52 protein-coding genes (2 of these 52 cut by a window edge) are annotated in these 57671 nt (G+C 72.7%); 29 read left to right on the top strand and 23 right to left on the bottom strand.

Features of this window, described 5'->3' with window-relative positions:
* The 6 genes from E5083_RS18710 to E5083_RS18680 form a co-directional block, all read left to right on the top strand.
* Positions 1–561 carry the 3' portion of a class I adenylate-forming enzyme family protein gene (locus E5083_RS18710; RefSeq protein WP_135786833.1) on the top strand. It extends 1125 nt beyond the left edge of the window, so only the last 561 of its 1686 coding nucleotides appear in the window; its start codon lies off the left edge, out of view; it ends in the stop codon at positions 559–561.
* Positions 558–1208, top strand: coding sequence for a DsbA family protein (locus tag E5083_RS18705; RefSeq protein ID WP_135786832.1), 651 nt, complete (start codon positions 558–560; stop codon positions 1206–1208). The genes E5083_RS18710 and E5083_RS18705 overlap by 4 nt, the downstream gene beginning before the upstream one ends.
* A 101-nt stretch (positions 1209–1309) precedes the next feature.
* Positions 1310–3925, top strand: coding sequence for an ATP-grasp domain-containing protein (locus E5083_RS31745; RefSeq protein WP_244317557.1), 2616 nt, complete (start codon positions 1310–1312; stop codon positions 3923–3925).
* Positions 3922–5181 (top strand): MFS transporter, encoded by a 1260-nt coding sequence (locus E5083_RS18690; RefSeq protein WP_135786831.1) that lies wholly within the window; start codon positions 3922–3924, stop codon positions 5179–5181. Before E5083_RS31745 ends, E5083_RS18690 begins: the two co-directional genes overlap by 4 nt.
* Positions 5178–6383, top strand: a complete 1206-nt coding sequence (locus tag E5083_RS18685; protein ID WP_135786830.1) for an ATP-grasp domain-containing protein — start codon at positions 5178–5180, stop codon at positions 6381–6383. Before E5083_RS18690 ends, E5083_RS18685 begins: the two co-directional genes overlap by 4 nt.
* An 82-nt stretch (positions 6384–6465) precedes the next feature.
* A complete protein-coding gene (locus E5083_RS18680) occupies positions 6466–7713 on the top strand; it encodes an MFS transporter (RefSeq protein ID WP_135786829.1) in 1248 nt (415 codons plus the stop codon).
* 3 nt (positions 7714–7716) lie between these two features.
* Here the strand turns inward: E5083_RS18680 and E5083_RS18675 are convergent, their stop codons facing one another.
* Positions 7717–8781 carry a histidinol-phosphate transaminase gene (locus tag E5083_RS18675; protein ID WP_425276737.1) on the bottom strand — a complete coding sequence of 355 codons (1065 nt, stop codon included), beginning with the start codon at positions 8779–8781 and terminating at the stop codon, positions 7717–7719.
* Positions 8688–9668: a hypothetical protein gene (locus E5083_RS18670; protein WP_135786827.1), complete on the bottom strand. Its 981-nt coding sequence runs from the start codon at positions 9666–9668 to the stop codon at positions 8688–8690. The genes E5083_RS18675 and E5083_RS18670 overlap by 94 nt, the downstream gene beginning before the upstream one ends.
* A 312-nt stretch (positions 9669–9980) precedes the next feature.
* On the opposite strand from E5083_RS18670, the gene E5083_RS18665 reads away from it, so the two are divergent.
* From E5083_RS18665 to E5083_RS18650, 4 genes are all read left to right on the top strand, one after another.
* The gene (locus E5083_RS18665; protein ID WP_135786826.1) at positions 9981–11720 is read left to right on the top strand and encodes an AMP-binding protein; all 1740 of its coding nucleotides are present in this window, start codon (positions 9981–9983) and stop codon (positions 11718–11720) included.
* Positions 11720–13645: an FAD/NAD(P)-binding protein gene (locus E5083_RS18660; RefSeq protein WP_208754100.1), complete on the top strand. Its 1926-nt coding sequence runs from the start codon at positions 11720–11722 to the stop codon at positions 13643–13645. The genes E5083_RS18665 and E5083_RS18660 overlap by 1 nt, the downstream gene beginning before the upstream one ends.
* Positions 13642–15033 carry a nitrosuccinate lyase gene (locus E5083_RS18655; RefSeq protein ID WP_135786824.1) on the top strand — a complete coding sequence of 464 codons (1392 nt, stop codon included), beginning with the start codon at positions 13642–13644 and terminating at the stop codon, positions 15031–15033. The genes E5083_RS18660 and E5083_RS18655 overlap by 4 nt, the downstream gene beginning before the upstream one ends.
* Positions 15034–15114: 81 nt before the next feature.
* On the top strand, positions 15115–15849 hold the full coding sequence (locus E5083_RS18650) for an isocitrate lyase/PEP mutase family protein (RefSeq protein WP_135786823.1): 735 nt from the start codon (positions 15115–15117) through the stop codon (positions 15847–15849).
* 57 nt (positions 15850–15906) lie between these two features.
* On the opposite strand, the gene metK is transcribed toward E5083_RS18650, so the two are convergent.
* The 5 genes from metK to E5083_RS18625 form a co-directional block, all read right to left on the bottom strand.
* A complete protein-coding gene (metK, locus tag E5083_RS18645) occupies positions 15907–17094 on the bottom strand; it encodes a methionine adenosyltransferase (protein ID WP_135786822.1) in 1188 nt (395 codons plus the stop codon).
* Between the two features lie 70 nt (positions 17095–17164).
* On the bottom strand, positions 17165–18136 hold the full coding sequence (locus tag E5083_RS18640) for an aldo/keto reductase (RefSeq protein WP_135786821.1): 972 nt from the start codon (positions 18134–18136) through the stop codon (positions 17165–17167).
* Positions 18137–18178: 42 nt separating this feature from the next.
* Positions 18179–19033, bottom strand: a complete 855-nt coding sequence (locus E5083_RS18635; RefSeq protein WP_135786820.1) for an NAD(P)H-binding protein — start codon at positions 19031–19033, stop codon at positions 18179–18181.
* 28 nt (positions 19034–19061) lie between these two features.
* Positions 19062–20123, bottom strand: a complete 1062-nt coding sequence (locus E5083_RS18630) for a ParB/RepB/Spo0J family partition protein (protein ID WP_244317556.1) — start codon at positions 20121–20123, stop codon at positions 19062–19064.
* Between the two features lie 532 nt (positions 20124–20655).
* The gene (locus E5083_RS18625; protein ID WP_135786819.1) at positions 20656–21021 is read right to left on the bottom strand and encodes a YybH family protein; all 366 of its coding nucleotides are present in this window, start codon (positions 21019–21021) and stop codon (positions 20656–20658) included.
* Between the two features lie 102 nt (positions 21022–21123).
* On the opposite strand from E5083_RS18625, the gene E5083_RS18620 reads away from it, so the two are divergent.
* The gene (locus E5083_RS18620; protein ID WP_135786818.1) at positions 21124–22035 is read left to right on the top strand and encodes a LysR family transcriptional regulator; all 912 of its coding nucleotides are present in this window, start codon (positions 21124–21126) and stop codon (positions 22033–22035) included.
* Between the two features lie 59 nt (positions 22036–22094).
* Here the strand turns inward: E5083_RS18620 and E5083_RS18615 are convergent, their stop codons facing one another.
* The 8 genes from E5083_RS18615 to E5083_RS18580 form a co-directional block, all read right to left on the bottom strand.
* Complete coding sequence (locus tag E5083_RS18615; RefSeq protein ID WP_135786817.1) at positions 22095–23663, bottom strand: MFS transporter; 1569 nt, start codon at positions 23661–23663, stop codon at positions 22095–22097.
* A gap of 37 nt (positions 23664–23700) precedes the next feature.
* Entirely contained in the window at positions 23701–25122 is a 1422-nt protein-coding gene (locus E5083_RS18610) for an FAD-binding oxidoreductase (RefSeq protein ID WP_135786816.1), read from the bottom strand.
* A 131-nt stretch (positions 25123–25253) separates the two neighbouring features.
* The gene (locus tag E5083_RS18605; RefSeq protein WP_135786815.1) at positions 25254–25853 is read right to left on the bottom strand and encodes a 4'-phosphopantetheinyl transferase superfamily protein; all 600 of its coding nucleotides are present in this window, start codon (positions 25851–25853) and stop codon (positions 25254–25256) included.
* Positions 25846–26697: an alpha/beta fold hydrolase gene (locus tag E5083_RS18600; RefSeq protein ID WP_135786814.1), complete on the bottom strand. Its 852-nt coding sequence runs from the start codon at positions 26695–26697 to the stop codon at positions 25846–25848. The genes E5083_RS18605 and E5083_RS18600 overlap by 8 nt, the downstream gene beginning before the upstream one ends.
* Before the next feature lie 34 nt (positions 26698–26731).
* A complete protein-coding gene (locus tag E5083_RS18595; RefSeq protein WP_135786813.1) occupies positions 26732–27571 on the bottom strand; it encodes a class-II aminoacyl-tRNA synthetase family protein in 840 nt (279 codons plus the stop codon).
* On the bottom strand, positions 27571–27819 hold the full coding sequence (locus E5083_RS18590; RefSeq protein WP_135786812.1) for an acyl carrier protein: 249 nt from the start codon (positions 27817–27819) through the stop codon (positions 27571–27573). The genes E5083_RS18595 and E5083_RS18590 overlap by 1 nt, the downstream gene beginning before the upstream one ends.
* Positions 27816–28694, bottom strand: a complete 879-nt coding sequence (locus E5083_RS18585) for a diiron oxygenase (protein ID WP_031180457.1) — start codon at positions 28692–28694, stop codon at positions 27816–27818. The genes E5083_RS18590 and E5083_RS18585 overlap by 4 nt, the downstream gene beginning before the upstream one ends.
* Positions 28695–28743: 49 nt before the next feature.
* Positions 28744–29454, bottom strand: coding sequence for a class I SAM-dependent methyltransferase (locus E5083_RS18580; protein WP_031180458.1), 711 nt, complete (start codon positions 29452–29454; stop codon positions 28744–28746).
* Positions 29455–29835: 381 nt separating this feature from the next.
* Between E5083_RS18580 and E5083_RS18575 the strand changes: the two genes are divergently transcribed.
* From E5083_RS18575 to E5083_RS18520, 12 genes are all read left to right on the top strand, one after another.
* Positions 29836–31032 carry an acyl-CoA dehydrogenase family protein gene (locus E5083_RS18575; protein ID WP_208754085.1) on the top strand — a complete coding sequence of 399 codons (1197 nt, stop codon included), beginning with the start codon at positions 29836–29838 and terminating at the stop codon, positions 31030–31032.
* Between the two features lie 114 nt (positions 31033–31146).
* Positions 31147–31608: a PhzA/PhzB family protein gene (locus E5083_RS18570; RefSeq protein ID WP_208754084.1), complete on the top strand. Its 462-nt coding sequence runs from the start codon at positions 31147–31149 to the stop codon at positions 31606–31608.
* Between the two features lie 50 nt (positions 31609–31658).
* Positions 31659–32840: a 3-deoxy-7-phosphoheptulonate synthase gene (locus E5083_RS18565; protein ID WP_244317554.1), complete on the top strand. Its 1182-nt coding sequence runs from the start codon at positions 31659–31661 to the stop codon at positions 32838–32840.
* Between the two features lie 56 nt (positions 32841–32896).
* A complete protein-coding gene (locus E5083_RS18560; RefSeq protein ID WP_135786810.1) occupies positions 32897–33520 on the top strand; it encodes an isochorismatase family protein in 624 nt (207 codons plus the stop codon).
* The gene (locus E5083_RS18555; protein ID WP_135786809.1) at positions 33517–35418 is read left to right on the top strand and encodes an anthranilate synthase family protein; all 1902 of its coding nucleotides are present in this window, start codon (positions 33517–33519) and stop codon (positions 35416–35418) included. Before E5083_RS18560 ends, E5083_RS18555 begins: the two co-directional genes overlap by 4 nt.
* The gene (locus E5083_RS18550) at positions 35415–35741 is read left to right on the top strand and encodes a hypothetical protein (RefSeq protein ID WP_135786808.1); all 327 of its coding nucleotides are present in this window, start codon (positions 35415–35417) and stop codon (positions 35739–35741) included. The genes E5083_RS18555 and E5083_RS18550 overlap by 4 nt, the downstream gene beginning before the upstream one ends.
* The gene (locus E5083_RS18545; RefSeq protein ID WP_135786807.1) at positions 35741–36574 is read left to right on the top strand and encodes a PhzF family phenazine biosynthesis protein; all 834 of its coding nucleotides are present in this window, start codon (positions 35741–35743) and stop codon (positions 36572–36574) included. Before E5083_RS18550 ends, E5083_RS18545 begins: the two co-directional genes overlap by 1 nt.
* 24 nt (positions 36575–36598) lie before the next feature.
* Positions 36599–37237 carry a phenazine biosynthesis FMN-dependent oxidase PhzG gene (gene phzG / locus E5083_RS18540; RefSeq protein ID WP_135786806.1) on the top strand — a complete coding sequence of 213 codons (639 nt, stop codon included), beginning with the start codon at positions 36599–36601 and terminating at the stop codon, positions 37235–37237.
* 29 nt (positions 37238–37266) lie between these two features.
* The gene (locus E5083_RS18535; protein ID WP_135786805.1) at positions 37267–37650 is read left to right on the top strand and encodes a VOC family protein; all 384 of its coding nucleotides are present in this window, start codon (positions 37267–37269) and stop codon (positions 37648–37650) included.
* Positions 37651–37671: 21 nt separating this feature from the next.
* Positions 37672–38781: a phenylacetate--CoA ligase family protein gene (locus E5083_RS18530; RefSeq protein WP_135786804.1), complete on the top strand. Its 1110-nt coding sequence runs from the start codon at positions 37672–37674 to the stop codon at positions 38779–38781.
* Positions 38781–40172, top strand: coding sequence for an aldehyde dehydrogenase family protein (locus E5083_RS18525; protein WP_135786803.1), 1392 nt, complete (start codon positions 38781–38783; stop codon positions 40170–40172). The genes E5083_RS18530 and E5083_RS18525 overlap by 1 nt, the downstream gene beginning before the upstream one ends.
* A gap of 58 nt (positions 40173–40230) precedes the next feature.
* The gene (locus tag E5083_RS18520) at positions 40231–41055 is read left to right on the top strand and encodes a class I SAM-dependent methyltransferase (RefSeq protein WP_135786802.1); all 825 of its coding nucleotides are present in this window, start codon (positions 40231–40233) and stop codon (positions 41053–41055) included.
* 57 nt (positions 41056–41112) lie between these two features.
* On the opposite strand, the gene E5083_RS18515 is transcribed toward E5083_RS18520, so the two are convergent.
* The 4 genes from E5083_RS18515 to E5083_RS18500 form a co-directional block, all read right to left on the bottom strand.
* Complete coding sequence (locus E5083_RS18515; RefSeq protein ID WP_135786801.1) at positions 41113–41739, bottom strand: pyridoxamine 5'-phosphate oxidase family protein; 627 nt, start codon at positions 41737–41739, stop codon at positions 41113–41115.
* Positions 41740–41885: 146 nt separating this feature from the next.
* On the bottom strand, positions 41886–42998 hold the full coding sequence (locus tag E5083_RS18510; RefSeq protein WP_135787045.1) for an amidase domain-containing protein: 1113 nt from the start codon (positions 42996–42998) through the stop codon (positions 41886–41888).
* Positions 42999–43194: 196 nt separating this feature from the next.
* Complete coding sequence (locus tag E5083_RS18505) at positions 43195–44469, bottom strand: polysaccharide deacetylase family protein (RefSeq protein ID WP_135786800.1); 1275 nt, start codon at positions 44467–44469, stop codon at positions 43195–43197.
* A 70-nt stretch (positions 44470–44539) separates the two neighbouring features.
* The gene (locus E5083_RS18500) at positions 44540–46702 is read right to left on the bottom strand and encodes a transglycosylase domain-containing protein (RefSeq protein WP_208754098.1); all 2163 of its coding nucleotides are present in this window, start codon (positions 46700–46702) and stop codon (positions 44540–44542) included.
* A gap of 509 nt (positions 46703–47211) precedes the next feature.
* On the opposite strand from E5083_RS18500, the gene E5083_RS18495 reads away from it, so the two are divergent.
* The 6 genes from E5083_RS18495 (at position 47212) to E5083_RS18470 (ending at position 53580) form a co-directional block, all read left to right on the top strand.
* Entirely contained in the window at positions 47212–48000 is a 789-nt protein-coding gene (locus E5083_RS18495) for an SAM-dependent methyltransferase (protein WP_135786799.1), read from the top strand.
* A 132-nt stretch (positions 48001–48132) separates the two neighbouring features.
* Positions 48133–48696, top strand: coding sequence for an MSMEG_1061 family FMN-dependent PPOX-type flavoprotein (locus E5083_RS18490; RefSeq protein WP_135786798.1), 564 nt, complete (start codon positions 48133–48135; stop codon positions 48694–48696).
* A gap of 65 nt (positions 48697–48761) precedes the next feature.
* Positions 48762–49625: an ABC transporter ATP-binding protein gene (locus E5083_RS18485; protein ID WP_135786797.1), complete on the top strand. Its 864-nt coding sequence runs from the start codon at positions 48762–48764 to the stop codon at positions 49623–49625.
* Positions 49622–50599 carry an ABC transporter substrate-binding protein gene (locus E5083_RS18480; RefSeq protein WP_135786796.1) on the top strand — a complete coding sequence of 326 codons (978 nt, stop codon included), beginning with the start codon at positions 49622–49624 and terminating at the stop codon, positions 50597–50599. Before E5083_RS18485 ends, E5083_RS18480 begins: the two co-directional genes overlap by 4 nt.
* A gap of 4 nt (positions 50600–50603) precedes the next feature.
* Positions 50604–52670, top strand: a complete 2067-nt coding sequence (locus E5083_RS18475; protein ID WP_135786795.1) for an iron ABC transporter permease — start codon at positions 50604–50606, stop codon at positions 52668–52670.
* Between the two features lie 202 nt (positions 52671–52872).
* Positions 52873–53580: an FAD binding domain-containing protein gene (locus E5083_RS18470; RefSeq protein WP_135787043.1), complete on the top strand. Its 708-nt coding sequence runs from the start codon at positions 52873–52875 to the stop codon at positions 53578–53580.
* Positions 53581–53638: 58 nt separating this feature from the next.
* Here E5083_RS18470 and E5083_RS18465 read toward each other — a convergent pair whose 3' ends face one another.
* The 4 genes from E5083_RS18465 to E5083_RS18450 all read right to left on the bottom strand — a co-directional run.
* Positions 53639–55360, bottom strand: coding sequence for an MFS transporter (locus E5083_RS18465; protein ID WP_135786794.1), 1722 nt, complete (start codon positions 55358–55360; stop codon positions 53639–53641).
* Positions 55361–55432: 72 nt separating this feature from the next.
* Entirely contained in the window at positions 55433–55894 is a 462-nt protein-coding gene (locus tag E5083_RS18460; RefSeq protein ID WP_135786793.1) for a MarR family winged helix-turn-helix transcriptional regulator, read from the bottom strand.
* Between the two features lie 99 nt (positions 55895–55993).
* A complete protein-coding gene (locus E5083_RS18455; protein ID WP_135786792.1) occupies positions 55994–56917 on the bottom strand; it encodes a hypothetical protein in 924 nt (307 codons plus the stop codon).
* A gap of 102 nt (positions 56918–57019) precedes the next feature.
* A protein-coding gene (locus tag E5083_RS18450) for an HtaA domain-containing protein (protein ID WP_135786791.1) crosses the window boundary here: on the bottom strand, positions 57020–57671 show its 3' portion. 1160 nt of this gene lie beyond the right edge of the window; only the last 652 of its 1812 coding nucleotides appear in the window; its start codon lies beyond the right edge, outside the window; its stop codon occupies positions 57020–57022.

Raw genomic sequence — 57671 nt, 5'->3', positions numbered from 1 at the left:
CACGCCGACGACGGTGAGGTCGGCTTCCTCGGCGCCAAGGGGCCCGCCATCACGCCCGGTTACTGGGGCGACTCCGACCTGACCTACCGCTTCAAGCTGTCCGGGTACTGGCTGCCCGGCGACATGGCCTACCGCGACAGCAACGGCGACTTCTTCCTCGTCGACCGCGCCGCCGACGCCATCGAGACCGAACAGGGCACCGGCTACTCGGTGTTCATGGAGGAGGTCATCCTCAACGACGTCCCCGACACCGGCGACGTCGCCGTGGTCGCCGGGCGCCGCGACGGACGGACCGTGCCGGTCGCCGTCGTCACCGTCGGCCAGTCGGTCGCCGACCCCGACCCGGAGAAGCTGCTCCGCCAGGCCAACGAGGCGCTGCGGGCCGCCGGTCACCCGGTGCTCGGCCTGCTGGAGATCGTCCCGGAAGAGACCGGTCTGCCCGTGGGTGTCACCGGTAAGGTCCTCAAGCGGCAACTGCGCGAGCAGTACGCCGAGCTGACCGCCTACGTCCGTGACCGCGACGGCGCGCTCGTCGCCGTCCACGAGGAGCCCACCGCATGACCGCAGACACGCCCGCCACCGCGCCGGCCTCCGGCGCCGGTACGGACACCGCCAAGGTCGACTTCTACTTCGACCCGGCCTGCCCCTTCGCCTGGATCACCTCCCGCTGGATTCTCGAGGTGCAGCAACACCGTCAACTGGACCTGAACTTCCGGGTGATGAGCCTGTACGTCCTCAACGAGGGACGCGAACTGCCCGACTGGTACCGCGAACTGGTCGACAACTCCCTCGCCCTGATCCGGATCGTCACCGCCGCCGCGCACCACCACGGCGACGAGGTACTGCCGGGCCTGTACGAGGAGTTGGGCACCCGCATCCACAACGGCGGCAACAAGGACTACCTCGCGGTCGCCGCCGAGGCGCTGGCCGCCCGCGGCCTGCCCGACTCGCTGCTGGCCGCCGCCGACACCGACATCTACGACGAGGAACTGCGCAAGAGCCACCACGAGGGGATGGACCCGGTCGGCGAGGACGTGGGCACGCCCACCATCCACATCGACGGCGTCGCCTTCTTCGGCCCGGTGCTCAACTCCATCCCGCGCGGCGAGGAAGCCGCCCGGATCTTCGACGGAGCCCGCGCGCTGGCCAACTACCCGGACTTCTTCGAGCTGAAGAGGACCCGGACGGGCAGTCTCCGCTTCGACTGAGACGCGCCCCCACGGCGACCGGGCCGCCTCCCGCCGACGGCGGAGCGGCCCGGCCGCCGCGCACCATCGACATCGGCAACGACATTCGGGGGGAACGGGAGATGGACGAGCCGCAGAGAAGAGAACAGCGCCGGGCCGCCTTCGTACTGGCGGGATCGTTCCTGGTGGTGTGCCGGTCACCGGCCTACCTGGACGAACTCGCCCGGCGCGGCCTGAAGATCCTCCTCATCACCCCCGCCGGCGCCCGCGACGAGGCACTGGCGTGCGCCGCCGACCCCGCCCATCCGGCCGCCGGCATCCACGACTTCGCCTTCGTCGACGGCGACCCCGGCCGCGACAACTCCTTCCTCCCCGGCGCGGTGGCCGCCGCCCTGCGCTGGCGCGAGGAGTACGACATCGTCGGCGCCTGCGCGGTGGGCGAGACCCAGGTCGAACCCGTCGGACTGCTCGCCGACGCCCTCGGGGTGCCGGGCCCCGGCCTGCGCGCGAGCCGCGCCTGCCGCAGCAAGTACCTCCAGCGCTGGTACCTGCCCGAGTACAGCCCGGCCGTCGTCGTCGTACCGCCCGGCGAGCGCGACCGGGTCGACGTGGCGTCTCTGACCTACCCGGTGGTGTTCAAGCCCGCCGGACGGCACTCCAGTTCCGGGGTGGAGAGCGTCGACGGGCCCGCCCGGCTGCGCGAACTGCTCGCCGGGCACCCGGCGCACGAGACGGTGCTGGTCGAGGAGAAGGTCGCCGGGCAGGAGTTCTCCGTCGAGTCCCTCGTCCAGGACGGCCGGATCGTCTTCGCCTCCGTCACCCGCAAGGACACCACCGACAGCCACGCGCCCACCTTCGTCGAGCTGTCCCACACCGTGCCCGGCGACCGCCCCGACGACGCCGGGACGCTGCTCAGCGCCAACGCGAACGCCCTGGACACCCTCGGCTTCCGCGACGGCGTCGCCCACGCCGAGTGGCGGATCGGCGCCGAGGGACGGCCCGTACTCATGGAGGTCGCCGCCCGGCCGCCCGGCGACGGACTGTGCGTGCTGTACGAACTGGCCACCGGGGCCTCGCTGGAGCGGCAGATCATCCGGATCGCCCTCGGCGAACCCGTCACCTACCCGGCCCCCACCCGCTTCGCCCGCCAGGTCTACCTGGAGCACACGCCGGGCATCCTGCGGGACGTGGCCGTGGACGGCTTCGGGGTCGCGCCCGCCTGGGTCGGGGAACGCGGACTCTGGCCGCACCTCGAACCCGGCCCGCCGGACGCACCGCCCGCCCTGCGCGCGGTCCTCGTCCACCAGGACCGGGGTGCCCGCCTGGGCGAGCTGCACAGCTCCGAGGACCGGGCGGTGTCCTTCCTGATCGACGCCCCGACCGTGGCCGAACTGGACGCGCTGGAGGCCGAAGTGCGCGCCGCGATCACCGTCGACACCGGGCCCGAGGCACTGCCGGAGGCGTCCGTCACCCATGTCCTCGTCGGCTACAGCCCCGTCATGCTCGGCAAGCTCGACGGCCTCCTCCCGGTCGGCTCCGTGCTGGTGCTGGAGGAACCCGACGTCATCGAGGCACGCGGACTCGCCGGGCTCTCCGACCGCCACGCCTGCGTGGCCGCGCTGCTGCCCGCGCCCACCCAGGACGAGGCACACCCCGAGCGCCTCGTACGCGCCGTACCCCGCCCGCCGCAGGTCCGCGCGGTCGTCCCCGTGGTCGAGTACGGGGTCGTCACCGCCGCCGCGCTCGCCGAGGAGTGGGGGCTGCCCGGCGCGGGCGTCAAGGCCGCCCATCTGCTGCGGGACAAGGGCCTGCTGCGGGCCGCGCTGACCAGTACCGGCACCCTCCAGCCCGACTGGGCGCCCGCCACCGGCCCCGAGACGGTCGCCGCCTTCCGCGCCGCCCACGGCGGAGAGGCCGTCCTCAAGCCCGCCGGCCGCCAGGCCAGCCTCGGCGTGCAGCTCCTCGGCCCCGACGACGACGTGACCGCGGCCTGGGCCCACACCACCACCGCCGACGAGCCGACCCTGCGCGCCCGCCACTCCGAACCCGCCCGCTACCTGGTCGAACAGCGGCTGCACGGGCCGGAGGTGAGCGTGGAGGCCGTCGTCCACGAAGGCGTCGTCGGCTTCCTCAACATCACCGCCAAGACCGTGCGGGACTCCCGGCACCCGGTGGAGACCGGCCACACCGTGCCCGCCCCGCTGCCCGAGGACACGTCGGCCGAGCTGCGCCGGTCCCTGGTGCGGCTCGCCCAGAGCATCGGCTTCCGCTCCGGCATCCTGCACTCCGAGTGGCTGCTCGCCGGTGCGGACGGACGCCCGCACCTGATCGAGTGCGCGGGCCGGATGCCGGGCGGCGGCATCACCGTCCTCATCGACGAGGCGTACGGCACCGACATCCTGAGCTGCCTGCTCCGGGTGCTGGAGGGGCGCGGGCCGGTGGAGCCCCGGCCCGCGCTCCGGGGCGCCGCCGTACGCTTCCTCACCCCGCCGCCCGGCCGGGTCGCGCGGGTGTCCGGCGCCGAGCGGGCGCGGGAGGCGGAGGGGGTGCACGCGGTGCACCTCGGCGTCGAGCCGGGGGCCGTGGTGCGGCCGGTCACCAGCTCGTGGGAGCGGGCCGGGTTCGTCATCGCCACCGCCGCGGCGGGACCGGAGGCGGCGGGGCGGCTTGCCGAACGGGCGGCCGCGCTGATCGACATCGCCACCGAGCCCGAGGCCGTACCGGGGGAGGAGGGATGAGCCGCTCCTTCTGGCGCGCCTACGTCCCCACCACCCCCAACGGCCGTGCCTTCGCGGTCATTTCGCTGGTCAACGCGATCGGCACCGGCCTGTACCTGGCCGCGTCGGCGGTGTTCTTCGTCCGCTCGGTGGGGCTGACCCCGGCCGAGGTCGGCACCGGCCTCGCCATCTCCGGCGTCGTCGGCTTCCTGACCACGGTGCCGATCGGCGCGGCGGGGGACCGGTTCGGCGCCCGGCGCACCCTGATCGCCCTCCAGGTGTGGCGGGCGGGCGGCTTCGCACTGCTGTGCCTGGTGCACGGACTGGTCGGCTTCACGCTCGTCTCCTGCGCGCTGGCCGCCGCCGAGGCGGCCACCCAGCCGATGACCCAGGCGGTGGCGTCCGCGACGGTCGCGGGCACCGACCGCACCCGCACCATGGCCATCATCCGCACCGTGCGCAACGCCGGCTTCTCCGTCGGCGCGCTGCTCGCCGCGCCGCTGCTGACCGCCGACAGCGTCTGGCCGTACCGGGCCATCGTGCTGGGCACCGCCGCCGCCTTCGTCCTCTCGGCGCTCATGCTGACCCGGCTCCGGCTCGACGGCGCCGACACCGTCCAGCGCAAGGTCGGCCCGCTGGACGCGGTCCGGCGCTTCCGGGACTGGCGGTACGGGCTGCTGACCGTCCTCAACGGCTTCCTCAACCTGCATGTGACGATCCTGTCGGTGGGCCTGCCGCTGTGGGCGCTCCAGGCCACCGAGATGCCCGCCGGGGCGCTGCCCTTCCTGGTGCTGGTCAACACCCTGCTGTCGATCGTGCTCCAGGTCCCCGTCGCCCGGATCGCGGAACGCCCGGACGGCGCCACGCGCTCGCTTCGGCTGGGCGGCCTGGCGCTGACCCTGTGCTGTGCCGCCCTCGCGGTGTCCGGCGCCCCCGACTCGGCCTGGGCGGCGGCCGCCGTGCTCGGGCTGGCCTGTGTGCTGCTGACCTTCGGGGAGATGTGGCAGGCCACCGGCGGCTGGGAACTGAGCTACGCGTGCGCCCCCGAGGACCAAAAGGGCGTCTACCTCTCGGTGTTCAGCCTCGGCGGCACCGGCCAGCGCATCGTGGGCCCCGCGCTGATCACCTCCGTCGTGATCGCCGGGGGTCCGCTCGGCTGGGTCGGCCTCGCGGCGGCGTTCGCCCTGGCCGCGCTGCTGGTCACCCCCGTCACCCGCCTGCTGGGCACCCCGCCGCCCGCGGACGTGGCGGCCCCTGTCGAGAGGACCGCGTCATGACCGCGCCGAGGGAACTGCTGCTGGCCGGCGTCGGCACCATGGGCCGCCCCTACCTGGAGGCCGCCGCCCGGCTGGGCGTCCGGGCCCGCGCGCTGGAGTCCGCCGCGACCTGGGAGAACCGCCCGGCCGCCCTCGCGGAACGCTTCTACCGGGTGCCCGGCGGCCACGAGGAGTCCTGGGCCGGCGCGGTCGCGGCCGCCGTGGCCGAGCGGGTGCCGGACGGGCTGATCGGCTTCGCCGAACCCCAGGTCGTCGCCGCGGCCCTCGCCCAGCAGCGGCACGGACTGCGCGGCCCGTCGCTGCACGCGGCCGTCGTCTCCCGCAACAAGGCGCTGCAACGCGCCCTGTTCGGCGCGCACGGCGTCCCGCAGCCCGAGTATCTGCACGTGGCCCGGCTCGGCGAAGCCCGCGACTGGATGCGCCGGCACCTCCCGGTGGTGGTCAAACCCCTGAGCCTGTCCGGCAGTCAGGGCGTGGAGCTGATCCGCACCCCGGAGGAGGTCGGGGAAGTCGTCGCCCGCCGCGCCGGGGAAGGGCAGCTGCTCGTCGAAACGGCCGTGGAGGGACCCGAGTTCAGCTGGGAGGCCCTGGTCCGCGAGGGCGAGGTCCTCTTCGAGAACGTCACCGCCAAGGAGACCACTCCGCCGCCGTACTTCGTCGAACTCGTCCACCGCTGCGGCCACGACCTCGGGCCCGAATCAGCAGCCCAGGTACGGGCGTTGACCTCGGGTGTGCTCCGCGCGCTAGGCATGGACACCGGTCTGGTGCATCTGGAGTTCCGGATGAGCGCGACGGGCCCGGTGCTGATGGAGGTCGCGGTCCGCACCCCCGGCGACTACCTGCCCGACGCGATCGGCCTGACCTTCGGCTTCGACCTGTACGAGGCCATGGTGCTGCTGTCGGTCGGCCTGCCCCTGCCCGCCCTGCCCGAGCGCCCGGTGTCCCATGCGGCCACGGTCTTCCTCACCGCCGCGCCCGGCACCATCACCGGCATCGAGGGGCTGGACGAGGTGCGGGCCCACCCGGCGGTCGTCCGGGTACGGCCCCGCAAGGGAGTCGGGGACACGGTGCAGCCGCTCACCTCGTCCGGCCGGCGGCTCGGGCACGTGCTCATCGACGCCGGGTCGCCCACCGAGCGGGAGGACGCCGTGAAGCTCGTCCGCGAGACCCTGCGCTTCACCGTGACCCCTCAAGTGGCCTAGCCGGAACGGACCTTTCCGGTGGCGCGCCCCACCGCGCGCCGGAAAGACTCCTCCCGGCACGAGCCCGTACGGAAGGAACTGAATGCGCGTCAGCCGGATCATCCCCCCACCGGGGCCGCCCAGGACCCTGGCCCTGGCCCAGCTCACCAACTCCGTGGGCGACGGCGCCTATTACGTGTGTTCGGTGCTGTACTTCAGCCGGGTCATCGGGCTGTCCCCGACCCAGATCGGCGCCGCGCTCACCATCGGCTGGGCGCTCGGCGCCGTCGTCGGCGTGCCGCTCGGCCATCTCGCCGACCGGCGCGGGCCGCGCGGGATCGCCATCCTGATGTCGCTCGCCACCGGCGCCGCCATCGCCTCCCTGCTCTTCGTCCGCACCTACCCGGCGTTCCTCGCCGCCGTGTGCCTGTACACCTGCTGCCAGTGCGGCCTGGCCGCCGCCCGGCAGGCGCTGCTGGCCGGGCTGGTGGAGCCCGCCCGGCGTACCGAGACGCGGGCCTACCTCCAGTCGACCGTCAACGCCGGGCTCGCTCTCGGCGCGGCGCTCGGCGGCATCGCCCTGCAGCTCGACAACGAGGCGGCCTACCTCACGGCGCTGGCGATGGACGCGGTCACCTTCGTCCTGGCCGCCTGGGTCCTGGGCCGGCTGCCCGCGCCCGCCAAGCAGCTCCCCTCGGCCGACCGGCCCGCCGGACGCGCCCTCACCGTGCTCCGGGACCGCCCGTACGCGCTGGTGTCGCTGCTGAACATGGTCATGCTGCTGTACATGCCGTTGCTCAGCGTGGTGCTGCCGCTGTGGATCGTGCAGCGCACCGGGGCGCCGGGCTGGACGGTGTCGGCGCTGCTGGTGCTCAACACGCTCAGCGTGGTCCTGTTCCAGGTACGGATGGCCGCGCGGGTGACGGGACTGCGGTCGGCCGCGCGTGCCGTGCGGCAGGCGGGGATCGTGCTGCTGCTGGCCTGTGTCTGCTTCGCGGTGTCGGCGGCCGGCACCTCGGCGTGGCTGCCGGTACTGGTGCTGCTGCTCGCCGCGTGTGTGCAGGTCTTCGGCGAGATGCTGCTCGGCTCCGGCTCCTGGGAGATCGGCTTCGCCCTCGCCCCGGCCGACAAGCAGGGCCAGTACCAGGGCTTCTACGGGGCCGGGACGGCCGTCGCGCGTCTCATCGGCCCGCTGCTGCTGACCACGCTCATCCTGTCCTGGGGCACCGGCGGCTGGCTGGTCGTGGGCGCGCTGTTCCTGGGCGCGGGCCTCGCCATGGAACCCGCGGTGCGCTGGGCGGAGGGGCAACGCCCGGCCGAGATGCGGGAGTCGGCGCCGGTACGGGACTGAGCCTCAGGTGAGCTGCGCCGCGACCCGCAGCACGGCGTCGTTCGCCTCCGGGGTGCCGACCGTGACGCGAACGCCCTCGCCGGGGAAGGCCCGTACGGCGACCCCGGCCCGGGCGCACGCCTGAGCGAACGCCGTCGTGCGCTCGCCCAGCGGCAGCCAGACGAAGTTGGCCTCCGACGGAGTCACCGGTACCGCCAGCGCACTGGTCAGCCGGTCGCGTTCCTTGACCACCGCCTCCACCCGCTCCAGCAACTCGTCCTCCGCCGCCAGAGAGGCCAGGGCGGCGGACTGGGCGAGCGCGTTGACCCCGAACGGCACGACCGTGTGCCTGATCCGGGCGGCCGCCTCCTCGTGCGCCACCGCGTAACCGACCCGCAGCGCGGCCAGGCCGTACGCCTTGGAGAAGGTCCGCAGCACCACCAGGTTCGGCCGGCTCCGGTACAGCTCGATGCCGTCCGGGACCTCCGGGTCGCGCACGAACTCCCGGTACGCCTCGTCCAGCAGCACCAGGACGTTCTCCGGCACCCGGTCCAGGAAGGCTTCCAGCTCGGCGCGGGTGACAGCCGTACCGGTGGGATTGTTGGGGTTGCAGACGATGGCCAGGGCGGTGTGCGGGGTGATCGCGTCGGCCATCGCCGCCAGGTCGTGCCGCTCCTCGCGCAGCGGCACCCGTACCGAGGTGCCCCGGCAGATCTCGGTGAGGTGCGGGTACGCCTCGAACGACGGCCAGGCGTACAGCACTTCGCCGCCGTCACGGACCACGGCGTGCAGCAGATGGTGGGTGACGCCCACCGATCCGGCGCCGGTCACGATGTGGGAGCGCGGCACCCGGTGGCGGGCGGCGAGGGCGTCGACCAAGTCGGTCACCGTGCGGTCGGGGTAGCGGTTGAGGCCGCCGGCCGCCTCCGCGAGCACGGTCCGCACCGAGGGCAGCGGCGGGTAGGGGTTCTCGTTCGCGGCCAGCGCGTGACGGGTCATGGACGCGTTTCTCCTGGGGTCGCTCGAGGGCGCGGGGAATTCCCGGATTCCGGCCCGGCCGGGGAATGATCGCTCAATGCCATGAGATATCCGAGCTGGAGCCGGTGCTGCGCACCGTAGTCCTCTTTCAGGCGCGCCACATGGCTTTGCAGTGAACGCAGACTCAAACCCAGACGCCGGGCTATCTCTTTGTCCGAGCGGCCCTCGATCAGGAGCTTCCGGATCGATTCCCGCATGTCCGGGATCACTTCTCCGGCGGCCTCCGCGGCGCGCACCGGGACGAACGGAAACGGTTCGGCGCGGTCCCACTGCCGGGTGAACACGTCCGTGAGGAAGTCGACCACGGCCGGTTCCCGGACCAGCACCGCGGTCCGCCGGTCCCGGCTGCCCGGGAGGAACGCCGCCGACCGGTCGATGATGATGAGCCGCTCGAAGAACTCCGGCAGTGTGCGGACCTGGACACCGAACTCGGTCACCACCTTGACGTATTGCTTGGTCGGCTCGTCGAACCGTGTGCTGTGCTGGTAGAGCGTCCGCATGGCCACCCCGGCGGCGAGCTGCCGGCGTACCGAGGCGAGCGCGTCGCGCAGCACCGAGGGCGGGCGCGAGCCGTCCGGCTGGGCGGTGAGGATCTCCTCGCGGGCCCCCGCCAACTCATTCTGAATGGCCCGGTTGATGTCCGGAAGGCCGTTCAGGTACCGGAAAGCGGAGTTCACGCCGCCGGTTTCCCCGCTGTCCGGACGGGTCCCGGTGGTGCTTCGCCGCTCCCGGGGCGCCCAGTCGGCCTGTTCGGCGACGGCGCGCGAGAGGCCGCTCAGGGCCTCGGCGACGTTGCGCATGGTGGTGCGGTAGTCCGGGACGTCCTCGGTGAGGCCGGCCGAACAGGCGGCTATCGCCTCCTGGAGCGGTCCGGGACCCTGCTCCTCCAGCGGCGTCCCGGTCATTTCCGTGCCCGATTTACGCTGAGCTGTTTCCATTTCAATCCTTCGTTTCACGGCACTGCGCCGACCCGAAGCATGTTAGGTCTTTTGTGTTCGTTCGCCGACGGGCGACCGTTGTTCCGTCGGAGGATCGAACCGCGAGCCCCACGGGAGCTCGCGTATTCCCCGCACCCTGATTTTCGATGCCTTTACCGAAGAGGGGGAGACATGAACGGCGTAATCACCGGCTTTTCGCTGCGCGGGTCCGACGACGTCGGCTGGAACCGGTTCGGCCCGGAGTGCACCACCGCCTGACCGGCGGACGTCACCACCGCGCCCGGCGGCGCGCCCGACGGGAGGAAACCGAGCGTGAGGGCCGTTGAGACCGTCCTGCGCAGACATGCCGAGGACGGCGACCGGCCGCTGGTGGAGGTGACGGCCGAGGACGGCACCGCCGTCGTCCACTCCTACCGCGAGATCACCCGCGCCGCCCGCGCCCTGGGCGACCGCCTGGACCCCGGTCCCCGGCACCGGGTGGGCATCCTGTGCGGCGACACCGCCGAAGCCGTCGTCGCCGAACTCGCCCTGCTGGCCCTGCGGGTGACCGGTTGCCCCGTGCCGCCCGGAGCCTCCGCGCGCACCGCGGCCGCCCTGCTCGCGGACGTCTCCGCCGTCCTCGCCGACGCCCGCGGCCTGGCCCTGCTGGCCGCCTGGGCGGACCGGGACGTCCTGCCCGAGGGCTGCCCGGTCGTCCCGGTCGACCTCGCCGCGCTCACCGACGCGGCGCCCGGCGCCTACCGCGTCCCCGACGACGACCGGGACTGGATCTGCAAGATCCTCCCCGCCTCGGCGGGCTCGGCCGGCCGGGTCGGCATCCGCGCCCATGCCGTCGGCGCCCATCTCGACGCGCTGCGCGCCGAGTTGCCCGCCGGAGCCTTCGCCCGCTGCGCGGTCACCGTCCCGCTGGGCGCCCTCGCCCACCAGGTGGCCGCCACCCCGATGGCCCTCGCCGACGGGGGCTGCCTGCTGCTGCCCCCGCGCGGCATCCCCGCCACCGCCCTGCCGGAGTGGACGGCCACCGTCCGGCCCACCGCGCTCGCCGTCACCCCGCCCGCCGCGACGGCCCTGATCGGCGCCGCCCGCACCGCGCGCCGCGAGGGCAGAGCCGTACCGGCCGCCCTGTTCGGCACCCCCGGCGTACCGCTGCTGTGGTGCGGCACCGAGGTGCCGCACCCGCTGCTCCGTGAGTGCGAGGGCCTCGGGCTGCCGGTGTACGCCGGGTACGGGCTGGCCGGCAACACCGGCGCCGTGAGCTGGAACACCCCGGCCGCCCGCAGGTCCGGCACGGTCGGGCGGCCGCTGTCCCATGTCCGCGCCGAGATCGGGCCGGATGGCGAACTCCTCGTCAGCGGAGATGGGCTGGCCGTCTCCCTGGGCTCGGACGGGCCCTCCGACGGCTGGCTGCACACCGGGGTGCGGGCCGCCATCGACGCCGACGGGTTCGTCCACCTCGTCCGCCCAAACCCCGCCCGGCGCACCGGGGAACCGCTGACCCCCGAGATCGGCCGCCTGCTGTACTCCCTGGTCCGCTCGCTGCGCGCGGACTGCGTGGTGGCCTTCGACGGCACCGCGGACGGCTCCCTCGACCAACTCGCCGCCGGGGCACGGGCCAACGGCGCCGGGCACGTCGTCGGCCATGTGCCCGACGCCCACCGGGCCGCCGACACCCGCGCCCGGCTCACGGCCGCCGGGCTCGCCCCCTGGGCCGAGGTCCGCCACGCCGGTCTGCACGACCTCGGCCGCGCCCCCGCCCCGGTCGACCTCGCCCTGCTCGACTGCCGACCCGACCTGACCCTGCCCGCGCTCACCGCGCTGGAGGGGCGGATGCGCCCCGGCACCATCGTGCTCGCCCTGGGCTCCGCCCCCACCGGCCCCTACCTCGACCGGGTGCGCGACGGCGCGGACTACCTCTCCATGCCCCTGCCGGTCGCAGCCGGGGTGGAGGTCTCCATCCGGCTCACCCCCGGCCCCCGCCCACCGCCCCGCTCCCCGTCCGGTCCCCGGACCGGCCACGCCCACTCCACAGCCCAGCGGAGAGTGAACCCTTGATCAGCACACCCTCGGAGATCTGCGTCGTCGGGGCGGGACCCCGCGGCGTGTCCGTCCTGGAGCGGCTGCTCGCCCAGGAACGCAAGTCGCCCTCGCGCGAGCGGCTCACCGTCCACCTCGTCGACCCCTCGCCCCCCGGGCCGGGCCGGGTCTGGCGCACCGCGCAGTCCTCGCACCTGCTGATGAACACCGTGGCCTCCCAGGTCACCCTGTTCACCGACCACAGCGTCGACATCGTCGGCCCGGTCGAGGACGGCCCCAGTCTGTACGAGTGGGCGCGCCGCCTCGCCGCCACCGGCACCGCGGACGAGGCGATCGCCGCCGAGGCCCGCGCCCTCGGCCCCGACTCCTACCCGACCCGCGCCTTCTACGGCCACTACCTGCGCTGGGTCTTCCGGCGCCTCCTCGCCACCGCCCCGGCCCACATCACCGTCCGGGTGCATGCCTCGCGCGCCGTCGCCCTGGACGACACCGGTCCCGTGCCGGGGGGCCCGCAGAGCGTGCTCCTGGCCGACGGCACCAGGCTGACCGGGCTCGACGCCGTCGTCCTCGCCCTCGGTCACCTCCCGAACCAGCCCAGCGACGAGATACGCCGGTTCGCGGACTTCGCCGCCACGCACGGGCTGACCTATCTGCCGCCCGCCAACCCCGCCGACCACGACCTCTCCGGCATCGGCGCCGGGCAGCCGGTGCTGCTGCGCGGGCTCGGCCTCAACTTCTTCGACTACCTCGCCCTCTTCACGCTCGGCCGGGGCGGCTCCTTCACCCGGACCGGCGACCGGCTCGTGTACCGGCCCTCGGGCGAGGAACCCCGCATGTTCGCGGGCTCGCGGCGCGGAGTGCCGTACCACGCGCGCGGCGAGAACCAGAAGGGCGCGCACGGGCGCCACGAGCCACGGCTGCTGGACCAGGACAGGGTCGCCGCCCTGCGGGAACGCGCCCGGCGCGGCGAGCGGTTGAGCTTCCGTGCCGACCTGTGGCCGCTGATCGCCCGCGAGGTCCAGGGCGTCTACTACGCGGCCCTGCTCACCGCGCGCGGGCAGGACGCCACCGCCTTCGCGGACGCCTACCCGCACGTCCCGGAGAGCGAGGAGGACGCCTTCCTCGACGCGGCCGGCATCGGCGCCGCCGACCGCTGGGACTGGGCGCGCATCGCCCGGCCGTACGGAGAGCGGGAGTTCGGCTCCGTGGCCGACTACCGCGCCTGGCTGCTCGGGCATCTGCGCCAGGACGTGGCCGACGCCCGCGCGGGGAACGTCACCGGCCCGCTGAAGGCCGCCCTGGACGTGCTGCGCGACCTGCGCAACGAGATCCGCCTCGTCGTCGACCACGACGGCATCGACGGCGCCTCCTACCGCGACCAGCTGCACGCCTGGTACACCCCGCTCAACGCCTTCCTCTCCATCGGCCCGCCCGCCTCCCGCATCGAGGAACTCACCGCGCTGATCGAGGCCGGGATCGTGGAGATCCTGCCGCCCGGCCTGCTCGTGGACACCGCCGACGACGGTCCCGCCTTCGTGGCCCGCACCCTCGGCGGGGCGGATGTCGCGCCGCCCTTCGCCGCGCTCATCGAGGCCCGGCTGCCCGAGCCCGACCTCTTGCGCACCGCCGACCCGCTGCTGCGCCACCTGCTGAGCACCGGCCAGTGCCGCCCGCACCGGATACCCACCGCGCACGGCGGGGTGTACGAGACCGGTGGCCTCGACGTGTCGACGCGCCCCTACCGGCTCGTCGACGCCGCCGGACGCGCCCACCCCCGGCGCTTCGCCTACGGAGTCCCGACCGAAGCCGTGCACTGGGTCACCGCGGCGGGCATCCGGCCCGGCGTGGGCTCCGTGACGCTGGAGGACTCCGACGCCATCGCGCACGCCGTACTGTCCCTGCCCGCGCCGGTGTCCGCCGGACCGGCGGAGGTGACGGCATGAGCGCCGGGCTCGACGTCGGACTGCTGTCCCCGGTGCGGGCCGGGGTGCCGGTGGAAGAGGCGACCGGGGACCTGGCGTGGCTCCAGGCCATGCTCGACGCCGAGGCCGCGCTGGCGCGGGCCCAGGCCCGGCTCGGCGCCGTACCCGCGTCGGCCGCCGCCGTCATCACCGAGACCGCCGACGCGCGCCGGCTGGACGCCCGCGCGCTCGCCCTCGCGGCCCGCGAGACCGCCAACCCGGTGGTCGGGCTGGTCCGCGCCTTCACCGCCGTGGTCGCGGCTGCCGACCCGGCCGCCGCCGAGTACGTCCACCGGGGTTCCACCAGCCAGGACATCCTCGACACCGGCACGACGCTGGTGGCCGCCCGTGCGCTGCGTCTCACCGTCGCCGATCTGCGCGCCACCGCCGAGGAGCTGGCCCGCCTCGCCGGGGAGCACCGGGACACCGTCATGGCCGGGCGCACGCTCGCCCTGCACGCCGTGCCCACCACCTTCGGGCTCAAGGCGGCGGGCTGGCGGTCCCTGGTGCTGGACTCCGCCGACCGGCTCGGCCACGTCCTGGACCACGGCCTCCCGGTGGCGCTCGGCGGCGCGGCGGGCACCCTCGCCGGCTACCTGGAGTACGCCCGCCTCGACGGAGCCACCGGCGCCGACGACCCCGGCGGCTACCTGGACGCCCTCACCGCCGCCTACGCCGACGAGACCGGCCTCGCCCGGCCCGTCCTGCCCTGGCACGCCCTGCGTACGCCGGTGGCCGACCTGGGCGCCGCGCTCGCCCACACGGCGGCCGCGCTGGGCAAGATCGCGGTGGACGTACAGATACTGGCCCGCACCGAGGTCGGCGAGGCGGCCGAGCCCGCCCCGGGCGGCCGGGGCGCCTCCTCCGCCATGCCCCACAAACGCAACCCGGTGCTCGCCACGCTGATCCGCTCGGCGGCCCTCCAAGTGCCGGTGCTGTCGGCCGGGTTGACCCAGTGCCTCACCACCGAGGACGAACGGTCCGCGGGCGCCTGGCACGCCGAATGGACCCTCCTCCGCGAGGCCCTCCGCCTGACGGGCGGCGCGGCACACACCGCGCTCGATCTCGCCCGGGGCCTCACGGTCCACCCCGACCGCATGCGCGCCAACGTCGGCCTGACCGGCGGCCAGATCGTCTCCGAGCGCGTGGCGGCCGTCCTGGCACCCCGGTTGGGCAAGGCGGAGGCGCGGCGCCTGCTGAGCGAGGCGTCGGAGCGGGCGGCGGGCGAGGGGGTGCCGCTGGGCGAAGTCCTGTCGAACCTGCCGGAGTTGACGGGCCTGCTGGATGGGCCGGAGTTGTCCGACCTGCTCGACCCGGCGCAGTACTCGGGAGCGGCGGGGGCGTTGGTGGACCGGGCGCTGAAACGCTGACGGCGACGCGGGACGTACGCGGCCCCCGGTGCCTACGCTGGCGGCTGCTCGTTCGTGGTGACCGTCTTCAGGAGGCGACCTGTGTCCAGCCGTACCCGGACCGAGGAGTTCCGCGCGCTGCATCAGCGGCCCGAACCCGGTGATCCGCTGGTGATCCCCAACGTCTGGGACGCGGTGAGCGCCCGGGTGTTCGCGGATGCCGGGCACCGCGTGCTGGCCACCTCCAGCGCCGCTGTCGCCGCCGTGCTCGGGTATGCCGACGGGGGCGCCGTCCCGGCGGACGAGGCGTTCGAGGCGCTGGCCCGGATCATCCGCGCCGTCGACGTCCCGGTGACCGTCGACATCGAGGACGGCTACGGGCTCGCCCCGGACCGGATCGTGGAGCGGCTGCTCGGCGTCGGCGCGGTCGGGTGCAACCTGGAGGACACCGACCACGCCTCCGGCAAGCTCAAGGACGCCCGCGAACACGCCGACTGGCTGGGGGAGTTCGTGACGGCCGCCGAGGGCCGGGTCGTGCTCAACGCCCGCGTCGACACGTTCCTGTACGGCGCGAGCGACGCGGAGGAGGCGATCCGCCGGGGCCGCCTGTACGCCGAGGCGGGGGCGGACGTGGTCTATCCGATCCTGGCCCCGGCCGAGTTGCTGCCCGAGCTGGCCAAGGGCGTCCCGGCCCCGCTGAACGCCCTGTACCTGCCGAACGGGCCGGCCCCGGCGGAACTGGGCCGGCTGGGCGCCGCCCGCGTCACCTTCGGCGGGGGACTGCACCAGCGGGCCGAGGCCGCCCTCACGGAGATCGCCCGCACCCTGCCCGCCTGACGCCCGGCACAGCACATGTGCCCCGCCCACGTCCTGGGCGGGGCGCATGTGCTGGAGCTAGAGCCCGGCCACCGCGCGCAGCGCCTCCGCGCGGTCCGTGCGCTCCCAGGTGAAGTCCGGAAGCTCACGGCCGAAGTGGCCGTACGCCGCCGTCCGGGCGTAGATCGGCCGCAGCAGGTCGAGGTCCCGGATGATGGCCGCCGGGCGCAGGTCGAAGACCTCGTCGATGGCCTTGCCGATCACATCGACGCCGACCCGGTGCGTGCCGAAGGTCTCGATGAACAGGCCCACCGGCTCGGCCCGCCCGATCGCGTACGCGACCTGCACCTCGCAGCGCCCGGCGAGACCGGCGGCCACCACGTTCTTGGCCACCCAGCGCATCGCGTACGCGGCACTGCGGTCCACCTTGGACGGGTCCTTGCCCGAGAAGGCACCCCCACCGTGGCGGGCCATGCCGCCGTAGGTGTCGATGATGATCTTCCGGCCGGTCAGCCCCGCGTCGCCCATCGGACCCCCGATGTGGAAGCGCCCGGTGGGATTCACCAGCAACCGGCAGCCCTCGGTGTCGAGTTCGATGCCGTCCTCCGCCAGCCGCGCCAGCTCCACGTCGACCACGTTCCGGCGCACCTCGGGCACGAGCAGGTCCGCCAGCGAGACGTCCGCCGCGTGCTGCGCGGAGACGACCACCGTGTCCAGCCGGACCGCCCGGTCCCCGTCGTACTCCACGGTGACCTGGGTCTTCCCGTCGGGCCTGAGGTACGGCATGTTCCCGGAGCGGCGCACCTCGGTCAGCCGCTGGGCCAGCCGGTGCGCGAGCCGGATCGGGAGCGGCATCAGCTCAGGGGTCTCGTCGGTCGCGTACCCGAACATCAGGCCCTGGTCCCCGGCGCCCTGGGCGGCCAGGAGGTCCTCGCTGTCCGCGTCGACACCGCGCGCGATGTCGGGGGACTGGGCGCCGATGGAGACGGACACCCCGCAGGAGGCGCCGTCGAAGCCCTTCGCGGAGGCGTCGTAGCCGATGTCGAGCACGGCCTCGCGGACCAGGGCGGGCACGTCGGCCCAGGCCCGGGTGGTGACCTCGCCGGCCACGTGCACCTGGCCGGTGGTGATCAGGGTCTCCACGGCGACACGCGAGCGCGGGTCACGCGCCAGCAGCGCGTCGAGGACCGTGTCGCTGATCCGGTCGGCCATCTTGTCGGGATGGCCCTCGGTGACGGACTCCGAAGTGAACAGACGGCGGGGCATGACACTCCTCGGGTTGCAGCGGCTGCTGACGGTGCGGGGGTGGCCGGGCGGAGGTGGCCCCGGCCGGGTGTCACCAGGCGTACGCCTCGGGCGCGGGCCGGTGACCGGGGAAGATCTCGTCGAGCCGGGCCAGTGCCTTCGGCTCCAGCTCGACGTCGAGCGCGGCGAGCGCGCCGTGCAACTGGGCCAGGGTGCGCGGGCCGACGACGGGCGCGGTGACGGCGGGGTTGGCGAGCAGCCAGGCCAGCGCGACGTGCCCCGGCTCCTGGCCCAGCTCGGCGGCGAGGTCCTCGTACTCCTGGATCTGCGGGCGCCTGGTCGCCAGCGCGGCAGCGGCCCGCGCCACCGTGCGCCGCACGCCCCGGCGCTCGTCCCGCAGCACCCCGGCGAGCAGGCCGCTGTGCAGCGGGGACCAGGGGAGCAGCCCGATGCCGTAGCGCCGGGCGGCCGGGATCACCTCCAGCTCGACGGTGCGCTCCAGGAGGTTGTAGTGGGACTGCTCGCTCACCAGACCGGGCAGGTGCCGGGCACGCGCGGTCTCCTGGGCCTCGGCCAGGTGCCAGCCGGCGAAGTTGCTGGAGCCGACGTAGACGATCTTTCCCTGGGTCACCAGGACGTCCATGGCCTGCCAGATCTCGTCCCACCGGGTGGACCGGTCGACGTGGTGCATCTGGTACACGTCGATGTGGTCGGTACGCAGCCGCCGCAGGCTGGCCTCGACCGCCCGGCGGATGTGCAGCGCGGACAGCCCGCCCTCGTTGGGCCAGTCGCCCATGTCCGAGTACACCTTGGTGGCCAGCACCGTCCGCTCGCGGCGGCCCCCGCCCCGTGCGAGCCAGTTGCCGATCACCGTCTCGGTCAGTCCGGGGTGCTCGGGCCAGCCGTACAGGTCGGCGGTGTCCACGAAGTTGACGCCCGCGTCCAGGGCGGCGTCCAGGATGCGGTGGGCCTCGGCCTCTTCGGTGTGCACCCCGAAGTTCATGGTGCCGAGGCAGAGCCGGGAGACGCGCAGACCGCTGCGGCCGAGCTGGGTGTACTCCATGACGTCCTTTCGGGGCGGGCCGGGTCCCTCTACGGGCCTGGGTCAGCGGAAGTCGCCGGCGTGATCGGCGGCCCAGCGGGCGAAGGTGCGCGCGGGCCGGCCGGTGAGGTCCTCCACGGCCGAGGTGACCGGCAGGGCGGTCGCCGGGTCGGCCTCGGTCTGCGACCACTCGTTCAGCAGGTCCGCGACGATCCCCGGCCGCAGGAAACGCTCCGCCCCGGACCGCCAGACCTCCGGGTCGATCCGTTCCACCCGCAGCGGCCGTCCGCTCGCCTCCGCGATCGCGGCGACCTGCTCCGCCTGCGAGACGGGCGCGGGCCCGGTGACCGTGTACCAGCGCCCGTGGTGGCCGTCCGTCCGCAGCGCGGCCACGGCCGCCGCCGCGAGGTCGGCCTCGTGGACCACCGGGCAGACGGCGTCCGGATGGGGCAGCCGCACCACCCCGTCCGCCCGCGCGCCCGGCGCCCACCACAGCGCGTTGGTGGCGAAGGGCGCCGGCCGGAGCACCGTCCACCGCTCCGGCCCGTTCTCCGCGAGCGCGGTCTCGGCGGCCCGGTACCTCGGATAGACCCAGGAGGCCCGGTCCCGAGCGGTGTGTCCCGCGGCCCAGGCCCCGGTGAACAGCACCACCTTCTCCACGCCCGCGCGTTTCGCCGTCGCCGCGAATGCCGGAATGGCGTCGAGCACCGGGAAGAGGAATACGGACGACACCCCGTCGAGTGCCGGATAAAGACTTTCCGGATCACTCAGGTCACCGCGTACGACACTCGTCCCGGAAGGAACGTCCGCGTTTTCCGGATCACGGGTCGATACACGTACGTCTTCGCCTGCTGCCAGCAGTTCCCGCAATACATGGCGGCCTGTCTTGCCGGTGGCACCGGTCACCAGAATTGTCATGCGGAGAGCATAGGGAGAATCGCTGGATTCAGGCGATGGTGTTCACCGCCCCCCGTCCGTCGACCGCGCGGGCCCGCTCCTCCAACTGCTGGGCCGCGTCCCGCCAGGAGGCCGCGCATTCCCGGGCCGCGGCCGCGACCTTGGCCGCGCAGTGCGGCGGAATCCGGTCCACCAGTTCCTCCCAGCGCCGGTTCGCCAGCGCGTGGGTGTCCAGCAGCCGCAGCAGGAACCGGCCGTGCTCGGTGAGCCGTATCGACGGGTCCCGCTTGAGCAGCAATAAGGTCTCCGCCAGCGCGAAGGCGGTCACACCGCCCTGGTCCGGATTCCGGGACGCGGGCGCCGGGGCGGCCGGCCTGTGCACCGGGCCGCCGGACGGCCGCCCGCCGAGGGTCGGACTCGCGCCCTTCTGCACGCGCTCGCGCACATCACGGGCGGTGGCCAGGGACAGGCCGCTCTCGCGGGCGATCTCCCGCAGCGTGGCCTGCGGATGGGTCCGGGCGTATTCACCCGCCAGCCGGCGCCGTTCGGAGTTGTCCACCGGGCGCGACCGGCCGTCCCGGCCGATCCGGGCGTTCAACTGAGGAATTGCGTCACCCGAACGACGCCGGATCGAGCCCACCGTCTTCGGCGACAGACCGGTGGCGGACGCGATCATCCGGTCCGACCAGTCCGGGTGCGAGCGGATGATGCGCAGCGCCGCCGCGTTGCGGTCGGCGCGGGTCAGTGGCAGCCCGTGGTGGGCGTTGCGCTCCACCGCCAGCAGGAACGCGTCCTTGGCGGTGCCGTCGAAGTACTGCACGTCGATGTGGGTCTGCCCGTTGAGCCGGGCGGCCCGCAGCCGGTGGACGCCGTCGATGACGCGGAGCGTGGCGCGGTGCACGATGATCGGCGGCAGCGGTGAGACGCACTGCGCCAGGTGCCGGACGTGCTCCTCGTTCTCCCCCGATATACGGGGGGAGTCGTCGGTCGACAGCGACTCGATCGGCGCGCGTGTCACCGGCAGGCTGTCCGCCTGCGCGTTCCACATTTCCGCCGACTCACAGATCACCGGGGCGGCCAGGTGAATTCCTCTGGTTTCCGTCACAGCCATTCTCAATCTCCTGTTCATATGTCCGTACGGGGGGCATAAAGATGTGAGATTGACGCGCGTGGTCACAGACCGGTCGACCGGTTCGGGACACCCGTGAGGGTGCCGACAGGAACCGGGGACGGTGTTTCTGGGCGGTCAGCGACCGTGCGCGAATACCCGGCCGTAACAACAGACCGGGGATACACGAGAGCCCGGCCGCCGGTGGTGCGCCGCGCTCAAGGGGCGGCGTGGACCGAGTGGGCCGGGCTGGAAGGGGCGGCTCCGGAAAAGGACCCGCCGCGCCGAAAAGCGGCGCCGAGTATCGCGTATCACTGTGAAGAGCCTCCCCCGTTTGGCTCTGGACCTGCTGCCGTGCACCATATCCGGTGCCGGTGAATCGTCAACGCGCGATCAGGGAAATCATCCGGACGGGAACCGGTGCCTCGTGGGAGACAACAGGTTTTTCGGCCGGGCGTTCCGTGTCGCGCACCGGGCGCCAGCCGTGTGGTGGCCGGTGGCGCCCAGGCGAGGATGGCCAGAAAACGACAGGCCGTCAGCTCGTCGGCGGGCGGAACTCCGGCTGGTCGATGACGCGCAGCCAGCTCCCGTCCGCCTGGCGCTTGACTACCTGCGCGCGGGCGCCGGAGCCGTCCTTGGGCGGCGTGGCGGTGAGCGCGATGTCACCGAACACCAGCGTGGGCAGGGGCTCCTCGGGCTCGAAGTGCGGCCCGTTGGACAGCACCTTCTCCCAGAGCTGGCGGATCGCCTCCCGGCCCACCGTGGTGCTGCCGGGCGGGTAGGCCATCACGGCCTCCTCGTCGTACAGCGCGGCGAGGCCGGCGGCGTCACCCGCGTTGGCGCGCTCCACGAAGAGGCGGGTGAGGTCTTCCGGCTTCAGGGCCTTCTCGTTCTCGGACACAATCATCCTTTCCTGCGGTCCGGGTACCAACGTGGCAATTTTCCGTCATTGGCCGAGAACAAGTCCAATCAATCATCCGGATCGGCGTTATAATTTGGAGTTATGGAGATCAGGCAGCTCAGGTACTTCATCGCCGTGGCACAGGAAGCCAATTTCACCAGGGCCGCGGAGCTGGTGCATATCAGCCAGCCTGGGATCAGCGCCCAGATCCGCCAGCTCGAGAACGATCTCGGGGCCACCCTGATCGACCGCTCCGGCCGCAGTGTGCAGCTCACGGCCGTCGGCGAGGTGGTGCTGGCGCACGCCAAGTCCGTGCTGTCCTCGATGGACTCGCTGCGGCAGGCCGTGGACGAGATGAACGGTCTGGTCCGGGGCAAGCTGGTCGTCGGCATGGTCACCGCCTGCACCGTCCAGCCGTTGTTCGACGCGCTGTCCGGCTTCCATCTCGCCCACCCCGGCGTCGAGATCAGCCTGCTCGAGGACGATTCCGCCAAGCTGGTCGAGTACGTCCGCGAGGGCACCGTCGACCTCGCGCTGATCGGCGCCGCCCATCGCGCGCCGGAGGACCTGGACGGCTGGCAGGTGATCAGCGAGCCGATCGTCGCCGCCGTGCCGCACGAGCATCCGCTGGCCGAAAAGGACGGGGTCACCCTCGCGGAACTGAGCGCCTTCCCGCTCGTCTGCCTGCCCGAGGGGACCGGTATCCGGGCGACGCTGGACGAGGCGTCCGCCGCGCTCGGCCTGACTCCCACCATCGCCCTCCAGGCGAGCGCGCCCGGCGCGGTGATGCACCTGGCCGAGCGGGGCCTCGGGGTCGCGGTGCTCTCCGAGTCGATGACCGGCCACCAGAAGGGGCTCAAGACGGTCGCCATCACCGACGCCGACGTGCCCGCGGTGCTGGCCCTGATCTCCGCGCCGACCAAGAGCCCCGCCCTGCGCGAGCTGCTGCTGCACTGCCGGCAGTCCTTCGGTGAGCCGGCCTCGACGCAGGTCGCCTCGATGAGCGGGGCGTGACCTGACCATACGAAAACGGGCCCGTCGGCAACCGACGGGCCCGCTCACGTGCAGTGGGTTCAGCTCTCCGCCGCCACCGGCGACTGACCGGGAGCGTCCTTCGCCTCCGGCTTCGGCTGCTGGGCCGCCTGGAAGTCGGCGGGCCGGATCAGCACCAGGGCCAGCACACCGCCGAGCAGGGCCAGGCCGGCCGACACGGCGAGCAGGGTGTTGAGGCCGTCCACGAACCCGGTCGTGGCGATCTGCTGCACCTTGTCCCCGTACTGCTCCGGCACCAGCCGCACCGCCTCACCGGTCTCGCCGCCGCGCGTGAGCGCGGCCAACTGGTCGCTGCGGCCCGCCAGTTCCGGCACCCCGCGCAGTCCGTCGCGGAACCGGTCGCTGATGACACCGGCGAAGGTCGAGCCGAGCACCGCGACACCCGCGCTCACACCGAGCTGACGGAAGGTGCCGTTCACGCCCGACGCCATGCCCGAGCGGGAGAAGTCCACGACGCCCACGGCGGTGGAGGCCAGCGGCGGGTTCACCAGACCGGCGCCGACACCGCCCAGCACCAGACCGGGGATGAAGTGCTCCCAGCCGCTGGACTCGGTGATCCCGCCCATCAGCAGCAGCGCGGCACCGACCAGCAGCAGCCCGACCCCGATCATGTAGCGGGGCTGCACCTTGGCGCTGAGCCGCCCGGCGATCAGGGAGGCGACCAGCATCGACAGCGAGGCGGTGAGCAGCCGCAGACCGGTCTCCAGCGAGGAGTAGTTCAGCGCCTCCTGGAAGTAGATCGCCAGGAACAGGAACATCGCGAACAGCGAGCCGTTCATGGCGAACGCGGCGATGGAACCGCCCACGAAGGTGGGGATGCGGAACAGCCGCAGGTCGAACATCGGCTGCTCGGACTTCGCCTCCACCAGCAGGAACGCGAGCAGCAGCGCCGCGCCCACCACCAGACCGGTCACCGCGCGGCCGTCGCTCCACTCGGTCTCACCGGCGCGGATCAGACCGTAGACCAGGGTGGCGAGGCCGCCGGTGAGCAGGACGAAGCCGGGGTAGTCCAGCTTGCGGGCGAAGGGCGACTTCGACTCGTCCACGCGCAGCGCGATGATCAGGGCTACGATGACACCGATCGGCACGTTGACCAGGAAGATGCCCCGCCAGCTAATGCCGCTGGAGATCAGACCGCCGGCCACCGGGCCGATGGCGGAGGCGAGGCCGGTGACCATGCCCCACACGCCGAACGCCATGCCGCGTTCCTTGCCCTGGAAGCTGCCCGCGAGCAGCGCCAGACCGGTGGCGAACATGACCGAGCCGCCCACGCCCTGGAGCACCCGGGACATGATCAGCATCAACGGCGACTGGGCCACACCGCACAGCAGCGAGGCGACCGTGAACAGGGCCACGCCGATCGCGTAGAGCCGCTTGCGCCCGAACCGGTCGGCCAGCGTGCCGCTCGTCAGCAGGAAGGAGGCCAGCGCCAGCGCGTAGCCGTCGATCACCCACTGCAGGTCGGCGAAGCTGGCGTTCAGGTCGCGCTGCACATCGGGCATGACGACGTACACGATGGTGGTGTCCAGCAGGAGCATGAACGTCCCGCCGCACACCCCCAACAGGGTCCACCATTTCTTTTCCATCATCGTTCCTTCTGCTGCCTGAGCGGTCGGCCGCGGCCCGTCAGCGGGGGCCGGGGGAGGGGTTCGGCGGGATGTTGTGGTTCAGCCGGAAGAGGTTTCCGGGGTCGTGGGCGGCCTTGATCCGGCCGAGGCGCGCGTAGTCGTCGGGCTCGTACGCCCGGCGCACCTGGTCCGGGGTGGCGGCGGCGCCGTAGAGGAAGTTCAGGTTGCGGCCCGTGGTGCGCGGGGACAGGGCGTCGGTGAGCCGGGTGTGCGCGGCGCGGACGGTGTCGGCGGTGTCGTCGGTGACCCGGTCGAGCACCGCGAGCAGATAGCGGGCCGAGCGGTGGCCGACGGAGTTCGGCACACGCGGCGCCTGTGCCAGGGCACCGCCCAGATGGCGCACCTCGACGATGCTGGTGATCGGCGCGTCCGGCCCGGACAGCTCCAGCACGGTACGCACCGCGCCCGCGTCCAGCCCGCTGAGCATCGCGTTGGTCCCGACGTACGCGGCCGGCGCCACCGGGTCGTTGTGGATGGACCCGGACTCGGTGTACGGCAGCTCGCGCACCGAGTCCGCCAGCCGGGGGCCGAGCGCCCGCAGCGGGGCGACCAGCCGCTCCCCGTACGCCGCCTCGCCCAGGTAGGCGATCCGGACGTGCACCACGTACCGCCCGCGCAGCGGCGGGGGCAGGGTCGGCGCGTCGGGCAGCGGGACCAGGGCGAGGGAGGAGGTCATCTCCTCGGGGACCGTCTCCGTCCAGCGCAGGTAGGCGTTGAGGACGCGCTCGGCCGAGGCGCCGTCGAAGTACAGGGCGCCGCCGTAGAGCCGGGACACGGGGACCAGGTCCACTTCGAGGCCGGTGACCAGGCCGAAGTTGTCGCGGCCGCCGCGCAGCGCCCAGAACAGGTCGGGGTCGCTGTCGGCGGTGACCGCGCGGGGCCGGCCGTCGGCGGTGACGCATTCCACGCGCCGGACGTGGTCGGCCGCGTACCCGAACTTCCGGGCCAGCAGGCCGATTCCGCCGCCCAGGGTGTAGCCGACCGCGCCCACGTCCGGGGCACTGCCGCTGAGCGGGGCCAGCCCGTGCGGCGCGGCCGCCTCGACGACCTGCTTCCAGCGCACGCCCGCGCCCACGAAGGCGGTACGGGCGGCCGGGTCGACGCGCACCTCGGTCATCCGGCGGGTGCTGACGAGGACCCCGGTGTCGGCGGGCAGCGCGGGCGCGTGCCCGGTGGCCTGCACGCCCACCGGGAGGTCGCGCGCGGCGGCGAACTCCACCGCGAGCTGGACGTCCTTGGGCTCGGCCGCGCCGACGACGAGCGCCGGGCGGTGCGGGCGGTGGGTCTGGTAGCGGGCGCGTTCCTCGTCGTAGCCGTCCTGGCCCTCGGCGAAGAGCGGGCCGCCGACGCGCCCGGCCAGTTGCCGGGCGGCCGCGCTCAGGTCCTCGCGCGCGGTGGGCGGTTCGGGGCGAGCGGGCACGGGCCGTTCCTTTCGTCGAGGGACGACAGTGCCGCTGACGGGGGTCGCTGCGGCACTGCCGTCCCAGTCATGGTCCCGACGATGCGATCAGAAGTCCAAGACCTAGTTTTTCTGGGATACCGAACTTTTGGTTATGGATCAGCGGTGACCGCCACAGCCAGCGCGAACGCCGGCGCCGTCAGCTCACCGACCAGCGCGTACCGGTCGCCGGCCCGCGCCCACAGCCGCCCCTCGCGCAGGCCGAGCCGCACCCGCCAGAACAGCCCGCCATGGGCGTCCGTACACTCCGAGAGCGCCTTGAAGGCGGCCTCCTTCGCGGCGAACAGCCGCCGCAGGCCCGGCGGATCGCCCTTCGGCCACAGCTCGGCCCGCTCCCGCTCGTCCAGCAGGAACCGGTGCAGCTTCAGGTCCGGGCAGCGTGGCTCCAGGTCCACGCCCACTCCGCGCGCGCCGGGCGCGACCGCGGCCACCGCCAGCGCGGTGCTGTGGGTCACCGAGGCCGGGAACCCCGCCGGACACACCGGCGCCCCGCTGTACGCGCGGCCCACCGATGTCACCGGGCTGCCCGCGCGCCGCAGCGCCGCGCCCACCGCGTCCCGGCCGGCCCGGTGCTGTGCCGCGCCGGTGCCCGGCGGGGCGACCGGGGCGCTCGCCAGCACCACCCGCCGGACACGGCCGGGGCTCCCGAGCAGCCATGCGCTCGGGAGCCCCGGAAGCGGTGTCTCAGTCACCCGTCCCGGCGACCCGCTCGATGAACGACTCCACCTCCCGCTGGAACCACTCGGGCTCCTCCAGGAAGGCCAGATGCCCGCCGTCCGGCACGGTGACGGTGACGGCGTCCGGGAACAGCCCCACCATCTCCCGTACCGCGTCCGTGGACAGCGAGAAGTCGTCCCCGCCGACGAACAGCAGCGTCGGAGCGGCCACCTTGGTCATGATCTGCGGGTCCAGCGGCGCCTTCACCGACACCGCGAGCCCGGCGCGCAGGGACTCCACGGTGTGGATGCCGAGGAAGTTCTGCTTGCGGCCCATGAACCCGATGGGCCCCGCCTCCTCCACCGCCCGGTCGCCGGAGACGAGCGGGTACAACTGCTCGTACAGCACGCCCAGTCCGGACGTCTCCAGCGTCTTCAGCCAGGACTTGGTGATCCGGCGCAGCCGCTGCGGGCCGTGCGGGCTCATCGCCGGCCCCGCCAGGATCAGGCCCCGCACCCGGTCCGGGTGGGCCACGGCGAAGTCCCGGCAGATCAGCGTCGAGAACGACGTGCCCACCAGGATCGCCTTCTCCAGGCCCAGCCCGTCGAACAGGGCCTTGAGGTCGCTGATGTGGTCCTCCCACACCGGCTCGCCGGGGTGCGGGCTGGAGTCGCCCTGGCCGCGCAGGTCGTAGGAGGTGATCCGGGCCCTGGTGGCCAGCTTCGCGGTGTAGGACCGCCAGGACTTGCGGTCCATGAAGAAGTTGTTGACGAGAACGATGTCGGGTCCTGACCCGCGTCGCTCGTACGCTATCCGGATGTCGTCGCTCACCTGGATCTCGCCGGTCTCCAGGGCGTCGTCGACAGTCGTGTCGGTCATCGGCTCACTTTCGGCACAGGAGGGCGGGCGGGGCTCAGACGGCTTCGAGGACCGCCTCGGCGGCGGACCGGGCGTCACCGAACCGGGTGGTCAGCGCGTGCACCCACCGCTCCAGGCCGAAGGCCAGGCAACTGGTGGAGGCGGGCGCGCCGTCGGGCAGGGAGATCGCGCAGCGCTCCCCGAAGAAGTTGCGGTGGTAGTTCACCGACCCGATGGCCAGGCCGTCCACCACGAACTCCTCCTTCACCGGGAAGAGCCGCTGCATCGTGGCCCGTGATCCGGTGCGGTCGAAGAACGGGTCGGTGGCGACCTCGGTGCTCATCTTCAGGCCCAGCCGGTCGGCGAGGCCCAGCACCTGCTCCTTGGCCCGCTTCAGGTGCTCGGTGGCGCCCTCGGGCGAGCCGACGAACACGATCTCGCGCATGCTGAAGCCGAGCAGCCTGCGCAGGCCCTCGTAGCGCGTCTCGTTGCGGAAACAGGTGGCGACCGTGGTGAACCGGTTCTCCGTCGCCGGAAGCGCCTGGTCCTTCAGGTCGAAATAGACCGAGTAACACGCGGCCGAAGGCAGGGCCAGGGCCGCGTCGTTGAGGACGGACGCGGGCAGCTCCGTCAGCGGGCTCGCGGCACCGGCGCGCAGCTCCCCGAGCCGGGCCGGGTCGGCCGCGACGGCGGCCAGGCCCAGGTGCGGGAAGTTCTCGTAGTAGTCGATGGACTCCAGGTCCGCCGGCCGCAGCAGGAACGGGTAGCGCCGCTCCGCCGCCTCCCACTCGTGCGCCCAGGACAGCACCAGCGAGTCGAACGCGCGCAGCAGCCGCAGCTCGTCCGGGCCGAGGACGCCGAGGCCGTTGTCCGTCGTCCCCGTGGCGGTGCCCATCAGTGGGCCGCCGCGCCGTGCAGGAAGCGCTTGTCGATGGCGCGCAGGGTGCGGAAGTCCTCGACGTCGATCTCCTCGGGGTCGATGGTCTCCCCGCTCAGCTCCTCCAGCAGGTAGAGGAACTCGACGAACGCCAGCGAGTCCACCGCGCGGCGGTCGATCAGGTCGTCGTCCAGCTTCAGCTCGCCCACCTCGGGGTTGCGCTGGTGGATGAAGGTGAGGATCTTGGTCAGCTTGTCGTCGCTCATGCCGATGCTCCCTGGACCTGAAGGCCGTTGCGGGCGAGGAACTTGCGGGTGCGGTTGAGGATCGCGGTGTGCGCGGCGTGCCGGGCCGGGTGCTCCAGCAGGCGGCGGCGCAGCTCGAGGGGCTGGTCGAGCCCGGCGTCGCGGTACACGGCCGGGTTGTACAGGCTGCGGACGCTGTACTCGAGGTACGTCTCCAGGTAGTTGGCCAGCACCGGGATGTCCTCCGGGCGGGTCTCCTTGACCTGGTCCAGCAACTGGGTGAACAGGTGCCGCCCGAAGGCGACATGACGGCTCTCGTCCTGGTGGTGGACCCGGTTGATCTCCTGCGCGATGGGCGGCAGCGAATCGTCCGTCGCCATCCGGGCGTTGAAGTAGTCGACCAGCTCCTCGAAGATCAGGATGCGGGCGAAGATGACCAGTTCGGTCGCCGCGTCGCCCACCCCCTCGATCCGGCCCGGACCGACCTGCGGCACCGCCGGGTACACCTTGCCGCCGTACTTCAGGCAGAAGGTCCCGAAGAACCACATGTGCTCGTTCTCCTCACCGATGAAGTGGTGGAGGAACTCCGAGGCGTCGGCGTAGGTCTTGGTGTGGATGCGGAGCACGACCTCGCTGAGCAGCTCGCGGATGCCGTGCACGTTGAGGCTGAAGAAGTTCACCGCCTCGAACCGGGTCAGGGCGAGCTGCTGCTCCCGCGTCAGCTTCCCCCACTCCTCGGTGCCGGCGAGCGTGACCAGGTCCTCGCTCATCCACGGCCGGTCGGTGCCGAGGGACTCGGGCCAGTCGAAGATCGTGTACGGGTTGTAGTAGTCGGACTCCGCCATCGCTTCCAGCCGGGCCAGATCCAGCTTCACGGGTTTGACGGTCGTCGGCATCGGCAGACCTTCTTTCGGGGAACGTTGCTCTGCGGCGGACGCGCGCGGGTCAGGCGCGCTCGGCCAGGACGGACCAGACCGGGAGCTGGGTGCGTCCCGCCTCGTCGATCTCCACCTGGACGCCGGTCTTCTCCAGGAAGGTGCGGGTGGCCTCGGCCACGCCCCAGTAGACGGACCGGGTCAGCTCCGTCACCGTCCAGCCGGCCCCGGTCAGCACCTCGCGCACCGTCTCCTCGGAGACGGACAGCGGCTCGGGCATCCCGCCCGGCACCGCCGCGAAGCACAGCATGTCCAGCCAGGCGCCGGGCCGGGCGGCCCGGCCGAGCGCGGCGGCGTACCGGCGGCGCCCGTCCGCGTCGAGCGTGTGGAACAGCGCGCTGTCCAGGACGGTGTCGAAGCGGCCCTCGTAACCGGCCAGGCTGGTGGCGTCGGCGACGGCGAACTCGATGTCCGCGCCGCCCTCCTGCTTCGCCGCGCGCTCCCTGGCCCGCTCGATCGCCGTGGAGGCGGCGTCGACGGCGGTGACCCGGTAGCCGCGGGCGGCCAGGAACACGGCGTTGTCACCCAGACCACAGCCCGCGTCCAGCACCTCGCCGCGAATTCGTCCGCGGCGCTCGAATTCAAGCACACCGGGCTGCGGTTCACCGATGTCCCAGGGGACCCGGGTGATCCCGGCGTCACCCAGCAGTTCACCTCCGCGATATACGGCGTTGAAGTCGGCGGTCCCGTAATCGTAGGACTTCTGGGCGCTATTGCTCATGCCAGTCTCCTGAGGAATAGATCCGGCGTCCGGCCCTGTCGAACCAAAGGGATTACCACAGCCGCCGACGCCCGCGTAAGGCGCACCGACGCGCTCCGGCGCCCGTTCAACCGAGGAGATTCCACGGTTGAACGCCCGCTCCCAGGTGGCCGGGTGGATGGAAAGAGCGTATTCCGCTTTTCCCGGCCGCGCGTGCCCCGGAGCGACCGGTAAGCGGAACGAAAAGTTTCGTATCCGGCGCGGCGAATTCAACGGGGGTGGCTGTGCCGAACCGGCCCACGTACGATGCCGGGGCGGCCGGAGGAATCGGACCGCCAATCGTCCGGAGCGCCACCCGCACCGGGGCTCTCTGCGTCCCGAAAATCCGGAAGGAAAAAGAAATTGCGCGGTTCAGGAAATGACCTCGACGCGCGTGCCGCGGAGCTGGTGAACCAGGCCGCCGGCCTCCGTGAGGAACTCTTCAAACGCGCCGCCGACAGCGACCGCGACCGGCGGCTGCCCGACGAGGTCATGGCCCGCGTCACCGGCGCCGGACTGACCCGGCTGCTGGTGCCCGAGAGCAACGGCGGCCACGAGACCTCGATCCGCACCCTGCTGGAGGTCTGTACCGAGCTGGGCCGCGGCTGCGTCTCCGCCGCCTGGGTCACCGGCGTGCTCAACGTCGGCAACTTCGTCGTCTCCCTCTTCCCCGAGCGCACCCGCGCCGAGGTCTGGGACGACGACCCCGACGCCCGTACCGCCCTCATCCTCGGCGCCCCCGTGCGCACCGTGGAACCGGTGGACGGCGGGGTCCGGGTCAGCGGTGAATGGCCGTACGCCTCCGGCTCGTTGCACGCGGAGTGGATCGGCGGACTGCTGCTCGCCGACACCGGCACCGGACTCCAGCCGCACTTCGCGCTGATGCCGGCCGCCGACATCACCGTCCGCGACACCTGGCACTTCGTCGGGATGCGCGGCACCGGCAGCAACACGGTCGTCGCCGAGAAGGTGTTCGTGCCCGCGCACCGGCTGCTGCCCTACAAGCCCCTGATCGACGGCGAGAGCGACGGCCTGGTGCCGGCCGACCGCCGCTACCGGAACAGCCTGACCGGCGTCTTCATGGTCGGCCTGATCGGCTCGCTGCTCGGCGGCGCCGACACCGCCCTGAGCTACGCCCTGGAACACGCCGGGACCCGGCGCGTGGCCGGGACCACCTTCGCCAGCCAGGCCGAGTCGCCCACCGCCCGGCTCGCCCTCGCGGCCGCCGCCACCCGGCTGGACACCGCCCACCTGCACGCCCGCCGCCTCGCCGACAGCGTCGACGAGCACGCGCTGGCGGGCGAGAACCCCGACCTGCTCACCCGGGCCCGCGCCCGCATGGACGCCACCCAGGTCGTCCAGCAGTGCCGCCAGGCCGTCGACGACATCGTCACCCTCTACGGCTCCTCCGCCCTGGACGAGTCCAACCCCCTCCAGCGGCTCTGGCGCGACGTCCACACCGGCAGCCGGCACGCCGGCTTCGGCATGGGCGTCCCCGAGCAGGTCTACGGCAGCGCCCTGGTCGGCCAGGACCCGCGCGCCATCAGCATGCTGGTCTGACGGCCCGTACCACCACCGCGAACTCCCCTTCGTTCCGATGTGCTCCAGGCCCGCCCGCCCCCTACGGCGCGGCAGCGGCCCTTCGCCTCCCCGTGACGGAAAGCGAGATCAGACATGTCCGACGAGCACGAGATCCGCGAACAGAACCGCGCCATCGTCGCCCAGTACATGAACACCCGCGGCCAGGACCGCCTCGAGCGCCACCTGCTGTTCACCGAGGACGGCACCGGCGGCCTGTGGACCACCGAGACCGGCGAGCCCATCGTCATCAGCGGCCGCGACCGCCTCGGCGAGCACGCCGTCTGGTCGCTCAAGTGCTTCCCCGACTGGGCCTGGATCAACGTCGAGATCTTCGACACCCAGGACCCCGACCGGTTCTGGGTGGAGTGCGACGGCGAGGGCCAGATCCTCTTCCCCGGCTACGAGCCCGGCCTCTACCGCAACCACTTCCTGCACTCCTTCACCTTCGAGAACGGGAAGATCAAGCAGCAGCGCGAGTTCATGAACCCCTGCCAGCAGTTCCGGGCCCTCGGTATCGACGTCCCCGCGGTCCGCCGCGACGGAATCCCGACCTGACGCCGGCCGGCCGGCCCCCGGTCCCCACCCCGAACCCGCAAGAGGAAGCCGTGCGCCCCTCCCTCCAGTCCCTCCAGGACATCCACGCCTCACTCGCCCTGCAGCAGCCCCAGTGGGACGACGCCCGCCCGGTCGAGCGGGTGCGCGCCACCCTCCGCACCTGTCCGCCCCTGGTCACCGCCGACGCCGCCGAAGCGCTGCGTCATCTGCTCGCCGACGTCGCCGCCGGCCGGGCCCTGCTGCTCCAGGCGGGGGACTGCGCCGAGGACCCGGCCGAGTCCACCCCCCGGCACGTGCGCCGCAAGACCGACCTGCTCGACCACCTCGCGGAGACGGCCGGCGCGATCACCGGCAAGCCCGTGCTGCGCGTCGGCCGGATCGCCGGACAGTTCGCCAAACCCCGCTCCAAGCCCGTGGAGCAGGTCGGCGGCACCACCCTGCCCGTCTTCCGCGGCCACATGGTCAACGCCCCCGAGGCCGACCCGGTCAGCCGCCGCGCCGACCCCGAGCGCATCCTCACCTGCCACCAGGCCGCCCAGGAGATCGTCCGCGAACTGGCCGACGTCAACGCCGGCCGGCCGCCCGCCGAACAGGTGTGGACCAGCCACGAGGCCCTGCTGCTCGACTACGAACTGCCCATGCTGCGCCAGGACGGCACCCGCCCCTACCTGGGCTCCACGCACCTGCCGTGGATCGGGGAGCGCACCCGCCAGCCCGAGGGCGCCCATGTGCGGCTGCTCGCCGAGGTGCTGAACCCGGTCGCCTGCAAGATCGGCTCCGGTACGACCACCGAGGACGTCACCGCCCTGGCCGCCCGTCTCGACCCGCACCGCGAACCCGGCCGGCTGGTGCTGGTCGCCCGCATGGGCACCGACTTCGTGGCCAGCAGGCTGCCCCCGCTGGTGGAGGCCGTACGGGCCGCCGGGCACCCGGCGATCTGGCTGTGCGACCCCATGCACGGCAACACCATCACCAGCCCCGCCGGGCACAAGACCCGCCTGGTGGACGCGATGCTCGCCGAGATCGAGGGCTTCGGCACGGCCCTGGCCGAGAGCGGCGGCGTCAACGGCGGCCTCCACCTGGAGACCACCCCGGACGACGTCACCGAGTGCGCCGCAGACGTCTCCCAGCTCGGCAGCGTGGGGGACCGGCACACCACGTTCTGCGACCCCCGGCTCAACCCCGACCAGGCGCTGCGCATGGTCACCGGCTGGGCGCACACCCTGCGCTGAGCCTTTGCCGTGCCCCGGCAGGCCCGTATCCCTCCCGCCCCGAAAGGAGCCGACTGGTGGTCGGCATACCCCGTATCGCGCCCTACGCCCTGCCGGCGGCGGACAGCCTCCCGGCGAACACGGCCCACTGGACGCCGGACCCGCAGCGGGCCACGCTGCTGATCCACGACATGCAGCACTTCTTCCTGCGGTCCGTCCCCGACCCGCTGCGCTCCGAACTCGTCGACAACGCCGCCCGGTTGCGCAAACGCGCCGTGAGCCTCGCGGTGCCGGTGGCCTACACCGCGCAGCCGGGCGGCATGACCGACGAGGACCGGGGGCTGCTCAAGGACTTCTGGGGTCCGGGCATGCGCACCGCCCCCGAGGACCGCGAGGTGGTGCCCGAACTCGCCCCCGACCCCGGCGACTGGGTGCTCACCAAGTACCGCTACAGCGCCTTCCACCGCTCCGGCCTGCTGCGCCGGCTGCGCGCCGCCGGGCGCGACCAGCTCGTGCTCTGCGGGGTCTACGCCCACATCGGCGTGCTCGCCACGGCCGTCGAGGCGTTCACCAACGACATCCAGGTCTTCCTCGCCGCCGACGCCGTCGCCGACTTCTCCGAGGAGCGGCACCGCCTCGCCCTGGACTACGTGGCCGAGCGCTGCGGGGTGGTCCTGCCCAGCGCGGAGGTGTTCCGGTGAGCCCGCCCAGCGACCTCCTGGACCGCCTGCTCGCCGCCCCCGGCGACCACGACTTCGCCCTGCTGCACCGGCCGGAGAGCGGCACCCCCGGCACCGTCGACGTCCTGCTGGGCGAGGTCTCCCACCCGGCCACGCTCGCCGGACTGCCGCTGCCGGAGGGCACGGACACGCCGGGCCACGAGACCCTCGTCCTGGTGCCCTACCGCCAGCTCGCCGAACGGGACTTCGCCGCCCCCGACGACGGCTCGCCCCTGATCGCGCTCACCGTCACCGAGCAGGCCGAGCTGCCCCTCGACGGCGTGCTGGAGCGGCTGCCCGACACCCCGGTCGGCATGAGCGGCCACCGCTTCGACCTGTCCGACGACGAGTACGCCGAGAAGGTGCGGCGGGTCGTCGCGGACGAGATCGGCACCGGCGAGGGCGCCAACTTCGTGCTGCGCCGCACCCTGCTCGCCGACCTCGACGGCTACACCCCGCACACCGCGCTGGCCGTCTTCCGCCGGCTGACCTCGGTCGAGCACAGCGCCTACTGGACCTTCGTCATCCACGTCGGCGGGCGGGCCTTCGTCGGCGCCACCCCGGAACGGCACATCTCGGTACGGGACGGCCACGCCGTGATGAACCCCATCAGCGGCACCTACCGCTACCCGCCCGGCGGCGCCGACCTGGCCGGTCTCACCGCGTTCCTCGAGGACCGCAAGGAGACCGACGAGCTGTACATGGTGCTGGACGAGGAACTGAAGATGATGTCCCGCGTCTGCGAACCCGGCGTCCGCGTCACCGGACCCCGGCTCAAGGAGATGGCCCGGCTCGCCCACACCGAGTACTTCATCGAGGGCCGTACCCGCCGCGACCTGCGCGACATCCTCCGCGAGACCCTGTTCGCGCCCACCGTCACCGGCAGCCCGGTGGAGAGCGCGGCCCGCGTCATCCAGCGCCACGAGCCCCAGGGACGCGGCTACTACAGCGGGGTCGCCGCGCTGATCAGCCGCGAACCCGGCGGCGGGCGTTCGCTGGACTCCGCCATCCTGATCCGCACCGCCGACATCGCCGCCGACGGCAAGCTGCGGCTCGCGGTCGGCGCCACCCTCGTACGCCACTCCTCGCCGCGCGCGGAGGCCGCCGAGACCCGCGCCAAGGCGGCCGGGCTGCTGCACGCCCTGGGCGGCGCGGCCGGCCCCGACGTGCCCCCGGTGCCGACGGCCCGCTTCGGGGACAGGCCCGAGGTCCAGGAGGCGCTGCGCGGCCGGAACGCCGACATCGCCGACTTCTGGCTCGCGGCCACGCCCCCGGGCGCCCTCCGGGTGCCCGAGCTGAAGGGGCTGAAGATCCTGGTGGTGGACGCCGAGGACGCCTTCACCTCGATGATCGTCCAGCAGCTCGAAGCGCTCGGCCCGACCGCCGAGGTGCTGCGCTACGACCGGCTGCACGGCCGGCTCGACGGGTTCGACGCGGTCGTGATGGGCCCCGGCCCCGGCGACCCGCAGGACACCGCCGACCCGAAGATCGCCGCGCTGGACGCGGCCGTGGCCCAACTGCTGCGCGCCCGGCTGCCGTTCCTCGCGGTCTGCCTCAGCCACCAGGTGCTCAGCCGCCGCCTCGGCCTCCCGCTGATCCGGCGCGCGGAACCCAACCAGGGCCTGCAGCGCGCCATCGACCTGTTCGGACGGCGCGAACGCGTCGGCTACTACAACACGTTCGCCGCCGTCAGCCCCGCCGACCACCACCACGTACCCGGCACCGGCGAGGTCGCGGTCAGCCGGGACCCGGAGACCGGCGAGGTCGACGCGCTGCGCGGACCCCACTTCGCCTCCTTCCAGTTCCACGCCGAGTCCGTGCTCACCGTCGACGGACCCCGGCTGCTCGGGGACGCCCTGCGGGGGGTGCTCGCCCGATGAGGCTGGAGATCGCCTGGTGGGACCTGGACGACTCGCCCCAGAGCATCCACACCCTCAACGCCCACCTGTCGGAGGGGGTGACCGGCGACTGGGCCGAGGTGCCGGGCCTGAAGGTGAAGTACTGGGTCGCGGACCCGGCGCACAACCGCTGGGGCGCCGTCATGGTGTGGGAGACCGACCGGCCCGCCGGCCACCCGCTGCCGCCCAACCGCGCCGCCGACCTGATCGGCCGCCCCCCGGACCACCGCATGGGCTTCGCCGTAGAAGCCCTCGCCGACCCCGCCGCCCTCCCGGTTCCCCAGGTCACCAAGGAGCCCCGCTGATGCACGAGTACCTGCTCGTGGACGCCTTCTCCCGCAAGCCGCTGTACGGCAACCCGGTCGCCGTCTTCCTGGACGCCGGCGACCTCTCGGCCGAGACGATGCAGCGGATCGCGCGGGAGATGAACCTCTCCGAGACCACCTTCGTCCACCCGGCCCGCGACGGCGGCGACGCGCGCATCCGCATCTTCACCCCGGTCAACGAACTGCCCTTCGCCGGACACCCGTTGCTCGGCACGGCGGTCGCGCTGGGCGAGGTGCTCAAGCGGGACCGGCTGCGGCTGGAGACCGCCATGGGCGCCATCCCCGTCGAACTCGGGGACGACGACGGCGCGGTGACCGTCCGCATGCGGCAGCCGCACCCGGTCTGGGAGCCGTACGAGCACGCGGGGGAGTTGCTGGAGGCGCTCGGTGTCACCGGGACCGTCGCGCCGGTGGAGATCTACCGCAACGGGCCCCGGCACGTCTTCGTCGGGCTGGAGAGCGTCGCCGCGCTCTCCGCGCTCACCCCCGACCACCGCGCCCTCACCCGCTTCCCCGACATGGCGGCCAACTGCTTCGCCGGGGAGGGCGCGCACTGGCGGACCCGGATGTTCTCCCCGGCCTACGGCGTCGTCGAGGACGCGGCGACCGGATCGGCGGCGGGCCCCCTCGCCATCCACCTCGCCCGCCATGGCCTCGCCCGCTACGGGCAGCCGCTGGAGATCCTCCAGGGCGTGGAGATGGGCCGCCCCTCGCTGATGCTCGCCACCGCCGAGGGCACCGGGGAGCACATCACCTCCGTCCAGGTCGGCGGCCACGGCGTCCCGGTGGGGCGCGGAACCCTCTACGTCTAGGCCCCGACTCAAGGAAGGCACGGCATGAACAGCAGCAAGTTCGAGAGCCTCACCGGCCGCACCGACCGCGGCTTCCCGGAGTACGACGACCCGCCGGCGGAGCCCCTGGGCCTGGTCCGGGACTGGCTCGCCCAGGCCGTCGAGCAGGGGGTGCGCGAGCCCCGGGCGCTCGCCCTGGCCACCGCCGACAAGCGCGGCCGCGCCTCCACCCGGGTCGTGGTCTTCGGCGGCATCGACGACGAGGGCCTGCTGTTCACCACCCACAGCACCAGCCGCAAGAGCCGGGACATCGAGGAGACCGGCTGGGCGTCCGGGCTGCTCTACTGGCGCGAGACCGCCCAGCAGATCAGCATCGGCGGCCCGGCCGTCCCCATCGGGGAGGCCGAGGCGGACGCCCTCTGGCACGCGCGGCCCGTCCCGCTGCACGCCATGTCCGCCGCGTCCCAGCAGAGCGAGCCCCTCACCGACCCCGACGCGCTGCGCGCCGCCGCCGAGTCCCTCGCCGCCACCGGCGCCGCCCTGGACCGCCCCGCCCGGTTCACCGGCTACCGGCTGGTCCCGCACGAGGTGGAGTTCTGGTCGGCCCGCTCTGACCGGATGCACCACCGGCTGCGCTACGAACGCGACGGCGCCGACTGGCGCGTCACCCGGCTCCAGCCATGACCGCCCCCGACGACAGGAGCCGCCCCGCCATGCAGGAACGCGCCTTCCCCCTGGTCTTCGCCGAGCGCGTCCCGGCGACCGCCGCCTTCTACGAACGGCTCGGCTTCACCCGGCTGCGGCAGAACCCGCCCGAGGGCGAGCCCACGTACATCGCCCTCGCCCGCGGCACCGCGGAGCTGGCCGTGGTCTCCGCCGACTGGCCCGCCACCCGGTACGGCCGGCCGCTGGGCACCGGGGTCCGGTTCGAGATGTTCGTCCTCGTCGACGACCTGGACACCCTGCTGAAGGAACTCGCCGGGGCCGGCGTCCCCTTGCTGCGCGACCCCGTGGAGATGCCCTGGGGCGAGCGGATCGCCTACGTCACCGACCCCGACGGCAACCCCGTCGCCCTCGCCGCCGGACCCCACTCCTGACCACCTGACCTGGGACGCGCCATGACGCTGGACATCGCCGAGACCGACCGCATCCTCGAACCGCCGCACGGCACCCGCCCCGACCCGGACGCCTTCGTGCAGGCCGCCATGGCCTGGCACTTCGACCCGGACACCGGATCGCCGTTCTGGCTCAAGCGGGCCACCGCCTTCGACTTCGACCCCCGCCGCGACATCCGCACCCACGCCGACCTCGCCCGCTTCCCCAACGTCGCCGCCGAACTCCGGCACGTCCCCGCCGCCGACCTCGTCCCGCGCGGCTACGGCGACCGCCCCGACGTGATCGGGGTCTACGAGAGCGGCGGCACCACCGGCGCCCCCAAGCGCGTGGTGCTGCTGCGGGACTGGCTGGAGCGCACCCTGCACTGGAGCAACGAGGCGCTCGACGCGCACGGCTTCCCGCGCGGCGCCGACTGGCTCGGCCTGGTGCCCGGCGGCCCGCACATCGTCGGCGAGTACTTCCAGCGCTCCGCGGCGACCCACGGCCGGTACGGGTTCCGCGTCGACCTCGACCCGCGCTGGGTCAAGCGGACCATCGCCGAGGGCCGGGGACCCGAGGCGGGCGCCTACGCCGAGCACGTGATCGACCAGGCCGCCGAGGTGCTGCGCACCCAGGACATCGGGGTCATGACCATCACCCCGCCTCTGCTGGAGCGGCTGGCCCGCCGGGACGACCTGGTCGACCTCGTCAACGACAAGGTCCGCGCGATCCGCTGGGGCGGCACCCAGATGGACGCCGACTCCCGTCACCTGTACCGCACCGAGGTCTTCCCCGACACCGTCCTCAGCGGCAACTACGGCAGCACGATGATCCTCGGCTTCGCGGGGGAGCGGCCGGGCCTCCCGGACGACGGGCCCTGCGTCTTCGACACCCTCGACCCCTGGGTCACCTTCGGCGTGGTCGACCCCGAGACCGGCCGGCCCGTCCCCTACGGGGAGCGGGGACGGGTGGTCGCCCACCACGTCAGCAAGTCCTTCCTGCTGCCCAACAACCTAGAACGCGACCTGGCCACCCGCGTCCGGCCGCCCGAGGGCGGGATCGGGGACTCCGTCGCCGACATCGCGCCGGTCGGCACCTTCGAGAACGAGACGGTCATCGAGGGGGTCTACTGATGCCGGCCGTGACGGAAGAGGAGGGGCTGCCCCAGCTCGACGCGCTCGGGCCGAGGGGCCCGTACCGCGCCCGCAACCGGCTCACGGTCACCGATGTCTCCGGCACGCCGGTCGCCCAACTCAGCCTGGTACCGGGGGTGTTCCTGCACCGCGCGCTGACCGCGCTGCGCCGCGCCGAGCCGCCGGCGCCCGATCGGCGGGCCGCCGTACTGGCCCGTGCGGCCGAGCTGTTCACCACCGGCCGGGTGGGCGGGCTGACCGTCGCCGAGCACGAGCACCTCGTCAGCCGGGTCGGCGGAGTGCCCCTGGGGGTCGTGCGCACCGCGACCCGCGCCATCGGGGAGCGCCTGGCGGCCGCGTACGACAGCGCGCGGCGGGCCCGGCCGGTGGACGCCCGTGACGACTGGCGGGACCCGCTCACCCGCGCCGGGCGCGCGGTGTGGACCCGGCGCGGCGAGGTGTTCGCGGTGAACGCGGCCGGGAACCACCCCGGTACCCACAGCCTCTGGCCCGAGGCGCTGGCGCTCGGCTTCCGGGTCGCCGTCCGCCCCTCGCGCCGGGAGCCCTTCACCCCGTACCGTCTGATCACCGCGCTGCGGGAGGCCGGGCTCGGGCCGGACCAGGTGGCGTTCCTGCCCACCGGGCACGAGCTGGCCGACGAGCTGCTGCGCGGCGCCGACCTCGGCATGGTGTACGGCGGCGACGACGCGGTCCGGCGCCACCGGACCGACCCGGCGGTGCTGACCCAGGGGCCCGGCCGGTCCAAGATCCTCGTCACCGCCGAGGTGGACTGGCGCGAGCACCTGGACACCATCGTCGACTCCGTCAGCCACCACGGCGGCACGGGCTGCGTCAATGCCACCGCCGTCCTCGTGGAGGGCGACCCGGCTCCGCTGTGCGCGGCTCTCGCCGAACGGCTCGGCGCGCTGCCCGCGCTCGCGCCGGAGGACGACAAGGCCGTACTGCCCGTCCAACCCGTCGCCACGGCACGGGCGTTCGGCGCCCACCTGGCCAACCGGGCTGCGGGCACCCGGCCCTGGCTGGGCGCGGAGGGGGTGGTGGCCGAACTCGGGGACGGCAGCGCCGCGTTGCGGCCCGCCGTGCATCAAGCCGACCGGCCCGACGCGGCCCTGCTCGGCGTCGAACTGCCCTTCCCCTGCGTCTGGGTGGCGCCCTGGACCCCCGAGGCCGGCACGGCCGTCCTGCGGGACAGCCTCGTCGTCACCGCGCTGACCACACGGGAGGAGCTGATCGACCGGCTGCTGGAGGAGCCCACCATCGGCAACGTCTACGTCGGCGACACCCCCACCTACCGCATCGCGCCCGGCCTGCCGCACGACGGCTTCCTCGGCGACTTCCTGATGCGCACCAAGGCGGTCATCCGCACCTGAGCCCGCCTCTCAACTTCCCTGCTGGACAAGAGAACTTGCCGAAAGGACCACCACACCCATGCACGCCGTTTCGTACACCGCACAGTGGATGGCCGCCGCCCGCGCCCTGGAGTCCGAGCGCGAGGACGCCCTCTACGTCGACCCGCTGGCCCGCGACCTCGCCGAGCCCAAGGGGTTCGAGCTGATCGACCGCTATGTCGGCGGCGGACTGCTGCCGTTCATCTCCATCCGCACCCGCTTCTTGGACGACGCGATCCGCGACCTGCTCGCGGACGGCTCGATAGGCCAGGTCGTGCTGATCGCCGCAGGCATGGACACCCGCGCCTTCCGGCTCGACTGGCCCGACGACGTCGACGTCTACGAGGTCGACCACGGCCCGCTCATCACCGAGAAGCGGCGCCGCCTCGACGCGCTGGGCGCCAAGCCCTCCGTCAAGCGCCGCGAGGTGTCCGCGGACCTGACCAAGGAGTGGCTGCCCGACCTGGAGGCGGCCGGCTTCGACCGGACGCGGCCCACGCTGTGGGTCGCCGAGGCGCTGACCTTCTTCCTCACCGAGGAGCAGGCCGGCGGGCTGCTGCGCCTGCTGGCCTCCGCCTCCGCGCCCGGCAGCCACCTGGCCTTCGACATCCTCGGCCGGACCCTGCTGCGCAGCCCGTTCTCCAAGCCGTTCCTCGACCGGCTCGCGGAGGACGGCACGCCGTGGATCTTCGGCACCGACGAGCCGGAGCCGTTCCTTCAGGCGAACGGCTGGGAGGTCGAGTCGCTGAAGGAGCCGGGCCAGCCCGGCGCGGGCGAGGGGCGCTGGCCGTACGACGTCCAGCCGCGCGGGCGCCGGTTCGCCAACCGGCTGTGGCTGATCCGGGCGCGGCTCGCCGGGCAGTGACGCCGGGTCCCTGAGCACGTGGCTGCCGGAACCCCGCCGGAGGGGTTCCGGCGCCGCTCAGTCCCGCGCCTGGAGCCGCTCCCGCAGCTCCAGGTTCTCCTCCGCCAGCATCCGCAGCCGCTCCCGGACCGGCTCCAGTGCCTCGGCCAGCTCCGGCTCCGAGTAGCGCGGGGTGATGTGCTTGGGGCAGTTCCAGAACAGGCCCTCCACCCGGATCAGCATGAGCTGCTCCAGCGGGCCGTCGGTGCGCAGGTCGGACAACTGCTCGTGCAGCTCCGGGAATTCGGCCGGATCACGGGTCTCCGCCCGGCCGAAGATCTTCAACCGGGTGGGGTTGGCGTAGTCCATGAAGAACAGCGAGACCCGGTCGTCGGAGCGGAGGTTGCCCGCGGTGATGTACTGCCGGTTGCCGCGCACCTCCACCCAGGCCAGCGTGCCGCTGTCCAGCACATGCACGAAGCCCGGCGGGCCGCCCCGGAACTGCACGTACGGCCACCCGTCCTCCCCGGTGCTGGCCAGGTAGAACCCGTCACGTGCCTGGATGAAGTCCGCCTCGTCCGGCCCCAGCCGGTCCGGCTCCTCGGTGTCCCGCGCCAGCAGCCGCGCCATCGCCTGCGCACTGCCCCGCTCCTCCTGCACACCCCGCACATTCTTGGTGAACGCCAGCCGCGCATACCGGCTCATCCAGGCCCCCTGAGGTCACACCCGCCAAATCCCGGTCGACGGCCGACTGTATCCACGCCCCGCCACGCGGCAAAGGACCACCGTCGTCCCCACGCGCGAAGACCCCCGCCCGGCGGGTTGCCGGGCGGGGGTCCTCGGTCACCTCATCAGGTGCGGTAGGCGTAGAACGCCGCCGTCGGGTAGGACGCGACGAGGCTGGCCACCGACCGGTTGTAGGTGTTGGTGGAGTGGTACGTCACGTAGGGCACGCCCTGGGCGTCGCGCTTGGTGACGATCATCGTGTGGTCCTTGGACCCGTCCTTGTTGAAGTCCATCTGGATGACATCGCCGATGTCCGCCTGGTAGACATTCGCAAGGCTCGTGACCCGCTTCGAGGACAGCGCGAACCAGGAGAACTCGTTCACACCCACGAAGGAGTCCGACTGGATGTCGGCGGTGCCGAACCACTTGTGGAAGTCGTTCGTGTAACCGGGAACGTGCTTCCAGCCACCCGCCTTCAGCGCCTGGCTGACGAAGTTGGTGCAGTCACCACCGGCGCCGGCCCCGTTGAAGTCCGGGTACTCGGTGTTGTACTTGCTCCAGTACTTCGTCGCGTACGCGACCATGGCCTTGTAGTCGTAGCCGGTGCCCGTGAGGGTCTTCGGCTTCGCCGGAGCCGGCCGGGTGGTGGCCGCGCGGGGCGCGTCCGGCGGGCTGTCGTCCGCCTTCACCTCGACCTTGGCCACCTCGGGCTTCGCCACCTGGTTCACCGCGAGGTAACCCTCGTCGGTGTCCTTGATGCGCGTGAGCTGCCAGTTGCCACCGCGGTCCGCCTGGAAGGTCAGCTCGTGGTGCGCCTGGAACCCCGTGGTGGGGGGCTCGTTGCCCGTGACCTTCTTGTAGGTCAGCGACGTGGTCTCGGTGACGGCCACCGTGGCACGCCGTCCCTTGACCTGCGTGGCGTCCAGCTTCACGCTGGTGCTGCCCGCGCTGTACTGCTCGCCCAGCGCGGCCAGCCGGCTCTTGCGGCCGCGCAACTGGCTGAGCGCCGAGTCCTCCTGGCGCGACTGCGTGCCGGACAGGCGCACATCGCCGGAGAAACCGGAGGTCCGCTGCTTGCGGCTCTCCGAAGCACCGCCCACCAGGGCCTGGGTGCGGTCGGTGAAGACCGCGTCCGCCAGCTTCTGGAAGGTCGCCTTGGTCGCCGTGTCGACGGTCGGGTCGTCGGTGACCGCCGCGCCCGCGCTCCAGTTCGGCAGCAGGGCGACGCCCGCCACCACGGAGGCGGCCGCCGCCGAGATTATGGTGGCGCGGCTCCGCTTACGGCTCAATTTTCTTGACTTCAATGATGTTCCCCTCTACGCCGGTACACAGACCGGGACTCCGGTGACAGAGACCGGGCGAACGCATCTTCGCATGCCGTGTGCGGCAGGTGTGAAGACGGGATGCACAAGTGGAACCAGACTGTTTCACAGGTCACTTGACGACCGATGACCAGTCGGGCGACTGGGCCGGGTCCAGGGTGCGCAGCCGCGCCAGCGTCTGCGGTGTCTGGACGTCCATCCAGTCGGCCAGTTCCTTGAAGGACACGCACTTCACGCCCTTCTTGGTGCACACGTTCTTGACCACCTGGTCGATGGCCCGCATGTAGATGCCGCCGTTCCAGTCCTCGAAGTGGTTGCCGATGAACAGCGGCGCCCGGCTCCCGTAGTACACCCGGTTGAAACCGGCCATGTACGAATCGACCGTCTGCTGCTCCCACTTGGGGAACTCGGCCGGGTCGCCCTGCGTCTCGCCGTCCGACTGGTTGTACAGGAAGTTGAAGTCCATGGACAGGCCCTGGTACTTGCCGGACTCGTAGGGGAGCATCTGGAGCGGGAAGTCCCAGATGCCGTTCTTCTTCTCCGGCCAGATCTGGAAGTCGCCCGCCGAACTGGCGTCGTAGCGCCAGCCGTAGCTCTTGATGGCCTTCAGCAGGTTCTTCTGGCCCTCCAGACAGGGCGCCCGGCCGCCGGTGACCTCCTTCTTGAAGTCGAAGGGCAGCGGGTCGATGTCCTTGTAGCCGGTGTTGGTCTTCCAGTGCTCCACGAACGAGAAGAACTGGTCGATCTCGCTCTTCCATTCCTCCACGCTCCAGTCGCCGCCGCCCTTGGCGCCGCAGAAGTGGCCGTTGAAGTGGGTGCCGATCTCGTTGCCGTCCTCGTACGCCTCGCGCAACTGCTCCACGGTCTCGCGGATGTGCTCGTCGGTGGCGTAGTCGATGGCGGCGGCGCCGGGGGAGTGCTGCGGCGGGTGGTAGAGGTCCTTCTTCGCCTTCGGCAGCAGATAGATGCCGGTGAGGAAGAACGTCATATGGGCGTTGTACTGCTTGGCAAGTTGACGGTAGTGCGAGAAGAGATGGTCGCTGCCCTCCAGCCCGCCGTCCCAGGAGAAGACGACGAACTGGGGCGGTTTCTCACCGGGCTTGAGCCGTACGGGCTTCAACGTGCCCTGCTGTGGCCCGGTGTAGGACGTGGAGCCGTCCCCGAGCACCTTGGTCTTCCCGTCCCACTCCGGCTCCGCGGACGCGCCGGGGTCCTTGGCGGGGGAGACCGCGGAGGCGATGTCGTCCTCGTGGTTGAGCAGCAGATACCCCGTGACCGTGGAGACGAGCACGAGCAGCACGGCCAGCGCGAGGACGGCGGGGCGCGTGACGCGGCCGCCCTCGGGGTTGCGTGCCTTGCGACGGCGGCCTGTGCTCGACGACTTCATACGGATCGATCTCCGGGGCGGGTTGCGGGTTGAGGAGCCGGGAAGGGGTGGGCCGGACGGCGGCGCGGGCTCAGCCGACGCCCACGGCCTGCGACCAGATTCCGAACGGCACGCTGTTCTCACGGGTGCCGGCCAGACCGTCCAGCGGCAGCGGTTCCAGGCTCTTGCCCAGGTCGATGCGGTAGACGACGATCGCGGTCGAGACCGACTTGAGGGTGCCCGTGTACCAGAGCGCGGTGTCCTTGTCGGTGGTCCCGTCCTTTCCGGCGGCCGGGGTGGTCGCCGCGGGGGTGGGGTGGAAGGCGCGGAAGTTGTCCGCGAGGGCCTCGCTGACCTGCTGGGCGACCTCGGGACGTACCGCCCGGCGCCGGTCGGGCGCGTCCAGGCGCACACCGGCGCCGTTGCGGGTGACCCGGCGCACCGAGTACGGCTCGGTGTGGCTGCCGTCCGCCGCGAAGGTGGCGTAGCCGCTGGCCATGCGGATCGTGCTGGGCGTGGAGGTGCCGAGCGACAGGTCGGGCGTCGCCGGGCCGAAGCTGGAGGACAGGAGACCGGCCGCCTGCGCGGTGGCCTTCACCTTCTCCAGGCCGGTGTCCATGCCGAGCTGCATGAACGGCGTGTTCACCGAGCGGGCGAGCGCCTGGCGCAGGGAGATCGGCCCGTAGGAGCGCTTGCCGTCGTTGTGCGCGGCGACCTTCTTGCCGCTGCGGTCCCAGTAGGGGCCCTCGGGGGTGGTGACGGGCACCGCGTCGTCGCCGTTGTACACCGACTCCGGGGTGACCGGGGTGGCCGGGCCCTCGCGGGTCTTGTGCACGCCGTTCTCCAGGCCCGCCGCGTAGACGAAGGGTGTGAAGGCCGAACCGGCGGGCACGGTAGTGGCGTTGGACTCGTTGTAGCCCTGTTTACGGTGGTCGGGGCCGCCGTACACGGCGACGATCCGGCCGTCGGTGGCGACCGAGGCGGCGCCGTAGTGGGCGGTGCGCGCGGCCTTGGGGTCCTTCTTCAGCGCGGCCTCGCGGGCCTTGGTGACCGCGTCGGTCAGCTCGCTCTCCCGCTTGCGGTCGAAGGTGGTGTAGATCTGGTAGCCGCCGAGGTCGAACTCCTTGTCCGACAGATGGGCGTTCTTCCGTGCGTACTGCGACGCCAGCTCCACCAGGTAGTCGCTCTGCTTGCCGGTGTCGTAGATCTGCAGCGTCTTGGTCGGCTCGGGGAACTTGGTGTACTTGGCGCGCTCGGCCGGGGAGAGCTTGCCGATCTTGACCATGCGGTCGAGAATCCACGACCACCGCTCCACCGCCCGGCGGTGGTTGGCCGCGCTGAGCGTGGGGTCGTACAGTCCGGCGCCCTTGAGCAGCGAGGCGAGCATGGCGGCCTCGCTGGGGTTCAGCTTGCTGACGTCCTTGCCGTAGTACGCCTGGGACGCGCGCTGGATGCCGTAGGTGCCGCGGCCGAACCAGCTCGTGTTGAGGTAGCCCTCGAGGATCTTGTCCTTGCTCATCCGGTTGTCGAGCTTGAGGGCGATCATCGCCTCGGTGAGCTTGCGGCCGAGGTTCTGGTCCTGGTTGAGGTAGACGTTCTTGACGTACTGCTGGGTGATCGTGGAGCCGCCCTCGGTGTCACCCTGGCCGACCGTGCGCCACAGGGCGCGGGTGATGCCCTTGGCGGAGATGCCGGGGTCGGAGTAGAAGCTCTCGTTCTCCGCTGCCAGCACCGCCCAGCGGACGCCCTCCGGGATGTCCTTGAGCGGCATCGCCTGCCGGCGCACCCAGCCGGTCCGGGCCATCGGGGTGCCGTCGGACCAGAAGTAGACGTTGTCCTGCTGGGTGGCGTAGGAGTTGAGGTTGGTGGGGACGTCGGTCGCCGCGTAGGCCACGGTCAGGCAGAGGCCGGTCAGGCCCATGAGGGCGAACCAGCCCGCGAGCCACTGGCGCCAGGACGGTATCCAGCGCCGCCAGTCCTCCCGGCCCGGACGCGGGTACTCCGGGCGCAGCTTGCGGACGTACGGCGCGGCGAGCGCGGCGTAGGGGGCGAGCCTGGCGGTGACGGGGGCGAGGAGGCGGCGGAGTACGGCGAGGACGGTCAGCAGCGGGGCGAGGAAGCGGGAAGGGCGGGGGGCGCCGGACTGCTCGGTGGCCTTCGGCCCGGGCTTCGGCGCGGGGCGGGTGCCGTCCAGGGCGAGGATCTTGAGCTGCATCGTCTCGTCGGGGCGGACGGTGCCGACCCGGAGCTGCATGGTGGCCTCGGGCTCGAACGCGGCCGGGTCCGGGGTGTTTTCGGCCTCCTGCCGGTCCGGCTCCTGGGCACGGCGTCCCCACGCCCGTTTCGGCGCCGCGCGCCGGCCCCGCCCACGCCGGACCCCCTCGGCGCCGCCGGCGCCGTCAGCGGCACCCGTGGCGTCATCGGCGTCCGCCCCCCGCCCTGCCTCGGTCACGACAGGTCTCCCTCCCCACTCGGCCTTGCTCGCGTGGGCAGACGGACCGGCCGGAATCGGTGACCATCACGGTGGCACCGATGGCCAATTTGTTACCCCCTGGCCCCGTGTCTGCCCGCGAGCTTCACAAATTATCAGCTAATACTTTCGAAACCTGGAGACCAGGGTCGGTCATGGGTCACACCCGGCCGCGCAGGTGATCGCCGCCGGTCACCCGCCTGGTCAACTCCCGTGCCCCGCATGCAGAATGACGACCACCACTAGATGATCGTCTGTGTTCGCACCGGCCAGAATCATGACGGAGCCCGCCCATGACCACCGGCACCCCCGGCCCCCGGCAGATCGACACCAGCACGGCCCACCCCGCGCGCGTATACGACTGGCTGCTCGGCGGCAAGGACAACTACCCCGTGGACGAGGCGGTGGGGGAGCGGCTGCCCGCCGAGGCGGCCGCCGGCGCCCGGCAGAACCGTGCCTTCATGAACCGCGCGGTCGCCTGGCTCGCCGCGCAGGGCGTCGACCAGTTCCTCGACATCGGCACCGGCATCCCCACCGAGCCGAACCTGCACCAGATCGTCCAGCGGATCGTGCCGACCGCGCGGATCGTCTACACCGACAACGACCCGATCGTGCTGCGGCACGCGGAGGCGCTGCTCGTCGGCCGCCCCGAGGGCGCCACCCAGTACGTGGAGGCCGACGTCCGCGACCCGGCCGCCATCATCAAGAACGCCCGCCAGACGCTCGACTTCGACCGGCCCATCGCCCTGTCCCTGATCGCCCTGATGCACTTCATCAACGACGACCAGGACCCGTACGGGCTCGTCTCCAACCTCCTCGCCACCCTGCCCTCGGGCAGCTACCTGGTCCTCTCGCACGCCTCCTCCGACATCTTCCCGGAGCTGTCCGCCCAGGTCACGGCCGAGTACGCCAAGGGCGGCATCAAGCTCGGCTTCCGCGACCGGGCGGGCGTGGAGCGCTTCTTCGAGGGCCTGGAACTGGTCGAGCCCGGCCTCGTCACGGCCACCGAGTGGTTCAAGGACGGCGACGCCCCGGCGCCCGAGGAGAGCGGTATCTACGCCGGGGTGGCCCGCCTCCCGTAGCAACCCCGCTTAGGTAAGCCGAACCTAACGTCCGATAATGTGTGCCGGGCAATCAGCCGGGCCCGCAGCACGGGTCCGTGTGACACGGCTGCGGGCCGGGCTCTCCGGCGCGCGAGTACCACGGGAGTCGGCTTGTCCCAGATCATCGACGCGACGACGCGCCAGCCGGACGGCGTCGACACCGCCGGCTTCGTGGAACTGGGCTCGCGGGAGGAACTGCGCGAACTCCTGGGCGAGCCGCACCCCATCGTCATCGACAAGGTGCACCGGCACCTCGACGACACCGACCGGGACATCCTCGCCCGTTCGCCCTTCTGCCTCCTGGCCACCTCCGACCGCCAGGGCAACTGCGACGTCTCGCCGCGCGGCGACGGCCCCGGATTCACCCACGTCCTCGGCCCGTCCACGCTGGCCATCCCGGACCGCCCCGGCAACCGGCGGGCCGACAGCTTCCACAACATCCTGGACAACCCGCACGCCGGACTGCTCTACCTGATCCCCGGCGGCACCCGGGTCCTCCGCGTCAACGGCCGCGCCCGCCTGCTCACCGACGCGCCCTTCTTCGACGCCATGGCCGACGGCGGTCCGCGCCCCCTGCTGGCGCTCGTGCTCGACATCGACGAGATCTACCTCCACTGCCCGGCCTCCCTGCGCCGCTCCGGCCTGTGGAAGCCGTCCAGTTGGCCCGAGAGCTGACCTCTGTGGAGATTGCCCCGGTCAGGGGGTGATCAGTCGGGGTAAGGATAGGCTAACCTTCCCTCGTGAGTTCCGGTGAAGAGACAACCCGTACGCGCGGTCATCTGCTGACCGCCCATGACGTGACCGTGGCGTACGACGGAACGGACGTGGTGCACCAGGCGGCCATCACGATCCGGCCCGGCGAGGTCACGGCGCTCGTGGGCCCCAACGGCAGCGGCAAGTCCACCCTGCTGCGCACCGTCGCCCGCCTCCAGTCCCCCCGCACCGCCACGCTCACCCTGGCGGAGCCGGGGGAGGAGACGGTCGACGGACTGGCCCTGACGGCCCGTGAGTTCGCCCGCCGCGTCGCCCTGCTGACCCAGGGACGCCCCACCCCCGGCGGGCTGACCGTGCGCGACGTGGTCGAGTTCGGCCGCTACCCGTACCGCAGCCGCTGGACCCGCGCGGACGCGGGCGGCGCCGACGCCGTACGGCGGGCCCTCGCGCTGACCGACCTGACGGACCTCGCCGACCGGGGAGCCGAACACCTCTCCGGCGGCCAGCTCCAGCGGGTCTGGCTCGCCAGTTGCCTCGCCCAGGACACCGGCGTGCTCCTCCTCGACGAACCCACCACCTACCTCGATCTGCGCTATCAGGTCGAACTCCTCGACCTGATGCGGGACCTGGCGGACGACCACGGCATCGCGGTCGGTGTCGTCCTGCACGACCTGGACCAGGCCGCCGCCGTCGCCGACCGGATCACCCTGCTCCGCGCGGGCCGGATCATCGCCGACGGCGACCCCGAGGACGTCCTCACGGCCGAGCGCCTCACCGCCACCTACGGCATCCGCATCGATGTCGACACCGACCCCCTGACCGGCCGGCTGCGCACCCGCGCCCTCGGCCGCCACCACGCACGCACCGGAAGGCTCAGCACCACCTCATGAGACGCCACCTGATCGCCCTCGCCGCCCTGTCCGCCGGCGCACTCGCCCTCACGGCCTGCGGCACCACCGAACCCGCCGCCTCCGGCAAGGACAAGGGCACCGCCCAGAGCATCACCCTGACCGACGACACCGGCGCCAGGATCAAGCTGGACGGCCCGGCCAAGAAGGTCGTCGGCACCGAGTGGAACGTCGTGGAGAGCCTCGTCACGCTCGGCGTGGACCCGGTCGGCGTCGCCGACGTCAAGGGCTACAAGACCTGGGACACCGCCGCCCCGCTGCGCAACACCCCCAAGGACATCGGCACCCGCGGCGAGCCCAGCATGGACACCATCGCCTCGCTGAGCCCCGACCTCATCGTGGCCACCACCGACCTGCCCGCCGCCGCGGTCAAGCAACTGCGGAAGATAGCCCCGGTGCTGGAGGTCAAGTCGGCGGACGCCGCCGACCAGATCGGCCGGATGAAGAAGACCCTCGACCTCATCGGCAAGGCCACCGGCACTTCCGACCAGGCCGCCAAGGCGGGCGAGGAGTTCGACGCCAAGGTCGCCGAGGCCAGGAAGAAGCTCGCGGGCGCCGGCCGCGCCGGGGACGAGATCGCCTTCGCCGACGGCTACGTCGCCGCCAACCAGGTCTCCCTGCGGGCCTACACCGACGGTTCCCAGCTCGGCACCGTCAACAAGGCCCTCGGCCTGAAGAACGCCTGGAAGCTCAAGGGCGACCCCGCCTACGGCCTCGCCGCCACCGACGTCGAGGGCCTGTCCTCGCTCGGCGCCGACACCCAGTTCGCGTACATCGGCAGCGACAGCGAGGGCGACCCGTTCAAGAAGGAACTCGCCAAGAACGCCGCCTGGAAGGCGCTGCCCTTCGTCAAGAAGGGTGCCGTGCACCGGCTCCCCGACGGCATCTGGATGTTCGGCGGCCCCAAGTCCATGCAGGCGTACATCGACGCCCTCACCGGCGTCCTGACGAAGTAACACCATGGCCGTCACCGCGACAGTTCCCGCCACCGGCCGCACGGCCGTGACCACCCGGACGGGCGCGGTCGCGGTGACGGCCCTGCTCGTCCTGCTCGTCGCCGCCCTCGCGGTCGTCGACATCACCCAGGGCACCGCCGCCGTCGGCGCGCCCGAGGTGTGGAAGGCGCTCACCGGACGCGCCGGCCCCGGCGACGCCTCCGTCGTCGTCGCCTCCCGGCTGCCCCGCGCGGCCGCCGGACTGCTGGTCGGCACCGCCCTCGGCATCGCGGGCGCCGCCCTCCAGGCCGTCAGCCGCAATGTGCTCGCCGCGCCCGACACCCTGGCCGTGAACGCCGGTTCCTACCTGGCCCTCGGCCTGCTCACCGTCACCGGCGTCTCGCTGCCCCTGCTCGCCTCCTCCGGCGTGGCCTTCGCCGGGGCGCTCGCCGCAGCCGCCGTCGTGCTCTCCCTGTCCGGCCTCGCCGCGGGCACCGTACGGCTCGTCCTCGCGGGCAGCGCCGTCACCCTCGGCCTGTCCTCCGTGACCGACGCCCTGCTGCTGCTCTTCCCCGAGCGGACCAACGGCCTCTACCAGTGGAACCAGGGCAGCATCGCGCAGAACGGCTTCGACGGCGTCCTGCAGATGACCCCGGTCGCCCTCGCGGGCCTGGCCGGGCTGCTCCTGATGGCCCGCCGGATGGACGCCCTCGCCCTCGGCGACGAGACGGCGCGCGGACTCGGCGTACCGGTCCGGGGCACCCGGATCACCGTCGTGGTCTGCGCCTCGCTGCTCGCGGCGGCGGCCGTCACCCTGGCCGGCCCGGTCGGCTTCGTCGGCCTGTGCGCCCCCGCCCTGGTCCGCCCCCTGGCCCGGCGGATGCGGCCCTTCGTCCGGACACGGGCCGCGCTGCCCGTCGCCGGGCTCACCGGCGCCGGACTGGTCCTCGGCGCGGACGTGCTGCTGCGCCTGCTGGTGTCGGCCCAGTCCGCCGTCGCCGTGCCCACCGGGGTCGTCACCAGCCTGCTCGGCGCGCTGTTCCTGGTCGGGATGGCCGCGCGGGTCCGGGACACCGGCACCGCCGGGACCGCCGAGCGGGGACGCCTGGTCGGCCGGACCACCTTCCTGGTCACGGTGGCGGTACTCGTCGCCGTGCTGGCCGGGGTCATGGTCGCCGGGGTGCTGCTGGGCGACACCAAGCTCCTGCTCGGCGACGTCGTCAACTGGGCGGGCGGGATGGCCGGTCAGTCCGTCGGGTTCGTGCTGGACACCCGTGTGCCGAGGGTCCTCGCGGCGCTCCTCGCGGGCGGGGCGCTCGCGCTCTCCGGCACCCTCGTGCAGGCCGTCACGCGCAATCCGCTCGCCGAACCCGGCATCCTCGGCGTCTCCGGCGGCGGTGCGCTCGGCGCGGTCCTCTTTGTGACGACGGCACCGATGGCCGGGTCCTGGGGCATCGCCGGGGCCGCCTTCGCGGGGGCCGGGGTGGCCGCCGCGGTCGTCTTCGGGCTCGCCGCGCGGGGCGGGTTCGGGCAGAACCGGCTGGTCCTGGTGGGCATCGGCGTCCAGGCCGCGGCCACGGCGCTGATCGGGCTGCTCATCGTGATCACCGACCCGTTCAACGCGACCAAGGCCCTGACCTGGCTGTCCGGTTCCACCTACGGGCGCACCCTGACGGACACCCTGCCGGTGGCGGGCGCGCTCGCGGTGGGGCTGGTGATCGCCGTCTTCCGGCGCACCGAACTGGACCTGGTCTCGCTGGACGAGGACACGCCGAGGCTGCTCGGGCTGCGCACGGCTCCGGCCCGGTTCGGGCTGCTGGCGGTCAGTGTGGTGCTGAGCGCCACCGCCGTCGCCGCCGCGGGCACCATCGGCTTCGTCGGCCTGGTCGCCCCGCACGCGGCGCGCGCCCTGGTCGGCCGCCGCCACACGCGGGTGATCCCGGTGGCCGTGATGCTGGGCGCCGTCCTGGTCTGCGTCGCCGACCTGATCGGCCGTACCGTGATCGCCCCCGCGCAGCTCGGCGCCGGTCTGATGACCGCCGTCATCGGCACGCCGTACTTCCTGTACCTGCTGGTCCGCACCCGGCGCTGAGCTTCCTCCGACCTTCGGGCCGTCACATACCGGTGTGGCGGCCCGAAGCCTGTTCTCACCGGAGTTGTACAGGGGGGCGCGAAGGGGCGCACGGGGCGCGCGACGATGAGCCCTGTACGCGCCCCTTCCGGGGCGGCGAGAATAACTACGGCGGCGGAGGCGGCCGTTCGCCGGACCCCCGAGGAAAGGCAGGTTGGCCACAGTGCTGCTGCGTCTGCCCACGTCCGTGTCCGAAGCGCGGGAATACCTGGCCGAGGGAGCCGTGCCCGTAGGCGGCGCCACCCTGGTCTGGGCCACCTGGCAGCGCGACGGGTTCCCCACTCAGGCCGTGTCGCTGCGCGAACTGCCCGAGGCCAACGTCCTCGGCCCCGAGGAACTGGGCGGCGCCGTCGTCCTCAACCGCGTCGACGACCGCGTCCCCGAGGTGCTGCGCCGCGCGGCGGGCTCGGTCGGCACCGGCGCCGTACGCCGGGCGGCCACGGTCGGCGGCAACATAGCGGGCAGCACCCTGCGCTGCCTCCTCCCGGCGGCCCTCGTCCTGGACACCCGCGCCACGGTCCTGACCTCCACCGGGGTGTACGACACCGACCTGGCCGAGGTCGTCGCCAAGAGCCCCGTCCTGCTCAGCCTGCGCTGGCGCACCCCCGTGGCCAGCGCCTACCGCAAGCACGAGAGCGAGCCGGGCGGACCGCCGCCCCTCGTCGTCGCCTCCGCCCTGCACGCCCTCGGCGAGGGCCGCTACCGCCTCAGCATCGCCGTACGCGACGGCTACGAGGTCGTCAGCGAGAGCACCGAGTGCGGCACCGACCCCGAGGAACCGCTGTCGGCCCTCGGACCGACGCTGCTCAGCGACATCCCGGCCGCCCGCACGGCGGTCCACGACCAGATCAACGGGCTGCTGTCCCGCTGAAGTCCTAAAAGAAGGGGGGCCACGGCCGCACGCCGTGACCCCCTTCGCCGTACGCCGCTCAGACCGCGCTGTCGCGCAGCTCCGCCAGCGCGCCCTCGGTCAACTGCCGGGGCACCGACTCCGCGTCCACCAACAGCACGTCGCAGGGCGCGCCGTGGGTGAGGGCGGAGGTGATGCTGCCGTCCGCGAACTGGGCCAGCGGCCCGCGCGGTGAACGGCCCACGGCCACCGCCCGCGCACCCACCCGCGCCGCGTGCTCGGCCAGCACCCGCCCGGCGGCGGCATGGTCGCCGACGCTGGTGAGCACCTGCCCCGACGCGGTCACCCCGTGCGCCGCCAGCCGGGCGAGATGGGCCGAGACGGCCGCCCGCGCCTCCTCGGCGCTCTCCGGCTCCACGGCCTGCTCCTCCACCACGACCGTCTCCCGGACGTGCACGACCTCCAGCGGACTGCCGGTCTCCCGCGCCAGCCGCGCCGCCGCGTCCACGATGGCCGGCGTCCCGCCGTGCGCGCCGACCGCCACGATGACGCGGGGCACGCCCGCCTCCACCGGCTCGCCGACCGCGCTCAGCGAAGGCGTGGCGACCGGCTCCTCCTCCGGCCGCTCCTCCGCCTTCCGCAGCAGCCCGTGCCCGCTGGCCAGCACCGGGATGGCCAGCACGAAGGTCGCCGCGCCCAGACAGAACGGCACGCTCAGATCGGTCGCGTCCGCCAGCTTGCCCGCGACGAAGGGCGCGAGACCACCACCGATGAACCGCAGGAAGCCGTACGCGGAGGACGCCACCGGACGCTCGACGGGGGAGACGAGCATGACGGCCTGCGTGGTCAGGGTGTTGTTGATGCCGATGAACGCCCCGGACACGATCACCGCCACGATGACCACCGTCGGACTGTCCACCCCGGCCGCGATGACCGCCATCACGATGCCGAGCCCCAGCAGGTTGGCGTACAGCACCGGCGCCGTGCCGAAGCGGGCCTGGAGGCGCGGGGCGAAGAACACGCTGAACGCGGCCACCAGCAGACCCCAGCCGGTGAAGACCAGGCCCAGCTCATGGGCGCTCAGCTTCATCGGGTAGGGCGCGTAGCCCAGCATCGTGAAGAAACCCCAGTTGTAGAGCAGCGCCATGATGCCCATGGTGAGCAGACCCCGGTGCCGCAGCGCCTTCAGCGGGGCGATGGGTGACGTCGGCCGGGCGGGCTTCGGCATCGAGGGGACGAAGGCCACCGTGGCGAGCAGCGCCACGGCCATCAGCGCGGCCACCCCGAAGAACGGCCCGCGCCAGCTCATCGCCCCCAACTCCCCGCCCAGCAACGGCCCGACGGCGATGCCGAGGCCGAGCGCGGTCTCGTACAGGATGATCGCGCCGCCGAAGCCGCCGCTCGCCGAGGCGACGATCACGGCGAGCGAGGTGGCAATGAACAGGGCGTTGCCCAGTCCCCAGCCGGCCCGGAAGCCGACGATGCCGTTGATCGAGTCGGTGCTCCCGGCCAGCGCCGCGAAGACCACGATGACCGCCAGGCCGACCACCAGGGTGCGCTTGGCGCCGAACCGGCTGGAGAACCAGCCGACGAACAGCATGGCGACGGCCGTCACGATCAGATAGCTGCTGAACAGCAGGGACACCTGGCTCGGTGTGGCATGCAGACTGTCGGCCAGGGCGGGCAGGATCGGGTCGACGAGCCCGATGCCCATGAACGAGATCACGCAGGCGAACGCCACGGCCCAGACGGCCTTCGGCTGCCGGAACGGGCTCGCGGCCCTTCCATGCGACGCACTCATTACCGCTTCTCTCCGGTCGAGTCGCTCTCCCCGGCCCTGCCGTGGCCGCGCCGGAGAGATCCGACGGATGGCTCAGGAACGCTCCTGTATCGCGCGGGCCAGGGCCGGCAGCGCGACCCGCACGGCCTGCCGCTCCGGCTCGGACAGCGCGCCGACGAGCTGTCCCAGGGCCTCGGCGCGCTCGGCCCGGCGCTCCCGGAACACCTCCTCGCCCCGCTCGGTGACCTCCACCAGCACACCCCGCCCGTCCGTGCGGTCGGCGACCCGCCGCACCAGCCCCCCACGCTCCATGCGGGTGACGAGCTGGGTCATGTTCGGCTGGGTGGCGTTCTCCGCCCGCGCCAGCTCGGTCAGCCGCTGCGGCCCCTCACGGCCCAGCCGGCCGAGCGCCGAGGACGCGGCGGTACTGAGCCCGCCTGCCGTGGCACTGCGCCGCACATGCCGGACGAGCTGCTCCACGGCGATCATCAGATCCTCGGTGGAGGTTTCGCCGGAAGTTCCGGCGGGACCGCTGTCCATAACCCGCTTATGCATAACTCCATTATGCAGATGCGTGTACGGTGAATCAAGTTTTCGAAGGCGGGAAAGCCCGGCGCGACCCGCCGAGACGGGACCGCACCGGGCCGGGGGAGATCAGTTGCCGGCGGGCAGGGTGAGGGTCAGCGGAGTGGCCGGCTTGGCCGCGTCACGGGCGCCGCCCGAGGTGAACCAGTACGAGGACTGCCCGGTGAGCTGCTGGAAGTCCACGAAGCTCTGTGGGAAGGCGCCCCAATACGCTTGGTTCGCACTGGACTTGGCCGCCTGCCCGGTGCTGCCGCTCGGCACGGTCACCGCGACCCCGAGATACTCCGGCGTCGCCGTGAACCCGGAGCCGCCGAGTTGCACGTTCTTGAGGTTGGCCAGCGTGACGGTGGTGGCCGGGAGGGACACCCACTTGCCGGGGTCGTTCATGTCGGCGCCGTAACCGGTGGCCGTCGCGGTGAGGGTGCCCGTGCCGTCGGCCTTCACCTTGAGGACCGGGTCGGTGGCGGACCAGTAGGTGAGGCCGCCGTAGAACACGGAGGTGAAGGAGCCGGTCCACTTCAGGGTGGCGGTGCGGGCGGCGGTGTCGACGGTGCCGGTGCCGTGGGAGAGGAGGACGCGGTTGCGGGTCAGGGAGGTGGGGGAGCCGGGGGAGACGGCGGCACCGTTCGGGTCCTGGCACTTGGTGGCCCAGCTCGGCTCGGCGTAGGCGCCCGCGCTGTCGGGCTTCTGGACGGTCACGTTCCCGGCGTGGGAGGCGTAGAAGCCGTCGCCCTGGGCCCACAGGCGGCTGGAGCCGGTGTTGCCGGCCTTGCCGGCCGACAGGAAGTTGCAGCCGCCGTAGTAGGCGCCGCCGCCCTGCTCACCGCTGAGGCCCCAGGTCAGGGACGCCTCCGCCACAGTCACCGGGGCCGCGGAGGCCGGTCCGGCACCGGCGAACAGCAGGCCCGCGGCGGACACCGCCCCGGCGAGGGCGTGGCGCACGGTGCGGGAGCTGGTTCTCGCGCCGGATCGGGGCGCGGTCGTTCGATACATTGGGTTCTTCTCTCTCGCGGAGAAACAAAGGGACACCTGGTGTCCCACTGGTCAAGGGGCCGGGCGTGCAGGCCCGGCCCCTTGGTCTCGGGAGCGGCTCCGTCAACGATGCGCTGCGGAACGGCTCTTGCGGCGCCGGGCGATCAGGACCAGGGCGAGGCCGGTGGCCACGCAGGCTGCGGCCGCCGTGATCGGACCGGTCGCGTCGGTGCCGGTGCTGGCCAGGGAGTCCGGGCGGTAGCGCAGATCGGGGACGAGGCCGGAATCACCGCCGCTGGGCTGAGAGGCTCCGGTGCCATCTCCGGAACTCGCGCTGGGAGCGGGCCCGTTGCCCGAGCAGCCCGACAACAGCACGGTCGCGTCGTCGAGTCGCTGCCCCTTCTCGTAGAAGCTCGACCCGTTGAAGGTGAACGCCTTGGTGTCCAGGATCGCGGTGTGCAGGGTGCGGGTGATGCCGGAGGGGGTCTTCGCCGCGCTGCCGTAGAGGTCCACGGAAGCCAGGGCGACGTCACTGCGGGCGTCCGTCTTCGCCTCGGTGCCCGGTGCGCTGACGGTGAGGCTCACATCGGCGTACAGCGTGCCCGCCTTGCCGTGCACGGTCAGCCGGGGGTCGGCGATCACGACCTTGAAGTAGTGGGCCGGGTAGGAGTAGGTGATCCGGCCGCCGTACTGGACGGTGAAGTCGTCCGGCGAGGTGTAGGCGGAACTGGACGCGAAGGGCCACTGGTAGGTGCCGGTGGACTGCTTCCCGGCG

Origin of the sequence: Streptomyces bauhiniae, assembly GCF_004784475.1 — a bacterium.
In the GTDB taxonomy this organism is placed as follows: domain Bacteria; phylum Actinomycetota; class Actinomycetes; order Streptomycetales; family Streptomycetaceae; genus Streptomyces; species Streptomyces seoulensis.
The sequence above is the reverse complement of the archived record's forward strand: the minus strand, read 5'-3'. Positions and strand labels throughout refer to the sequence as shown.

Bases quoted from the DNA above. Each gene is read 5' to 3' on its own strand.
- E5083_RS18655 (WP_135786824.1), top strand. From the start codon at position 13,642: ATGAGCGCCGGGCTCGACGTCGGACTGCTGTCCCCGGTGCGGGCCGGG.
- E5083_RS18515 (WP_135786801.1), bottom strand. From the start codon at position 41,739: ATGAGCCGGTATGCGCGGCTGGCGTTCACCAAGAATGTGCGGGGTGTG.
- E5083_RS18550 (WP_135786808.1), top strand. From the start codon at position 35,415: ATGAGGCTGGAGATCGCCTGGTGGGACCTGGACGACTCGCCCCAGAGC.
- E5083_RS18585 (WP_031180457.1), bottom strand. From the start codon at position 28,694: ATGCCGACGACCGTCAAACCCGTGAAGCTGGATCTGGCCCGGCTGGAA.
- E5083_RS18500 (WP_208754098.1), bottom strand. From the start codon at position 46,702: ATGCAGCTCCGGGTCGGCACCGTCCGCCCCGACGAGACGATGCAGCTC.
- E5083_RS18590 (WP_135786812.1), bottom strand. From the start codon at position 27,819: ATGAGCGACGACAAGCTGACCAAGATCCTCACCTTCATCCACCAGCGC.
- E5083_RS18455 (WP_135786792.1), bottom strand. From the start codon at position 56,917: ATGTATCGAACGACCGCGCCCCGATCCGGCGCGAGAACCAGCTCCCGC.
- E5083_RS18640 (WP_135786821.1), bottom strand. From the start codon at position 18,136: ATGGAGTACACCCAGCTCGGCCGCAGCGGTCTGCGCGTCTCCCGGCTC.
- E5083_RS18580 (WP_031180458.1), bottom strand. From the start codon at position 29,454: ATGAGCAATAGCGCCCAGAAGTCCTACGATTACGGGACCGCCGACTTC.
- E5083_RS18520 (WP_135786802.1), top strand. From the start codon at position 40,231: ATGCACGCCGTTTCGTACACCGCACAGTGGATGGCCGCCGCCCGCGCC.
- E5083_RS18630 (WP_244317556.1), bottom strand. From the start codon at position 20,123: ATGGCTGTGACGGAAACCAGAGGAATTCACCTGGCCGCCCCGGTGATC.
- E5083_RS18545 (WP_135786807.1), top strand. From the start codon at position 35,741: ATGCACGAGTACCTGCTCGTGGACGCCTTCTCCCGCAAGCCGCTGTAC.
- phzG (WP_135786806.1), top strand. From the start codon at position 36,599: ATGAACAGCAGCAAGTTCGAGAGCCTCACCGGCCGCACCGACCGCGGC.
- E5083_RS18690 (WP_135786831.1), top strand. From the start codon at position 3,922: ATGAGCCGCTCCTTCTGGCGCGCCTACGTCCCCACCACCCCCAACGGC.
- E5083_RS18620 (WP_135786818.1), top strand. From the start codon at position 21,124: ATGGAGATCAGGCAGCTCAGGTACTTCATCGCCGTGGCACAGGAAGCC.
- E5083_RS18705 (WP_135786832.1), top strand. From the start codon at position 558: ATGACCGCAGACACGCCCGCCACCGCGCCGGCCTCCGGCGCCGGTACG.
- E5083_RS18525 (WP_135786803.1), top strand. From the start codon at position 38,781: ATGCCGGCCGTGACGGAAGAGGAGGGGCTGCCCCAGCTCGACGCGCTC.
- E5083_RS18595 (WP_135786813.1), bottom strand. From the start codon at position 27,571: ATGGGCACCGCCACGGGGACGACGGACAACGGCCTCGGCGTCCTCGGC.
- E5083_RS18495 (WP_135786799.1), top strand. From the start codon at position 47,212: ATGACCACCGGCACCCCCGGCCCCCGGCAGATCGACACCAGCACGGCC.
- E5083_RS18570 (WP_208754084.1), top strand. From the start codon at position 31,147: ATGTCCGACGAGCACGAGATCCGCGAACAGAACCGCGCCATCGTCGCC.
- E5083_RS31745 (WP_244317557.1), top strand. From the start codon at position 1,310: ATGGACGAGCCGCAGAGAAGAGAACAGCGCCGGGCCGCCTTCGTACTG.
- E5083_RS18635 (WP_135786820.1), bottom strand. From the start codon at position 19,033: ATGACAATTCTGGTGACCGGTGCCACCGGCAAGACAGGCCGCCATGTA.
- metK (WP_135786822.1), bottom strand. From the start codon at position 17,094: ATGCCCCGCCGTCTGTTCACTTCGGAGTCCGTCACCGAGGGCCATCCC.
- E5083_RS18475 (WP_135786795.1), top strand. From the start codon at position 50,604: ATGGCCGTCACCGCGACAGTTCCCGCCACCGGCCGCACGGCCGTGACC.
- E5083_RS18615 (WP_135786817.1), bottom strand. From the start codon at position 23,663: ATGATGGAAAAGAAATGGTGGACCCTGTTGGGGGTGTGCGGCGGGACG.
- E5083_RS18465 (WP_135786794.1), bottom strand. From the start codon at position 55,360: ATGAGTGCGTCGCATGGAAGGGCCGCGAGCCCGTTCCGGCAGCCGAAG.
- E5083_RS18670 (WP_135786827.1), bottom strand. From the start codon at position 9,668: ATGGAAACAGCTCAGCGTAAATCGGGCACGGAAATGACCGGGACGCCG.
- E5083_RS18600 (WP_135786814.1), bottom strand. From the start codon at position 26,697: ATGACCGACACGACTGTCGACGACGCCCTGGAGACCGGCGAGATCCAG.
- E5083_RS18505 (WP_135786800.1), bottom strand. From the start codon at position 44,469: ATGAAGTCGTCGAGCACAGGCCGCCGTCGCAAGGCACGCAACCCCGAG.
- E5083_RS18535 (WP_135786805.1), top strand. From the start codon at position 37,267: ATGCAGGAACGCGCCTTCCCCCTGGTCTTCGCCGAGCGCGTCCCGGCG.
- E5083_RS18480 (WP_135786796.1), top strand. From the start codon at position 49,622: ATGAGACGCCACCTGATCGCCCTCGCCGCCCTGTCCGCCGGCGCACTC.
- E5083_RS18685 (WP_135786830.1), top strand. From the start codon at position 5,178: ATGACCGCGCCGAGGGAACTGCTGCTGGCCGGCGTCGGCACCATGGGC.
- E5083_RS18680 (WP_135786829.1), top strand. From the start codon at position 6,466: ATGCGCGTCAGCCGGATCATCCCCCCACCGGGGCCGCCCAGGACCCTG.
- E5083_RS18460 (WP_135786793.1), bottom strand. From the start codon at position 55,894: ATGCATAAGCGGGTTATGGACAGCGGTCCCGCCGGAACTTCCGGCGAA.
- E5083_RS18530 (WP_135786804.1), top strand. From the start codon at position 37,672: ATGACGCTGGACATCGCCGAGACCGACCGCATCCTCGAACCGCCGCAC.